44 protein-coding genes, 1 tRNA gene, 1 pseudogene and 1 riboswitch (2 of these 47 cut by a window edge) are annotated in these 57671 nt (G+C 61.0%); of the genes and pseudogenes, 22 read left to right on the forward strand and 24 right to left on the reverse strand.

The annotated features are described in order from the left end of the window. Positions 1 to 1044: the start of a tetratricopeptide repeat protein gene (locus tag N688_RS19345; RefSeq protein ID WP_052890813.1), read on the reverse strand. The gene continues 1677 nt to the left of window position 1, outside the view; the window shows 1044 of its 2721 coding nt (coding positions 1-1044); it begins with the start codon at positions 1042 to 1044; its stop codon lies beyond the left edge, outside the window. A gap of 492 nt (positions 1045 to 1536) precedes the next feature. Between N688_RS19345 and N688_RS19350 the strand changes: the two genes are divergently transcribed. Then, a complete protein-coding gene (locus N688_RS19350) occupies positions 1537 to 2064 on the forward strand; it encodes a hypothetical protein (protein WP_238321095.1) in 528 nt (175 codons plus the stop codon). A 283-nt stretch (positions 2065 to 2347) separates the two neighbouring features. Here the strand turns inward: N688_RS19350 and N688_RS19355 are convergent, their stop codons facing one another. Together N688_RS19355 and N688_RS19360 are read right to left on the reverse strand one after the other, a co-directional pair. After that, positions 2348 to 2833 carry an NUDIX hydrolase gene (locus tag N688_RS19355; RefSeq protein WP_052890815.1) on the reverse strand — a complete coding sequence of 162 codons (486 nt, stop codon included), beginning with the start codon at positions 2831 to 2833 and terminating at the stop codon, positions 2348 to 2350. 204 nt (positions 2834 to 3037) lie between these two features. Further along, the gene (locus tag N688_RS19360; RefSeq protein WP_156025526.1) at positions 3038 to 3625 is read right to left on the reverse strand and encodes a hypothetical protein; all 588 of its coding nucleotides are present in this window, start codon (positions 3623 to 3625) and stop codon (positions 3038 to 3040) included. Positions 3626 to 4137: 512 nt separating this feature from the next. Here N688_RS19360 and N688_RS19365 point away from each other — a divergent pair. Continuing rightward, complete coding sequence (locus N688_RS19365; protein ID WP_052890817.1) at positions 4138 to 4824, forward strand: sigma-70 RNA polymerase sigma factor region 4 domain-containing protein; 687 nt, start codon at positions 4138 to 4140, stop codon at positions 4822 to 4824. Between the two features lie 224 nt (positions 4825 to 5048). On the opposite strand, the gene N688_RS19370 is transcribed toward N688_RS19365, so the two are convergent. The 3 genes from N688_RS19370 to N688_RS19380 all read right to left on the reverse strand — a co-directional run bounded on the left by N688_RS19370 (position 5049) and on the right by N688_RS19380 (position 7610). Then, entirely contained in the window at positions 5049 to 5246 is a 198-nt protein-coding gene (locus N688_RS19370; protein WP_052890818.1) for a hypothetical protein, read from the reverse strand. A 408-nt stretch (positions 5247 to 5654) separates the two neighbouring features. Then, positions 5655 to 6044 (reverse strand): DUF488 domain-containing protein, encoded by a 390-nt coding sequence (locus N688_RS19375; protein WP_156025529.1) that lies wholly within the window; start codon positions 6042 to 6044, stop codon positions 5655 to 5657. Positions 6045 to 6089: 45 nt separating this feature from the next. Then, positions 6090 to 7610 (reverse strand): gluconokinase, encoded by a 1521-nt coding sequence (locus tag N688_RS19380; RefSeq protein WP_052890819.1) that lies wholly within the window; start codon positions 7608 to 7610, stop codon positions 6090 to 6092. A 440-nt stretch (positions 7611 to 8050) separates the two neighbouring features. Between N688_RS19380 and N688_RS19385 the strand changes: the two genes are divergently transcribed. Further along, entirely contained in the window at positions 8051 to 10405 is a 2355-nt protein-coding gene (locus N688_RS19385; RefSeq protein ID WP_052890820.1) for a xanthine dehydrogenase family protein molybdopterin-binding subunit, read from the forward strand. Positions 10406 to 10550: 145 nt separating this feature from the next. On the opposite strand, the gene N688_RS19390 is transcribed toward N688_RS19385, so the two are convergent. Both N688_RS19390 and N688_RS19395 read right to left on the reverse strand, forming a co-directional pair. Then, a complete protein-coding gene (locus tag N688_RS19390) occupies positions 10551 to 11126 on the reverse strand; it encodes a thiamine pyrophosphate-dependent enzyme (protein WP_052890821.1) in 576 nt (191 codons plus the stop codon). A gap of 92 nt (positions 11127 to 11218) precedes the next feature. Further along, positions 11219 to 11740, reverse strand: a complete 522-nt coding sequence (locus tag N688_RS19395) for a thiamine pyrophosphate-binding protein (protein ID WP_052890822.1) — start codon at positions 11738 to 11740, stop codon at positions 11219 to 11221. A 468-nt stretch (positions 11741 to 12208) separates the two neighbouring features. On the opposite strand from N688_RS19395, the gene N688_RS19400 reads away from it, so the two are divergent. Next, on the forward strand, positions 12209 to 13006 hold the full coding sequence (locus tag N688_RS19400) for an SDR family NAD(P)-dependent oxidoreductase (protein WP_052890823.1): 798 nt from the start codon (positions 12209 to 12211) through the stop codon (positions 13004 to 13006). 372 nt (positions 13007 to 13378) lie between these two features. After that, the gene (locus N688_RS19405) at positions 13379 to 14728 is read left to right on the forward strand and encodes a lysophospholipid acyltransferase family protein (protein WP_052890824.1); all 1350 of its coding nucleotides are present in this window, start codon (positions 13379 to 13381) and stop codon (positions 14726 to 14728) included. A gap of 88 nt (positions 14729 to 14816) precedes the next feature. Here N688_RS19405 and N688_RS19410 read toward each other — a convergent pair whose 3' ends face one another. From N688_RS19410 to N688_RS19425, 4 genes are all read right to left on the reverse strand, one after another. Beyond that, entirely contained in the window at positions 14817 to 16028 is a 1212-nt protein-coding gene (locus N688_RS19410) for an acyl-CoA dehydrogenase family protein (protein WP_052890825.1), read from the reverse strand. Positions 16029 to 16118: 90 nt separating this feature from the next. Then, positions 16119 to 16850, reverse strand: a complete 732-nt coding sequence (locus N688_RS19415) for a dienelactone hydrolase family protein (protein WP_052890826.1) — start codon at positions 16848 to 16850, stop codon at positions 16119 to 16121. A gap of 535 nt (positions 16851 to 17385) precedes the next feature. Further along, positions 17386 to 17676 (reverse strand): hypothetical protein, encoded by a 291-nt coding sequence (locus N688_RS19420; RefSeq protein WP_052890827.1) that lies wholly within the window; start codon positions 17674 to 17676, stop codon positions 17386 to 17388. A gap of 332 nt (positions 17677 to 18008) precedes the next feature. Beyond that, the gene (locus N688_RS19425) at positions 18009 to 18224 is read right to left on the reverse strand and encodes a hypothetical protein (protein ID WP_052890828.1); all 216 of its coding nucleotides are present in this window, start codon (positions 18222 to 18224) and stop codon (positions 18009 to 18011) included. A gap of 226 nt (positions 18225 to 18450) precedes the next feature. Here N688_RS19425 and N688_RS19430 point away from each other — a divergent pair, with 226 nt between their 5' ends. Beyond that, positions 18451 to 19659, forward strand: coding sequence for a helix-turn-helix domain-containing protein (locus N688_RS19430; protein ID WP_052890829.1), 1209 nt, complete (start codon positions 18451 to 18453; stop codon positions 19657 to 19659). A gap of 90 nt (positions 19660 to 19749) precedes the next feature. On the opposite strand, the gene N688_RS19435 is transcribed toward N688_RS19430, so the two are convergent. Next, entirely contained in the window at positions 19750 to 22305 is a 2556-nt protein-coding gene (locus N688_RS19435; RefSeq protein ID WP_202901971.1) for a DNA polymerase domain-containing protein, read from the reverse strand. Between the two features lie 450 nt (positions 22306 to 22755). Then, positions 22756 to 24249 carry a hypothetical protein gene (locus N688_RS19440; protein WP_202901972.1) on the reverse strand — a complete coding sequence of 498 codons (1494 nt, stop codon included), beginning with the start codon at positions 24247 to 24249 and terminating at the stop codon, positions 22756 to 22758. 906 nt (positions 24250 to 25155) lie between these two features. On the opposite strand from N688_RS19440, the pseudogene N688_RS19445 reads away from it, so the two are divergent. Beyond that, positions 25156 to 25461, forward strand: a pseudogene (locus tag N688_RS19445) (zinc-ribbon domain containing protein); the annotation flags it as partial. A 479-nt stretch (positions 25462 to 25940) separates the two neighbouring features. On the opposite strand, the gene N688_RS19450 reads toward N688_RS19445, so the two are convergent. Both N688_RS19450 and N688_RS19455 read right to left on the reverse strand, forming a co-directional pair. After that, complete coding sequence (locus N688_RS19450; RefSeq protein WP_052890830.1) at positions 25941 to 27035, reverse strand: phospholipase D-like domain-containing protein; 1095 nt, start codon at positions 27033 to 27035, stop codon at positions 25941 to 25943. 319 nt (positions 27036 to 27354) lie between these two features. Then, positions 27355 to 29637: a protease pro-enzyme activation domain-containing protein gene (locus N688_RS19455; protein ID WP_052890831.1), complete on the reverse strand. Its 2283-nt coding sequence runs from the start codon at positions 29635 to 29637 to the stop codon at positions 27355 to 27357. A gap of 628 nt (positions 29638 to 30265) precedes the next feature. On the opposite strand from N688_RS19455, the gene N688_RS19460 reads away from it, so the two are divergent. Next, on the forward strand, positions 30266 to 31573 hold the full coding sequence (locus N688_RS19460) for an MFS transporter (RefSeq protein ID WP_052890832.1): 1308 nt from the start codon (positions 30266 to 30268) through the stop codon (positions 31571 to 31573). A 40-nt stretch (positions 31574 to 31613) separates the two neighbouring features. Here the strand turns inward: N688_RS19460 and N688_RS19465 are convergent, their stop codons facing one another. Then, the gene (locus tag N688_RS19465) at positions 31614 to 34442 is read right to left on the reverse strand and encodes a BACON domain-containing protein (RefSeq protein WP_238321124.1); all 2829 of its coding nucleotides are present in this window, start codon (positions 34440 to 34442) and stop codon (positions 31614 to 31616) included. A 414-nt stretch (positions 34443 to 34856) separates the two neighbouring features. Here N688_RS19465 and N688_RS19470 point away from each other — a divergent pair, with 414 nt between their 5' ends. After that, positions 34857 to 36872: a serine/threonine protein kinase gene (locus N688_RS19470; RefSeq protein ID WP_052890834.1), complete on the forward strand. Its 2016-nt coding sequence runs from the start codon at positions 34857 to 34859 to the stop codon at positions 36870 to 36872. 91 nt (positions 36873 to 36963) lie between these two features. Here the strand turns inward: N688_RS19470 and N688_RS19475 are convergent, their stop codons facing one another. The 6 genes from N688_RS19475 to N688_RS19500 form a co-directional block, all read right to left on the reverse strand. Continuing rightward, positions 36964 to 40215, reverse strand: coding sequence for an ABC transporter permease (locus tag N688_RS19475; RefSeq protein WP_052890835.1), 3252 nt, complete (start codon positions 40213 to 40215; stop codon positions 36964 to 36966). Between the two features lie 142 nt (positions 40216 to 40357). Then, positions 40358 to 41038: an SGNH/GDSL hydrolase family protein gene (locus N688_RS19480; protein WP_052890836.1), complete on the reverse strand. Its 681-nt coding sequence runs from the start codon at positions 41036 to 41038 to the stop codon at positions 40358 to 40360. 453 nt (positions 41039 to 41491) lie between these two features. Then, the gene (locus N688_RS19485) at positions 41492 to 41863 is read right to left on the reverse strand and encodes a 4a-hydroxytetrahydrobiopterin dehydratase (protein WP_052890837.1); all 372 of its coding nucleotides are present in this window, start codon (positions 41861 to 41863) and stop codon (positions 41492 to 41494) included. 358 nt (positions 41864 to 42221) lie between these two features. After that, positions 42222 to 42647, reverse strand: a complete 426-nt coding sequence (locus N688_RS23275) for a flagellar biosynthesis anti-sigma factor FlgM (protein ID WP_052890838.1) — start codon at positions 42645 to 42647, stop codon at positions 42222 to 42224. A gap of 256 nt (positions 42648 to 42903) precedes the next feature. Further along, positions 42904 to 43887: an ABC transporter substrate-binding protein gene (locus N688_RS19495; protein ID WP_052890839.1), complete on the reverse strand. Its 984-nt coding sequence runs from the start codon at positions 43885 to 43887 to the stop codon at positions 42904 to 42906. A 147-nt stretch (positions 43888 to 44034) separates the two neighbouring features. Then, positions 44035 to 44324, reverse strand: a riboswitch (cobalamin riboswitch). Between the two features lie 242 nt (positions 44325 to 44566). Further along, positions 44567 to 46120 carry a protein phosphatase 2C domain-containing protein gene (locus tag N688_RS19500; RefSeq protein WP_052890840.1) on the reverse strand — a complete coding sequence of 518 codons (1554 nt, stop codon included), beginning with the start codon at positions 46118 to 46120 and terminating at the stop codon, positions 44567 to 44569. A gap of 337 nt (positions 46121 to 46457) precedes the next feature. On the opposite strand from N688_RS19500, the gene N688_RS19505 reads away from it, so the two are divergent. From N688_RS19505 to tatC, 13 genes are all read left to right on the forward strand, one after another. After that, positions 46458 to 46548: transfer RNA gene (locus N688_RS19505), tRNA-Ser, on the forward strand. A gap of 1173 nt (positions 46549 to 47721) precedes the next feature. After that, the gene (gene coaD / locus N688_RS19515; RefSeq protein WP_052890842.1) at positions 47722 to 48237 is read left to right on the forward strand and encodes a pantetheine-phosphate adenylyltransferase; all 516 of its coding nucleotides are present in this window, start codon (positions 47722 to 47724) and stop codon (positions 48235 to 48237) included. A gap of 376 nt (positions 48238 to 48613) precedes the next feature. Then, complete coding sequence (locus tag N688_RS19520; protein WP_052890843.1) at positions 48614 to 49291, forward strand: ATP synthase subunit B family protein; 678 nt, start codon at positions 48614 to 48616, stop codon at positions 49289 to 49291. A gap of 162 nt (positions 49292 to 49453) precedes the next feature. Next, complete coding sequence (locus N688_RS19525) at positions 49454 to 49993, forward strand: YceD family protein (protein ID WP_052890844.1); 540 nt, start codon at positions 49454 to 49456, stop codon at positions 49991 to 49993. An 81-nt stretch (positions 49994 to 50074) separates the two neighbouring features. After that, entirely contained in the window at positions 50075 to 50266 is a 192-nt protein-coding gene (rpmF, locus tag N688_RS24080) for a 50S ribosomal protein L32 (protein ID WP_081839034.1), read from the forward strand. A gap of 218 nt (positions 50267 to 50484) precedes the next feature. Next, complete coding sequence (gene fabD, locus N688_RS19535; protein ID WP_052890846.1) at positions 50485 to 51531, forward strand: ACP S-malonyltransferase; 1047 nt, start codon at positions 50485 to 50487, stop codon at positions 51529 to 51531. A gap of 106 nt (positions 51532 to 51637) precedes the next feature. Then, positions 51638 to 51970, forward strand: a complete 333-nt coding sequence (locus N688_RS19540; protein WP_052890847.1) for an Asp23/Gls24 family envelope stress response protein — start codon at positions 51638 to 51640, stop codon at positions 51968 to 51970. A 213-nt stretch (positions 51971 to 52183) separates the two neighbouring features. Then, entirely contained in the window at positions 52184 to 52636 is a 453-nt protein-coding gene (gene nusB / locus N688_RS19545; RefSeq protein ID WP_052890848.1) for a transcription antitermination factor NusB, read from the forward strand. Then, positions 52636 to 52896: an acyl carrier protein gene (gene acpP, locus N688_RS19550; RefSeq protein WP_052890849.1), complete on the forward strand. Its 261-nt coding sequence runs from the start codon at positions 52636 to 52638 to the stop codon at positions 52894 to 52896. The genes nusB and acpP overlap by 1 nt, the downstream gene beginning before the upstream one ends. A 539-nt stretch (positions 52897 to 53435) precedes the next feature. Continuing rightward, positions 53436 to 54257 (forward strand): RNA polymerase sigma factor, encoded by an 822-nt coding sequence (locus tag N688_RS19555; RefSeq protein ID WP_052890850.1) that lies wholly within the window; start codon positions 53436 to 53438, stop codon positions 54255 to 54257. Then, positions 54235 to 54537 carry a hypothetical protein gene (locus N688_RS19560; protein WP_052890851.1) on the forward strand — a complete coding sequence of 101 codons (303 nt, stop codon included), beginning with the start codon at positions 54235 to 54237 and terminating at the stop codon, positions 54535 to 54537. The genes N688_RS19555 and N688_RS19560 overlap by 23 nt, the downstream gene beginning before the upstream one ends. Before the next feature lie 198 nt (positions 54538 to 54735). Then, a complete protein-coding gene (locus N688_RS22505; RefSeq protein ID WP_081839036.1) occupies positions 54736 to 55113 on the forward strand; it encodes a Sec-independent protein translocase subunit TatA/TatB in 378 nt (125 codons plus the stop codon). A gap of 121 nt (positions 55114 to 55234) precedes the next feature. Beyond that, positions 55235 to 56071, forward strand: coding sequence for a twin-arginine translocase subunit TatC (gene tatC / locus N688_RS19570; protein WP_081839037.1), 837 nt, complete (start codon positions 55235 to 55237; stop codon positions 56069 to 56071). A 236-nt stretch (positions 56072 to 56307) separates the two neighbouring features. On the opposite strand, the gene N688_RS19575 is transcribed toward tatC, so the two are convergent. Then, positions 56308 to 57671: the 3' portion of an MFS transporter gene (locus N688_RS19575; protein ID WP_052890853.1), read on the reverse strand. Its footprint extends 52 nt past the window's final position; only the last 1364 of its 1416 coding nucleotides appear in the window; the start codon falls outside the window, past its right edge; its stop codon occupies positions 56308 to 56310.

A 57671-nucleotide genomic window follows, 5' to 3' on the forward strand; every position in this document is an offset into this window, starting at 1 on the left:
ACCTGCATAGCTCTCCTTACGCAAATAATTCCCAATCAACGTCAAGGCCAACGGCAACCCCCCAACCGCCCGCACCAGAGTCCGCACCCGCTCCGGCTCCTGCTCCACCACCGCTGGCGCCAGCAAACGCAGCAACTGCACACTGTCCTCCTCGCCCAACTCCGCGATCGCCGCCGCCCCCTCCACCGCAAACTCCGTCGCCACATGTGCAAAGCGCGTCGTCAACAAATGAGCGCACTGAGACCCGCCCACCTTCAGCGCCAGCGCCTCCTCAATGCGCCAGGCATCATCAATGACCAGCAGCATCCGCCGCGGCCCAATCGCCGTACGCAAAGCCCTGGCCCAGGCCTCCAGACTCGTCAACCCAGCCACCTCCGTCGCCGGCAAACCCAACAAAGCCCCCCAGCGACTCAGTAGCCCCGTCATATTCGGACGCGGTCCCAGGGCCGCCCAGAGAATCCCATCCTTGAAATAGGCCCGCACCTCGGGATCATGCGCCAGAGCCACCGCCAGCGAAGTCTTGCCCACCCCAGGCAACCCATTCAACGCGCTCAGAGCCACCGCCTCACCGGCAAAAAGACGCCCCTTAATACGTCGCAGCTCAGCATCGCGTCCCACCAGGCGCACCGGCGGCGGCAAAGGAATCATCGGATCAATAATCGCCTCAGCCGGACGCCCACCCATCACCTCCCCCAGCGGACCAGAGTCAAGGCCACGTTGCAGCTCTTGCTCACCCCGTCCCCCTCCACCGCCGCCAGCCTCCACCTCCACCCCATCCCCTCCCTGCGCCCCCCGCCCTGGCGTCTCAGACCCAGCAGCGGGCGTCAGATCCAGCTCCTCCTCCGTCAACCCGAACAGCCGGCACAGCTTGCGCCGGAAATATGGATTGGGCTTCGTTACCCCGCGCTCCCAGCGGCTCACATTGACATGCGTCGTCCCCAGTCGCTCAGCCACCTCCTGCTGCGACCAGCCACGGCTCATGCGAGCCTCCACGAGACGCACGCGGGGCCGTGGTGGCTCCTCCACCGATCGGTTGCTGCTCATGGACAGGCCTCCCCCGACGCCCAAAAGAAGAGAACCCCTCGAAATGATAAAGATGTCTAGGGAAATGATAACATAAGTACTTTCTGATGTACATGGTCACTCGGCATAATAAAGTAAAGAACACGTAGGGAAACGGTGGAGGCTCTTTCAGGGACGGAGCCCCCGCCGCCAGGTGAGGCCAATGCCACCCGCCGCAGGACCACGGCGCGTCTCACCCCAGGGACCCTACCATTGACCTCGCCCCCTGCGTGCTCTTCTTCTCTTCCTTCGCTCGCTCGTACGCCTTCTGGCGCAGCCGAGCCCAACCAGCCAAGCAGCTCGCCAGGCAGCAGGAGCAGGAGCGGATCGTACCAGCAAGCATGGCCACCAGCCGTGGCCCAGTGTTCGGCCAGCCACCAACGCGAGGGATCGCCGTCGCCGCCGCACCAGCGATGCAACGGCCCGGCCCGGTTCGATCCGCGCGTCCACCGGTCAGGGAGTACTATCAGTCATATGCAGCAACGCACAAGGAGAATCGCCATGCAAATGATCGCCTGCCGAGAAGAGGCCCGCATCGCACGCAAACTGACTCACGATCGCGAGCACATCAAGCACTATACGTTGCATGGCGTGCTCCCAGAAGGATACGTCCTCGCCCTCAATACGGCCTTCGGCACCCTCTCCTGCCTCACGTATCTCGACAAACAGCCAGCGCTGGTGCTCCAGCAGCAATTTACCAATAACGAGATGAACGTCCTCCGCCCGCTGCTGGACTCCTACCCCTACTACTGCCCGTACGAGGTGCTCTTCGCCCACTTCTATCACGGCGAGGTCACCGAGCGCACCATCGAGCGCTGTCGTGCCAACCTGCTCAAGGCCCTTGAAGACGGCACCTGGGAGCAGGCCACGCGCCCTATTCGCAACGTGCTCTCGCGCGTACGTATCAAGCTGCGCATCTTTGGTATCAATATCGTCTCTATTCTGGAGACTGGCTATATACTCAAAGCGGCCCCGGCACCGGTCTCTAGTACCGTTGCCTGAGTGGCCCCACTCGTTCAATAGCCAAGTCACAGCCGCGTCGGCTCCGCCGGCCATCCCGGGGAGAGAAGAGCGACAAGGCACCAGCCAGGAGGGGAACATCCTCCAGGTGCCCAGCAGATACTTCTCCCTTCTCCCCCGACGACCCGAGGCAGAAGGCTGCTCACCTCGCGTTCGGCCCCCCGCCGAACCGATGGGGAAGGTGAGCAGCCTTCTGTTGGTTCTTCCCGGCTCTCCAGCCAGGCCAGCTCACCAGCCCGCCAAAAGCACCAGGCCAGACCAGAGACTAGACCCGCACGTACGACCAGCTCTGCGGCTGACCGTTGGCATAAGGCATGCAGCCATGAAATGGACGCGGGTCATCATCAAAGACCATCGACAGGAAGTAGCGGTCGCCAGGCCACAGCGGCACCTTCTCCAGCTCTGCCAACGGCACCCAGACCAGCGTCCCCTCATGGTTGCCAGCATGCGGCTGCCCAGACCAGCGCTCAATACGGAAAATAAAACCAAACCAATCCTCGCCGTTCTTCCCAAACCCCGGCCAGGAGATCGTTCCCCGCAAGACCAGCTCCTCCGCCTCCAGCCCAGACTCCTCGCGGATCTCACGCCGCATGCCGCTTACTATATCCTCGCACGGCTCCAGCCGCCCCCCAAGTCCATTGTACTTGCCAAAATGCAGATCATCAGGACGCTTGTTGCGCTGGATCATCAGCACCTGCTGACGATCCGGCGACAGAATATAGCCGAGCGTTGCCAAAACCGGTCGAAACAAGGTCAGCTAACTCCTTTACCAAACAGAATCCGGGCAGCGCCCCCACGCAGCCAGTCAGCTGGCCTTTGCTTTGCTTCGATCTCCGCCCGCTCCTACCAAGACCAACGCCTCAGTCGGCTCCCCTCCCCTACCACACCGCCAGCATGGCCAGCAGCTCCTGAGTCCCAGCAATGCAATGAGCACGAGCAGCGACGCCACCACGGCTTAGATTCTATCAAGCGAGGCAATCTTCCAACTCCCGCCCAAATCCTTGAACACCAGATGCGAATGATAGGCTGCCAGATTGCTGCGGGAAATCGTCATGATAATGAGCACAGGGCTGTTGGCATCGACCTCAGCCGAAAAAGCCGTGACCTTGCCCATCGTCTCGTCAAGCGAGCGCGCCGTCTGTACAAAGAGATCCCTGGTCAGGGGCCGAGGGCGATCACCAGTAGGATTAATGGTCACATCGTTCGCCAGATAACCATAGGCCCGAGCATAGTCCTGGGCCTGGACAGCAGCGTAGAAGCTGAGAGCCACACTGACAATCGAAGTCTGCACCGGCCTCGTCGGAGCCACCGTCGCCGTCGGCGAGGCCCCAGGAGCCGAGATCGGGGCCGCAGTCGCCGTCGACGCCTCTTCTCCCACAGGAACAGAGGCCACAATCTTCGGCCTCACGCCCGACTCCATCGTCGGAGAAGCTCCCCCCCCAGATCCATGCAAGGCCGGCAGCGCCTCACTGCCACAACTACTCAAGAGCACAAGACTCGTTAGCCACCAAAGAAGCACAAGGCCCAGATTCCACCATCGCATCGCTCTTTTCCACCCTTCTATCCTTCCTTAGACTCACCAATCCAGATCGACGCTCCCCGACTCAGTTCCGGGAGCATCAGACACTTCCAACCATAATACGATTTTCTCACAAAATACTGCTAAAATACAATATCTTATCAAGGCCCGATGGCCCCCAAGCAGTGTCAGACCAGAAAAGCGTTATTTCCTGCAGACAGCCCTCGCTTGACAAGCTCTTGCACATTCGGTTATTCTCGAAGAAAGTTTCATCGCTACCTTGCTAAATACCAAAGCAGGACCGGGGCCACCGTCTCGTTCTATCTTTCCTCAAACCTGGGGTGAGTACTATTATGCTTGCTTGTAAAGGATGAGCTATTGCCCACCTGGGATGGGACCTCTTCAAAGACCTATATATGTAGATTTTATGAACGGTATGTTCTCCAGCTTCACCGAACCAGCCAGGCAAAAACTGCTGGCCCGGGAAACACGTCGTACCGTAGGGCTGCCGAGCGAGAACAGCGGGGACAACAAACATGGAAGAAACGCTAAGCGAACTCAATCTGACAGCGCTGGCCAACTGCTGCGTCCTCGAGCTGCAGCGCTCGCGCCGGCACGAGCCAGCCGATGGAGGCTATTGCCTGGAGTTATTTCGCCGCGCGGTTGAGCAACAAACCGACCAGGCCTGGACTCTGCTACAGCAATGTCTGACCGAGACTGTTCGCCTCTGGCTGCGCACCCACCCCGGCATGAGCCAGGCGCTCCAGCACGATTCCGAAGAAAACTACATCGCCTTGACCTTCAGCCGCTTCTGGCAGGCAGTTCAGGAACATCCCCCCGAGTTCCCAAGCCTCAAGGCCGTGCTGAGCTACTTGCATGCCACGCTCCACGGCGTCATTATCGACGTGCTGCGCAGCTATCAACGCCGGCAGGAGATCGCTCTGCCCCCACTCGAAACCCCATTCCTGTACAAGGAAGCCGAGGAGCCCAGTGATCAGGAAGACGACTATACCTGGGAATCGATCCAGAGCCTGCTGCCTCACGAACGCGAGCGGCGCCTTGCTTACTTACTCTACTATTGCGGCCTGAAGCCTCGCGAGATCGTACTGCGCTGCGCCGATGAGTTCAGCGATATCAAGGAGATCTACCGTCTGAATCATAATCTGATCGATCGCCTGCGCCGCAACCGCGAACGCCTGCGCTGGCTGTTGAGAGTCGAGTAGGCGCAGTCAGACAGATCCAGCTACGGAAGACAAGACAACCGCCAGCAGGCAAAGAAAGCAAGAAAGCAAGAAAGCAAGAAAGAAAGAGAAGAGACGCGCAGGGTTGGGCGCTCAGCCCTGCGCGTCTGCTGTGTGGCCAGAAGTGGGTGTGGTGTGGCGTCCGTAATGGGTGAGAGATGCGTCTTCTGTACCCTTCCCTTGCTGCTAAGACCTGAAATCTTGCTTCATTCGTCATCCAGGAGGCTCTGCATGATCAACCCATTCATATCGGAAGAAAATACGTGCTGTCCTCCCATGCAATAGTAGAGTACATTCCCACGCTCATCGGTGACCGGGATCGACTCGGTCTCTGGATCAACCAGAATAATGCCTTCCTCATGATCCTCTGAGCAGTGGAGGTACTTGAATTGCTGGATTTTCATAATTTTCTCCCTTTCGTGCTGTTGCTTCACCAGTGCATCAACCACATTCTCTCTGGCGCCACTCGTGAATCTACCGAGAGAAATTCCAGAATCCAACATCTGACCGGTCAGAGGGATAACAGTACTACCTCTCACTAAAGAAGGACGCCTTTACCACTCGACCGCGTCAATCTCCACTCCAAAGGAGCCAGACACTCTGGAGCAGCAAGCCCAAACAAAACAAAAAGCCGTACCCTGATGGCAAGACAGCACAGGAGCACAAGGGCACGGATCACAGGGCCAGCAATCACCCTCTCGCCCGCTGGCGAGCTGGAGCGCCGCAACAATAGGCTTTTGCGGCTGCGCTTCTTGGATGAGAATCAGGCATCAGCGGCCAGCCGCTCAGCCAGGGTTCATCGCCAGCTGAGATCAGCTCGGGGAGGCAAACCCGCCACGCTCTAAGAGATCGCGCAGCACAACTGCATTGTTATGCTCACTATCTCGCGCCGAGTAGACAAGGGTCAGCGGTCCGCGCTGGGCCAGCTCCAGGAGACGGTTCAGCGCGGCACGAGCCGTTTCCTGGTCGCGCAGTTCCTGCTCATAGCGCCGACGAAACTCGGGGAACTTCTGGGGATCATGGGCAAACCAGCGGCGCAGCTCATCGCTGGGAGCCACATCTTTGAGCCAGAGATCGATCCGTGCCCGCTCCCGGGAGAGGCCACGTGGCCAGAGCCGCTCGACAAGCACTCGCGTTCCATCGCTCTCTAGCGGCTCCTCGTAGACACGCTTGAGCCGAACCAGAGGCGTCTCTCCAGACATGACCGGTCCCTCCTTTCCTCGAAGCAAGTCAGGGCTGTATTCGGATCAGGCAGTGCCACCACTGGGCAAGAGGAGATCATAGAGCTGCTGCTGGCGCGCGATGGCCTGGCGATAGCGCTCGCCGCGCGCGCGATCGGGAAGCACTGGGGAGGCCAGAGGTGGCGCGATCTGAGCTACGTCGGGGACAAGTCCCAGGGATTCAAGGGCCAACAGGGCCACACCACGCACGGCAGCCTCGCGCATCCGTAAAGGATAGAGCGGTTCACCCAGCACATCTGCAATGATCTGTTGCAGCGTCGGAGAGCGCAGGAGCGCCCCCCCACTGCCAATGATTTGCGTTCCTCCCTCACGTAGCTGTGGCTGGGTATTGAGGCGCCCGTAGACAACAGCCAGGCGATAGGCCAAAGCCTCCATCGCCGCTCGCAGCAGGTCTACAGGACGTAGCTTCAGATGCAGGCCGGCAATGGTCATGCGCGCCTCAGCATGCCAGCCAGGGCTGCGCTCGCCCGCTACAAACGGCAAGATGGTAAGACCATGACTATCAGGCGGCACCGCCGAGACCAGCGGCTCTACTTCGTCCAGCGGCGGCAGACGTAACAGCTCTGTCAACCAGGATAAGAGGTTGCCGCCTTCGCTTAGCGCACCTCCCAGCAAAGCCCGGCGCGCATCGAGCAAATAGAGCCAGAGGCCAGGCGGCGGCTCAACGCTGTCCGCCGGCACCGTCACCCGCAGTGCGCTGGAGGTACCTATGGTCAGAGCATAGCGCGCACTCACAACACAGCCCGAACCAACATTCGCCGCCGCCCCATCGCCAATGGGCGGGAACCAGAGCGCATCTTTCAGCAGCGGCCAGCGCTGAGCATAGGCAGGACGCAGCCCCTGCAAAGTATTGCGCAGATCAGCGAGTACCGGAAACTGCTCCCGACGCACCGCCAGGGCCTGCAGCAGGTCCTCATCCCAGCTGAGGCTCCGCAGATTCAGCAGGCCCGTTCCCGAGGCCATCGAGAGGCTGCAAACCGAGCGCCCCAGTAAGCGCCGATGCAGAAACTCGCCAAAGGAAAGCCACTGGGCGCTTTCTTGCAGGAGCGCAGGACGCAGCTGCGCCAGCCAGCGCAGCCGGGCTGGCCAGTAGCTGTTTTGCAACGGAGCCCCCGTGCGACGATGAATGGCCCGCTCGTCAAGCAGCGCACGTAGCTCAGCCGCCGCCGCATGCGCGCGCGTGTCCTCCCAGGTAATGAGCGGTAGTAACGGCTGCCCCTGGGCATCAATCGCTATCAGGCTGTGCCAGAAGGTGTCGGTCGCCACCGCAGCGATGGTCTGCGCAATCACTCCCGCCGCTTCGAGTACTCCATCGATGGTTCTGGCCACCAGCTCAACAAGCCTGTCGCCATCGATCGTGGCTTCTCCTTTGGCCGACGTGTTGAGCTGGTAACGATACTGGGTCAGGGTCCCCGGTACCGCTTCACCTCGCGCATCAACAAGCATGGCTCGCACAGAAGAGGTTCCCACATCGATAGCCAGGACTGTCGGCTCGGCCAGCGTATCTCTCGATCCGGCACCTTTCACGCTTCCTACGCTCCTTTTGTTGTTCTATTCCCTTTTCCCAAGATTTCTTTTGCTCGCAATGAGCAGAGCAGGTCTCGACTCGGCCCCACGCAACAGAGAAGCAGAAGAATGGGCAAAAGGCTGCTTCTTCCTTCGCGACTCCTGCAGTGGCACCTCCACAGGAGTAGCCCCTATGCTGACACGTTGCAGTGGCCGAAAGATGTGTCAGGATTCCTGTTCTTCCCGTGGATCAGTTCGATCATATCATACGTTTCAAGATGCAGTACCCTGCTCTCACCAGGCGGCAGCAGACAGCAGCTGGGGGCAGAGCGATAAGAAGAGGACTCTGCCAAGGCGGGTTGCAGCGAAGAAGGAAGCGGGCTGATATCTTATAATAGACTACAGCCCCTGGATGGATTCCACCTCTGGCCAGAGAAACATCACGCAGAAGGACTATTTGCATGAGCACGACCATGAAACAGCCGGCAGAAATGCGACGCCGCGTAGAGGACTACGACCTGATTACCGGGCGGGCGCGCTTTGTAGATGACATCAGGCTGAATGGACGCCCACCCATCCTGCACGCCGTTTTCGTCCGCAGTCCCTACGCCCATGCTACTATCGAGGGCATCCAGCTCGACGAAGCGCGTAGCCTGCCGGGCGTGGTAGCGACATTCAGCGCCGCCGATCTACCAGAGCTGCCGCCGATCTTTGCAGTACCTGTGCCTGGTGTCAAGCGTCCGGAGAAGCACCCACTGGCCAGGGACAGGGTACGCTACGTTGGTGAGCCGGTGGCGGTCATCGTTGCCGAGAGCCTGGCTGCTGCCACCGATGCCCTTGACCTGGTCGAGGTCGACTACGAGCCGCTGCCGGCGGTCAGCGATCCCGAGGCCGCTCTGGCTCCCGATGCACCCGTATTGTACCCCGAGTTTGGCAGCAATCTGGCCTTCGAAATGCCGCTGAAGGCCGGCAATGTCGAGGAGGTCTTTGCTCGCGCCAGCCATGTCACCCGTCTGCGCCTGGAGAACCAGCGTCTGGCCCCTTCCTCACTAGAGAACCGCGCCTGCCTCTTCGACTACGACCCAGAGACAGGCCAGCTGAGCGCCTGGCTCTCTTCGCAGGCGGTTTACCAGGCTCACCAGGTTTTGGCGGAAGCCCTGGGCCTGGAGCACCGTCAGGTTCATGTGCACAACGCCATGAGCGGCGGCGGCTTTGGAGCGAAAACGCGCCTCGGCGGCGAAGAGCTGGTCTGCGCCGCCCTCGCACATCGACTGGGCCGCCCGGTGAAATGGATTGAAACGCGGCGCGAGAATCTGCAAGCTCAGACCCACGGGCGAGGCCAGATCAACTACGTGGAGGCGGCCTATCAGGACGATGGGCGGCTGCTGGCCCTGCGCCTGCGCAACATCGCCGACCTGGGCGCCTTCTTGCTGGGGATCACGGCCCTTGTACCGATCCGTACCCCACGCCTCGTCTGCGGTGCCTATCAGCTAGAGGCCGTTGAGAGCACAGTGCTCGGCGTCTTCACGAACAAGGTCCCCACGATGGCTTACCGGGGCGCAGGTCGCCCCGAGGCGACCTATATCATCGAGCGCGTCATCGACCGCGTCGCCGCCGAGCTGGGCCTTGATCCTGTCGAGGTGCGACGACGCAACATGCTCCCGTCTGGGTCTTTCCCCTACGAGACCGTCACTGGCCAGCGCTACGATAGCGGCAATTATCAGGCTGCCTTTGACCGTCTGCTGGAGCTGGCCGACTACGAGGGCTGGCGGGCCCGCCAGCGCGAGCGCCGCACCTCTGATGACCCGCGCTTGCTCGGTATTGGGCTGGCAACCTTTACCGAGATCTCTGGCGATGAGGGAAACCAGCCGCGCGAGGCAGCCACTGTGCGCATCCGATCCGACGGCACCGTTGTGGTGGAAAGCGGCGTCTCCTCGACCGGCCAGGGCCACGTGACCGCCTTTACGCAGATCGCCGCCGAGGTCCTGCAGGTTGCGCCCGAGCGCGTCGAGGTACACCTGAACGATAGCCGACTGCCGGCCTTCAGCATCGGCACCTTTGCCAGTCGCGTGACTCAGATGGGCGGCTCCGTCGTGCTGCTGGCCGCGCAGGCCGTGCGCGAGAAGGTCCTACGCCTGGCCGCCCAGGCCCTGGAAGCGGCCCCCGCTGATCTGCTCCTCCAGGATGGGCGGGTAATGGTCCAGGGGGCCCCAACACGCGCTGTGACCCTGGGAGAGCTGGCGCGCCTGGCCGAGGAGCAGCCCACCCTGCTTGAGCCAGAACCCGCTGACCCACTGACTGGCCAGTCAATCACGGGTCTGGCCGCTCGCCGTGACTTCGCCTCCGGTCCCACTTTCTCTTTCGGGGCCCATATGGCAGTCGTCGAGATCGACAGCGAGACCGGCGAGGTGCACCTGCTGAGCTACGTGGCCGTCGATGATGCGGGCCGCATTCTTAACCATACGCTGGCCGAAGGCCAGCTCCACGGCGGCTTGGCTCAGGGCATCGGCCAGGCTCTGTATGAGCAAGTGCTCTACGACGAGCATGGCCAGCTCATTAGCGGAACCCTTCAGGATTATGCACTACCGCTGGCGACGATGGTCCCCTCCTTTACCAGCGATTTTGTGGAATCGCCTTCGCCGAATAATCCGCTCGGAGCCAAGGGCATCGGCGAGTCGGGAACGATCGGCGCCCCACCAGCCATTGTGAACGCCGTCCTCGATGCCCTGGCCCCTCTCGGCATCAAGGAAATCGACATGCCTCTCACGCCAGAAAAGATCTGGCGCACGCTGCAAACAGCGCGCTCGTCGACCTGAGCCGGCCCCAGGACGGGCGCGCTCAGGCGTGATCACCTCACCAGACTGGCACGCGCGGGCGCGCCCCTTTCCTTCTGACCTCGTGCCAACGCCGCCCCCTCTCTCAACGATCTCACCTCACGGCTGGCGCAGGCGGTCGGGTCGCTCAGGAGAAAGAGCGCAGCGAGTCGAGATAGCGCTTGAACTGAAAGCGGTTCTCTAACAAATCTAGATCGAGACGATAGGAGGCCGGGCCGCTCGCCTCCACTTTGGCCACCAGGGTGGTCATTACCCGGCGTGCCAGGGCCTCAGTCACCGCATGGCGGAACTGGGCAGACGTCTCCGCCTCCATGACGAGCGGCATGCCCGCCGCCCGCGCCATTTCCGCCAGCTTAGCCCCGCTGGCGGTCGCCGTGGGAAAGCCCCCTATGGAGACCAGGCTGCTATTGTCAAAGACAATGTGGAGCAAATTCGGAGGCCGATAACGGGCCAGCGTTGTGAGGGTGCCGAGATTCATCAGCAGGGAGCCGTCACCATCGAGGACAATCACTTGCTGCTCCGGGAGCGCAAGGGCCAGGCCCAGGCCCAAGGACGAGGCCAACCCCATCGAATGCTCCATATAGAAAAAGTTGGGTCGATGACCAAGCGCATATAGCTCGGCAGCGACCGCCCCCATAATGGTAACCACAATCCGCTGTTCTAGCTCGGGATAAATCTCCCGCAGGGCATCCGCGCGCAACATGCTCTTTGCTTCCCCTCCTTCTGCTCATCATCAGAGTACAAGATCCCTCTCTGTGCTTACCCAGGCTGCGCCCAGTAAGAGAAGGCCGCTACTCAGGCCTCCTCATCGTCCCAGAGCACTTCGCGGGTCAACAAGACCGCCACCGGATGCAGAGCCGAGAGAGCCAGCGCCTGAGCCTCCTTGAGGCGTCGGGCCACGTCATCTTCGCGGCGCAGGCAGTAGTAAGGGATTGTCAGCGCTCGCAGCACCGGCTCCGTGACCAGTCCCCCCTGCGTCTGCCAGGGGTCCCTTTCACCCCAGGAGCCGCGATAGCTGATGAGCAGTAGCACAGGGATCTTGTACAGCATGGCCAGCGAGACGAGCGGATTAATGGCCGCCAGCAAGCCGTGGTTCTGCATCACATGAACCGAAGGGACGCCAGCAAAGTAAGCCCCTGCCGCAATGCCGATCGACTCCTCCTCTCTCGCCACCTGCACAAGGCGCATCTCCTGATCCGCCTCTACCAGACGCAGCAAGGGAACAAGCCAGGTCTCGGGCAAAGCCGAAACCAGCCTGATATCACAAGCCTTGAGGGCCTCGTAGATGCGGCGCGCCCCCTCCAGAGAGACTGGCATCGTGCTATCCTCCTCTCTGACATTCAAACCTGAGCGAGCAGAGAGTCTGCGAGCTGCATGCATGAAAGGCGGAGGGAGCATCAGCTTTCAACTCTCGCTTTCTCTTAGGCTAGTATAAAACATCAGCGAATGACCTTCCAGGAAGCACAGCACTCCAACAGAGCCAGGCACCAACTGGAAAAGCAGCGCTCCCTGTGGCATACTGCAAGAGGAGCAAGCGCGAGCGCCGCCCCGGAGGAGGGCCGGCCTGATATGGCCTGCCTCACCAAGCACTCCTGGCCAGCAGACAGGACACGCAGCGCAGGCGGCTCCCCGCACTTTCGTCCGGCTCGGTTCGGTCGGTTCCCTCCCCCGCGTCGCCGGCGGGAAAGACCAACGAGCCGAGCCAGCCCTAGCCAGTCCGAAGCGCTTGCCTCATCGAGGCAGGTCACAGCGACTACCCATTGGACAGGAGAGGATCAGCCAACGATGACTGAGTTACTGCAGCACCTTCCACTGGCCGGCAAGCGAGCCGTTGTCACAGGAGCCAGCAAAGGCATCGGACGCGCCACCGCTCTGGCCCTCGCTGAGGCCGGGGCCGATGTGGGCATCTGCGCGCGAAATACCAGCGAGCTAGAACAGCTCGCGGCCCAGATTGAAGCCCAAGGTCGGCGCTGCGTCTTTACGACCTGCGACGTGACCGACCCGACCCAGGTTGAGCGCATGGCCAACGAGCTGCGCACAGGTCTGGGCGGCGTCCATATTCTGGTCAACAACGCCGGCATCGCCGGCAGTCACAAATTCCTGAACCACCCCGACGAACTCTGGCACCGGCTGCTCGCCGTTAATCTGACCGGGGTCTACTACGTCTGCAAAGCCTTTGTGCCAACGCTCGTCGAGCAGCGCTACGGGCGCATCATCAATATCGCCTCCATCGCCTCGCGCGTCGGCGGGCGCTACATCGCCGCTTACACGGCCTCCAAGCACGGTGTTCTTGGCCTGACCCGCGCCCTCGCCGTCGAGCTGCTCCCCTACAACATCACGGTGAACGCCATCTGCCCCAGCTACGTCAACACACCAATGACAGACGCCAGCGTCAGCAACATCGTGGCCCATACCGGCATGAGTGAGGAGCAGGCCCGTCAGAGCCTGGCGCGCAGCAGCCCCCAGAACCGCCTCATTGAGCCAGAGGAAGTGGCAGCAATCGCCGTCTTTCTGGCTCTGGAAAGCAGCAAGGGCATCAACGGGCAAGCCATCAACATCGACGGCGGCGGCGTCATGTCCTGATAGGCACCAGCCCCACGGGCAGGTACCAGAGGTCTCACTCCCTGGTGATACCTGCCCTCTGAGGCTCTGATCACTCGCGCTCTGCTGCCAGCAGGGTTGTTCTCGCAGGACGCCTGTTGCCTCTCTTATGCTCTCTCGCCACTTCATCAGCAACAGCGGCCCGCGGTCAAGGTCGACGCTGCTTGCATGCATCGGCTCTCCTGACAGAAGAAGTGTCTGAAAGCGCGCAACAGCCTGATCTCCCTGCAGGCCCTCGGTCTGGCGCCTTGCAGTGAACCGCCCGCCACAGAGTACACACAGCCAAACAATCCATCCTGCGAGCGATGTCATCCAACCCTGCCAGTTAGCTAGCTAGAGAGGCAAGGAGTCATCATGAGACATCTTGCAGCAGTGCTGGCCGCCTGCAGCCGGGTTCTGATCGCAGGCATTCTCTGGGTAGGTGTTCGGCTCTTTCATAAGATCGAATTTCACGGCCTGGAGCACCTACCTGCGCGTGGGCGACCAGTCTACTTTGCTATGGCCCACAAACGCGACGTTGATCCGATGATCGAGGTTCCCACCATTCTGGCGCGCTGGAGCTGGCGAGCCATCACCCGAGACGTCCTCTTTGCCATTCGCAGCGACGCCTTCGCGCCCCGCTTCCTCAGCCGCATTCTCCCAGAGCCAGGCTGGCTCTCGCGCCTGCTGGGGCTGCTCCCGCTGGAGGGCCTCCTGCGCTTCATCGGTCTGCGTCCGATCGAAAACATCCACCTGCGTCCGATCGAACTTTGGCTGCGCAATGCCCTTGAGAGCGAGGGAGACCGTCCGGCGGGCGAGATTCTCGGCCCGGCCTTTCTCCAGCAATGGGCACACAGTGCTGGTGAGCAGGCGCAGCGTCTGGCCACCGCTCCCTGCTCGCGGCTTCTTTCCTGGCATTATCGAAGCATCTTGCGCCGTCTCAGCGGAGCTGAAATTTTCCAGCCGGAGGTCTATCTACGTGTCAAGAACCGGGTATTGGAGGAACTGAGGCAGCAGCTCAATGTTCTTTCAGCCTGGCTCGCCCGGGATGGCTCGCTCTGGGGGGCGCCGGAAGGCCAGCTCTCACCTGATGGCCGCCTTGGTCCAATTACTGCAGCCCCTCATCGCCTTCTGCGTGGCGGCGCGCCCGAAACCTGTGTGGTGCCCATTGCGATCATGTATGATTTTATGACCGTGCGCCGTCGCAAGCGGGTCTTCGTCAGTGTGGCCCCGAGCATCGAGCGTGCCCCCCAGCTGCCGCAGCGCGAGCTGCATGAGCAACTGCGCCACGCCTGGCTCTTGAGCGCGCACTTCACCTGCACCCAGCTCGCCAGCGGCTTCCTCGTTCAGCGCAGCAAGGAAGGGCACCCTTTCTTTACCCTGGATGAGCTGGTCATGGCTATTAACCGCCAGGCGCTGCAGCTGAAGCGAGCCGGCAGGCATGTTGACCGGCGCCTGTTCAACGCTCGCAGCGTGCGCCGGCTCGCCCGCCACTATCTCAGGTATGCCGCACACCGGCAGCTCGTGCGCCGGACTGGGCGACGCACCTGGAAGGCCACCATCGGGAGCCTCTCTATCCAGGTGGGGCGCGGCGAGCCTGGCTATCGTCAGGCCCCCCTGGCCTATGCCTGGAACGAGCTACAGGATCTGCTCAGCGTCGGTCTGGCTAGCCCGGCTTCGGTCTCCGCAGCCAGCGCCGCCCGCCATAGGGGCCAGGCCAGCTGAGATCGGCGGAGGCACCAGGTGCAGCAGCAGCAGCAGCAGCAGGAGTGACGGCAGCGGCTCCGGGTGCCTCCAGTCAGCTCAGCCAGACCTACGGAAGACGCTGCTCGCGCAGGAGCAGGCGCGCCAGTGAGCGCTTGTGGACCTCATCGGGACCGTCGACAATGTGCAGGGTGCGCCCGTGGGCCCACATGGAGGCCAGTGGGAAGTCATCGCACAGACCCGCCGCGCCAAAAACCTGCATCGCGCGATTGACAACGTTGGTCATGACAGCGGGCGCGACAATTTTGATCATGGCAATCTCTTTCTGGGCCGCTTTCTTGCCCAGGGTGTCCATCATCCAGGCGGCCTTGAGCGTCAGCAGACGGGCCTGCTCAATCTCCAGGTGCGACTGGGCGATCCATTCTTGAATGACGCCCTGCTCCGCCAGCGGCTTGCCAAAGGCAACCCGCGTCTGGGCCCGGCGACACATCAACTCTAGCGCATACTGGGCCGCTCCGATGGCCCGCATACAGTGATGGATGCGCCCCGGCCCCAGGCGCGCCTGAGCGATGGCAAAGCCGCTGCCCTCCTCCCCCAGGAGATTGCTCGCTGGCACGCGTACGTTCTCAAAACGGACCTCGCAATGGCTCTCGTTATCGAGATAGCCCATCACCGGCAGGCTGCGCACAACGGTCACTCCCGGCGTGTCGCGCGGCACCAGGATCATGCTCTGCTGACGATGACGGTCGGGATGGTGAGGATCGGTCTTGCCCATGACAATGAAGATCTTGCAGCGTGGACGCGCCGCTCCCGAGATCCACCATTTGCGCCCATTGAGGACATACTCGTCTCCCTGACGCTCAATGGTCAACTGGATGTTGGTAGCGTCCGAGCTGGCAACGTCCGGCTCGGTCATAGCGAAAGCCGAGCGTATCTCTCCCTCTAGCAGCGGTTTGAGCCATTGCTCTTTCTGCTCCGGCGTGCCAAATTCCGCCAGGATTTCCATGTTGCCAGTGTCGGGCGCCGCGCAGTTAAAGACTTCCGAGGCCCAACTGACGCGCCCCATGATTTCGGCCAGCGGCGCATACTCCAGGTTGCTCAGGCCCGGCCCGTAGCGGGGATCGGTCATGAAGAGGTTCCAGAGACCCTCAGCCTTCGCCTTCTGCTTGAGTTCATCGACGATCTCGGCATGATGATGGGGATTACCCGAAGCCTCTATCTGCCTTCGATAGGTCTCTTGATTGGGATAAATAGAGCGCTCCATGAAGTCAAGGAGTCGCTGCCGTAGCTCATTGACTTTTTCTGAGTAGGTGAAATCCATCGCTTGCTCTCCTTGGTTGGGGATGGCACAAACAGACCTCTCCAGTCCGCAGACGCGCGCTTCGATCCAGGTCTGATCAGCCGTTAGCCGTTAGAGCGCCTGGGCCCGCGGCGCCAGAACATGCTCACGGAAGAAGGCTAGCACACGCTGCCAGGAGTCTTGCGCCGCTTCGGGGTGATAGCTGGAGCCACGATCATTAAAGAAGGAGTGCCTGGCTCCCGGATAAATCTTGATGTCGTGCGGAATCTGGTAGGTGTCCAGGACAGCGTCAAGCTTGCGACCAGCTGGGGTGGTGAAGTCTTGCTCGGGATAGGAGCCAACCACCGGGCAGGCGCGCTTGACAGCTTCTAGAGGCCGCGGATTCATGCCGTAGAAAGGGGCAATGGCCCGCAGACGTTCGTCAGTGCAGGCCCAGGCAATGGCCAGACTCCCCCCCATACAGAAACCAATGGCCCCAAGCCGCTCTCTGTCGACCGCCGGTTGCTGGGCCAGGAAATCGAGGGCATGGCGCAGATCACGCACTCCTCGATGATTGAGCGAGTTGAAGACGAGACCGCTCATCATACGAAACATGCAGACGGTGCGGTTCCCAGTCGAGAAGAGGTCAACGGCCAGGGCCACATAGCCCTCGCCAGCCAGACGCAGGGCGATGTCTTTGATGTTGTCGTTGAGACCATAGATCTCGTGGATCACCACGACGCCGGGATAGGGTCCCTTTCCTCCCTCCCTCTGCTCGCTGCTCGCGGTCGGCAGTGCCAGAAATGCAGCGAGCTGCCGCCCTTCGGAGGGAAATGTGACCATCTGCGTCACAGGTTGAGCCATCTGGGGTCTCCTTTGCGTGGCCGTGTATTTCTTTGCCTGCTCAAATTATAGTCTCTTCCCGCTGACCGGCTTCAAGCCTCTCTGCACTTCTTGCTTGCTCGTTTGTTTATTTGCTTGCCAGCAGCATCGCTGCAGAAGGGGGAGAAGAGTAGGAGTAAGCTGGACCAGGCCACCAGCGAGGTCAGAGGATTTCTATCCAGCGCAACGCGCAGCTGCTGTGGTCAAGGAGGCCAGCGCAGTTGCTTGAGCGTAGTCCGTCTATGGGATCAACAGGCCCCCCCTGATGACCCGACTCAGCAGCAGGAGAGCGATAGGGAGGGCACCGTCTCGCCAACATTAGCCCGCCACAGCGAGCGTTGAGATTACGACGTACTCGAAAGAGATGGAGCACTATAGCAAGACTGAAGAGCAGAAGCAGACCGATGGCGCTGCAGGCTGCTGAGCCTCCACTCGAGCCGGGCTGGCAGTATCTGATAGGATGGCCTCGGTCGGGAAGCCTTCGCAAAGGGCAGACAGGAGGCTTGGACCATCTCCCTTACTTTTTGCGACGGCGCTCCAGCTCTGTGTTCATGGCCCGCGTAGCGCGCAGCAACAGTTCGTCGCTGGAGACTCCGCGGGCCGGGCTGATGATATAGGCCATCTCCTCGGGATGCTGGCCGGCTCGGAGCGGCTCCCAAACCTCAAGCACAATGCGTCCCAGATAACGCTGATTAGGGGTGCTGCCGATGATCGGCTTCCCTTCCAGGCCACGAAAGAGATCGTAGCCGCGTGTAAGATAGGCGGTTGGTCGTGGCCTCTGCGACTCGGGCTGTTGCTGATTGGACATAGGACTCCCTCCTTGCTTATCACCTTTTTTAGAGCAGAGAATCAAAGAACTTCAATACCAAGGTATGGCTCTTGAGTCATTATATCCTGATCCTGGTATGGTCGTCTTGCTAGCTTACTGGAGAGCGAGACGGGCAGAGAGAGCCGAGAGAGCCAGGGGAGCAAGGGGATCACCAAGATCGCCGGCGACAGGCCTGGCACGCGCCCCTGTTGGCGAGCCATGTGAGGCAAGTGATCCCGTAGCCCGCCAACTGCCACGGAGCCTGGCGTAGTCCTGTAATATGCGAATGGAAGCAAGGCCCACTAAGAACGCCTCTCGCCTTCCTCAGCCAGCTATCTGGTGCGCCAGACCTCCAGAGCAATGGCAGTCGCACGCTCCTCACCAACCAGGCGGGCCAGGCGTTTGTGACAGCGCTCCATATTGCGAATGCGAGCCGTAATAAAGCGATGCTGAGCGGCACCTGCAGCCAGCCCTGTCAGGCCCCAGCGAGCGGCCTCATACTCGTCCTCCAGGCGCTTTCTTAGTCGCGCGATCTCGCTCTCACACATACTTTTGCCTCCTGTTACACAAGATGCCTACAGAAAGCGTAACTTTCCTATTGTCGCCAACTATGCTACAATCCTCATAGGGGTATGCGATGGCTTCTATTCAGAAGCATAGAATCCCTTTACATCTTTGCATACAAACAGACTAGTTAGTACGAGAGAAGGCCCCTGGGGTGGGGCAGCGCGAAACCTGCTGTCTGGTCAAGCGAGCACAAGAAAGGAGGCTCCTATGAGCGCGGGTGGCTATCATTATGGGAAAATCATCCGGAAATATCGCGAGCGGCGTGGCCTGACGCAGCAAGAACTGGCGGAGCGCTGGCCACGTTCCCGAGGAGGAACGGGGGTTGACTGGCGTTATGTCCAGGCCATTGAATACGGCAAGAAGCGGATCACCGCCCCGAACACCCTGCGCCGTCTCTGTGAGCTGCTGGAGATTCCTCCGTGGGAATTCGGGCTTTCCTCCTACGATCCCTTCAATCCCCAGGCGACCCACCTCATCAAAAGCCAGCTCTTTGAGGAAACCCTGGCAGTGGCCGAAGCGCTACTCAGGCAAACTCTGGCCATGAGGCGTCTGGCTCCCCTCCCGGAAATAGAGCAGCAGGTGCAGCGCCTCGGGCGCTTTCTGGAGGTCTGCCGCAGCGAGCTGCCGCCACCCTTGCGCCAGGAGCAGCGCCTGCAGGCTCTGACCATCCAGTACCAGAGCCTTGTCGGGCTGATGCACTACGAGCACCGCCGCTACGACCGTGCCCGCAGCACCTTTCAGGAGATGTTGACTGCGGCGCGGCAAGCGAGGGACCCAGTCTTGACCGCCCATGCCCTCCAAAAGCTCGGCGTCGAACTCAAGCGCATTGGACGCTACACTGAGGCCATCAGTGCCCTGGAGGAAGCGCGCGATCTCTCGCTCAAGATCAGCAAACCGCTGGCGGCCTTCACCAGCGCCTACCTCAGCCAGATGTACGCCATTGCCGGCGACGCACTGCGCTTCGAACGCACGATCGAGCAGGCCATCGCCCTGGCCGAGCCTCTCAGAGGAGCTTACGGCGACGGGAGCGATTTTGTCTTCCACAAACTCAGCGGCATCTTTCTCCTACGCTCGCGTGGCTACCTCTACACCAACCAGCCCCAGAAAGTCTTAGAGAGATACGAAGAATTACACCGTCAGATCTCTCTTGACAGGAACCTCTGGCTTGATTACCGCCTTCACCTTTACCGGGCCCAGGCACTTTTACGCCTGCACGAGGTCGAGGCCTGCATCGAAGAGGCTCGGGCCTTCCTGCAGGCAGTCACCGGCTGGCAATCGCCTCATCGCCTGACCAAAGGGCACGAACTGCTCAGCGAGATAGAGCGTGCCGGCTACAGCGGCCTGGCCATCGTGCGCGCCTTCAGCCAGGAGCTGCAGGAACATCTGCAGCAAGCACGCAACGAGATGTCCCAATGAAGTGAGCCGGAGCAGATCAGCTTGCCAGTACGCCAGCCTGGTCCAGCTTGGTGCCGTTACTCTTCTCTCTCGCCTGGCCAGTGCGGCGTCTCACGTTCCATCCTGTTGATCTCGCGACAGCTGACAGCGAATCCAGCGCGGCTGAATCTGCTCCAGCGGCTTCGTCTCCATAAACAGTGAGAGCTGGCGATCCTCACGAAACAGCGCCTCAAAATCCTCGGGAGCAAAGGCCTTCCGCAGGCGCGCGGCGTAGGAGCTGGTCAGCAAGCGAATATAATACTCGACATCGTAGTCGCGGCGCTCGGCCAGCTCCCTGCTACTCTGGCGTACGCGCTCCACCGTCGTCAGCGGAGCCTCTTCCTCAGCCGAAGCCGGCGCCAGCGCCAGCCACTCCTGACCAGCGGGCACCTCCTCTGTATTCTCATCGGGCAGCCAGATATACTGCTTCTCGGCGGACCGATAGAAGCGCACCCGCTCGCCGGGAAACCAATGGTGCCGTCCCGCCCTGATCAGTGCCTCATAGGCGGGCTCCTGATGGAGCTGACGTGCAGCAAAATAGGCCTCTGGCGTCTTTGTCAGCCGCACCTGAGTCGCCACTGCTGCGGCAGGCAATCGCCGGGCGCGCAGCGCCTCGACGGTCTCCAGATAGACAGCCCGCACCTCATGGACCTTCCCCAGCATCGTCGCCAGCAGAGCACGCCGCAAGAAGCGCTCGCCGAACGGCTCGGCGCGACTGGAGCGAAGAGCCACGCCGTGGACGATCAAGCGACCATCATAGGTCAGCAGAGCATAATTCTTCACCTCATGGCTGAACATAGCCCGATAACGTCCCTCATACTCCAGACGAATGCCCGAAGGCAAGCCCACCCCAATCTCGGCCACCAGGGTTCGCTCTTGTTCCTCACCCCACTCGGGTGGGACCGCAAAATAGACGCCATCGGTATCGGCCTCAATCAAAGCCAGCCCCCGAGCGCGCAGCCCCTCCACCACCTGATCCAGAATGGCCCGCCCACGGCGCGTCACCTCAGCCGCAGCCTGGGCATCGGCGAAGAGCGCCATCTTGCCGGCGCCCATATAGCCGTAGGCCGCATTGATCAGAATCTTCATCGCGGCCTGAGTCGCGGCATGGTGATTGGCCTCGACCGAGCCAGGAGGAGCCTGGCGAGCTGCCTCCTTATGCTGCAGGCGCAGATCCGTCAGACGTCCCAGGATACTCAAAAGCACCCCCAGCCGATCGCAGCGCGGACCAATGGCGAAGGAGCGCATCAACGAAGGATAGAGCGAAGCCACATCTGCCTTGACCACATGCTCCGCTACCCCCGTGGCAAAGAGATGCACTGCTCCACCCTCATGCGAGCCATCACCCTCGGCCTCCTCCACAGAAGGACGCGGCGGCGCCGCTCCCGCACGCAGATAGCTGCGCACCAGAATCGGCTCCAGGACTCCCATTGCCGGACCCGCCGAGACCAGGCGCTCGTAGCGACGGGGCGCCATGCTCGCCAGAGCGAAAGGGGCCCCCAGCAAGCGACGCGACAGGCCATCTACCTCCTCCACATCATCTAAGGCATAGCGACGCACTCGCTCAGGGTCGCGCCGATAGGTCTCTACAATATCCATCCCGGCAATGTAGGTGCGCTCCGCCGAGGCAATGCCGAAGTAGCGCGCCACATCCTTTAAGGCGTAGCTCGGCATATCGCGCACCACAAAATCATGGCGACGCACGGCATCCAGCGTATCGACCAGCTCCCGGCCCGCCACACTATAGCGCAGGCGCCGACGCGCCTCCGGACCGATCGCCAGCGTCTCCTGATAGCGCCGGAGGCGGCGCGCCGCCTCCGGCGCCCCCTGCCGCCCGAGGATCAGAGGCACCCCCAGCACGCGCCCACGCTCTTCCAAGAATGGCAGATCAAAGCCAAACAGATTATGATTCTCAATGACATCAGGATCGCGCTGGCAGATCAAATCACACAGCTCGCGAATCAGACGCGACTCATCCCCCTCGCGCGGCGCCTCTAGCGTCGTTGCCAGGCCGCGACTATCGCGCACCGCCGCCAGGAAAATGCGCCCTCGATGAGGATCAAGCGCCGTTGTCTCCAGATCAACCTGCAGACGATGGAGATCCTCATAGGCCAGGCCACGAAAGTAGACCTGGCCCGTCTGCATCAAATACTGCTCCACCGGCCCGACCGCGTAGTAATCCTCCAGCTCGCTAAGCGACGCCAGCCGCCGCCCCAGACGACGCGCAGCCCCCTGCAACAGCAAGCGCTCCAGGTGGCTCTGATCAGCACAGAACAGCAGGAAACGATAGGCTCCCCCCGGCCCATCCAGCTCGCGATAGTAGACCAGCCCTGGGGGCGCCTCCGACGGCGGAGGAGGCAGAACAGCAATCTGCAACAGGCGCCCGCCCAGCGCGGCCAGATCCATCAGAGAGGTTGCCAGTACCCACGGCCAGAAACGCTCACGCGCACAGCGGACGTGCTCACCCTCACGGCGCCAGACCACAGCCTCGCCCCGGCGATTCGCCCAGACAGAAACAATGCCCGGAGTCGGATTCCAGCCAAAGAGGTAAGCATCTTCTTGCTCTTGCGAGCAGAGCGAGACCATCGCCCTGTCGCCGGCAGCCCCCTCAGCAGAAATCATAACCATCGCTCTTCTCACTGCTCGCTGGCGAGAGTTGAGTAGCAACACCTTTAACTTTTGTTCTAAGCTTAACACGTTCAGGCCGCCGAGCGCAAGAGAGCCAAACGTTGAATAAGGTCTTTGATCGGTAGCTTGCTTGAGAGAAGAAAAAACCTGAGCAGCATCAGTCAAGACGCTCACAAGAGTAGATCAGAAAAGCATCTGGGGAGCCGGAGCAGAAGACTCACAGCAGGTGTGAGTAAACTTCTACTCCGGCAGTGGAGAGGGAGGCAGACCGCCGGGAAACCAGTGAAAGGAGTAAGAAATCTGCTGACGGCTCGAGGCCGTCGCCGGCACTGATCATCTCAGCGACTGAACCGCGACCTGTCTTCCATCCCCCAAAGGCGGTCTGCCCTATGGCTCATGAAATCTGCATTGCCCGAGTGAGAGGCTCAGCTCAGTCTGGTCAGTCTGGCTCTACTGAGGTTGGACCGTGCCGCGGCGCGTACACTGGATAACCACCTGATGATTGGCCTGATCCAGCTTTAACGTACACGGCGCACCATTGATCGTCACCGTGCCAGAGCAGCCCTGAATGACTCGCCCATTGACCGAGCAATCGACGGTTGTTCCCTGGCCATTGCCGTTACCGTTGCCCCCACCATTGCCGCCCCCATTGGGGACATTAATGGTCGCATCCACCGCCACACCGTTGGCATCGGTCGTTACCGTAATCGGATCGGGCAGATTGATCAGCGCCTGACAGTTCAGCTCCTGATAGGTGGTCACGAAGCGCTGGGCCAGGAAGGTAAAGAGCGAATTCGCCGCTCCCGCATCGGGCGAAGGGCTGGCCTGGGTAAACTGCTGATCAAGCTTCAGACGAGCCGGCGCCACATTGACCAGATTCTGACAGTAGGTAGCCGTGCTGGCCTGGTTGAGCGAACCCACAGGAGCCTGATCAACCCCAACGCGATAGGCATTCAGCTTGCGCAGATCGAGCTGATCATTGTTGAGCACCATTGGATCACCGGCAGGCACAAGGGCCACAGGCTGCTTCTGATAGAGGGCAGCCTGCAGCTCATTAAGCGGCAAGGCCGCCACCGTATGGCCGGGATCAGCCAGATCGGGCGCCATCCAGGGCGTGCAACCAAGGGCACTATCGAGACCGATCGATAGCAGCCGCTCATCGCTGCCGTTGGTTTGCACCTGCGCTCCCTGCAGAGCAGCAACATTGGCAGCGGTCATCTGAGCAATACGCCCATCGGCGGTCACCAAATACTCAGTCACCACGTTGTCGCTCTGATCCTGGTCAACCAGGCTGAAATCTCGCGTCGTCGGGCAGGGCTGGCCATCTTTGGCCGTGCCGATCGGCGGAACCTTCAGCCGCCCACTGCGAATGAGATAATTGGCCGCGGCGAAGAAGGCTGGGGCATTGCAGTAGGCAAACTGACCAAAGATACTGCCATTGACTCCGTTGACGCAGCGTCCCTGTCTCAGGCTGCCATTGTTATCAACCAGGGTCAGATTGTCGCCATTGAAGCCGAACCAGAGTCCGACCACCGCCCCTTGGGGCAGCTTGGGCGGGGTCGGCTGGATCGCCGGCTGCGTGCCCTGGTCGACAACGAGAGGATTATAGATAGAGATCTGCCCAGTACGGGGGTCCAGAATGGCCCCCTGGACAAAGGCCGCCTGCGCCGGGTTGGCCTCATGACATGGCCCATTGGCGGGATTGGTGGCAACCAGTTGGTAGGGCGTCGCCAGCCCCTGGGCGCTCAGTGGATTAGGCGGCACGATGAGCGAACAATCGGTATTGTCGTCAGCCGCCCGCGAGGTCAGGTGGGGCAGCACCAAGACCCCCGCCGCAATCAGCAGCAGGAGCAAGGGAATGCTTACCCCCACCAGAATCGGCCAGCGGCGACGTGCTCTCCGTGATCCCTCGTACATCGATAACGGTGCTTGCTTCCGGGACATAGTAGCTGGTTACCTTTCCTTTCCACAGGATGATGCCGCCCCTCAGCGGATATCACCAGTGCCATTCAGACAACTGGTAGGCAAATATAAAAGGGAAAGAGCGATGAGAACCTTCACTGCACCCACCCTCTGCCGCGCCCCCACCCCCGCTATCCCCCCCTGGCCTTCAAGCGGGCCTCCCTGCTCACCCGCCCGCCTATCCCCGCCCACGACCACACTTTGACCCGGCAGAGAGCACTACGACACAGACTGGTTCCTGTTCAGCTAGCCCTATACAAGCATAGAGCAGATGATATGATCCATATGCATCTACCAATCCGAGGCTAATAAAAAAGTACCGGTACAGAGTTGAGAAATCTCAACTCCAGCCTCAGCTTTTTCAGGAAATCAGTACCAGGGAAAAATGTCCTGTAAAGGATTCGCAACTTGAACGTGTAAGGGGGATCGTCCTCCGGCGGTACGAGCCTGGGAAGGGATGATGGCCACTCTCAGGCCAGTCGGTGGCAAGTGGTGTCTGGGAGAATCGGGATCGGGTGCGCGTGCGGCAGAAAAGGCAGTCTGCTTCACCATCCAGGCGCGGCCAGAAGCCCGCCCTGGCCGGCCTGACGGCGCTTAAGCGAGCGAGACGGCCCTCAAAATTCACGAAAAGTTAACGTCCTGGCTGATTGTATTTTAGGATGGGCGTGGTATAATGTGAGTGTGATCGGGGATCTAGCAATCCTTCAGTAGCAGTTCAGGTGCTCCTCACCTGCCGCTCAGGACTTCCCCATTGAGATCACCACAGGCAGACCTTCTGGCGGGAACCAGGCGAATTATAACTGCAGCCGGACCGTAACAGTCGGTTCATTCAGCCCAGTGTGTTCAGAGGAGCGAACACAGAGTACAGAAGAGGTTTTTTTACCCATGATGTCTTACGAGGATTACCAGGATCGTGTTCTTACCTGCCGTGATTGTGGTCAGGACTTTGTCTTCTCTGCCGGCGAGCAGGCCTTCTTCGCCAGCAAAGGGTTAACCAACCCCCCGGCGCGCTGCCCTGATTGCCGCGCCGCCCGCCGCAATGGCTCCCGAAGTCAGTCTTCGCCCCGTTCCTCTCGGGAGCAGTACGAGGCTGTCTGCTCCAACTGTGGACGACAAACCACCGTTCCTTTCCTCCCTCGCGAGGATCGCCCCGTCTACTGCAGCGATTGTTACCAGGAGATTCGCTCCTCCCGTGGCGGGCGTCGCGATGAGAGTCGGAGCTATAGCTACTCGGGCAGCTATGAGGGAAGCCACGGACGCGGGCGTGAGCGCCGCGGTGGGCGCCGCTGGTAGTCGATACTCCCGCCTTTTCCGCTGTCTGACTGAGGCTCTGTCTCTTCGACGACTGCCGGGGTTCGTTTCAGCCTTCCCGGTCTGACGCCGTCCGGCTTCGTCCGTCACTAGCAGTCCCTCAACCTCCACAGCAGGCAGGAACGAGCTTCCAACGGAGCAGGTTGATCCGCTCACAGCAGAACTCAAGAGGCAGGATGAAGGTCAGACCTTCGTCCTGCCTCGCTCCTCGTCGGTCTATCCGCTCAGCCCGACCCCACCTCTTACAAGAGACTGCCGGGAAAGTTCTCCCTTTTAAGGGGTAGGAGGCAGAGCTGAGTCTGAGTTAAGACAGCTCAAGGCTGCCAGACGCCCCCAGATCTGGGCTAACCCATTCCGGCGCTCTAGGAGGCCGCCTGTGAGGCCTCCCAGTCGCTCCGAAAGGTCGTCTGCAGCGTCGCCAGCACCTCTTCATCAGCTACCAGGATGCCCACTTCACGATTGCTTTCAAGGCCCGACGGCGAGCAATTCTCTGAGCCGACAAAAGCCTCTCGCCCGTCTATGACGAGCATTTTGGCATGCATATAGAGCTGGCCATCTTCGCGTACCGCCACTCCGCCCCTCAGCAGCGTGGCGATGCCTTCAGCGTTTGGATCATTTTCCGCGCGCGGGGCCGGCAAAATGACCTGCACCCTCACCCCTCGTCGCTCTGCTGCAACCAGGGCGGCTTCAATCTGCTGGTCCCGCATCTCTTCCTCTTCAACGAAGACGGTTCGCTGCGCCTCGCTGATCAGTCCCTGGAGAGCGGCCCGCGCGTTGCCCGGGCTAATGACGAGATGAGCGTCGTTGATCGCGGAGCCACTGGTCGTGCGCTGCCAGTCGGCCTCGAAGAGGGCGCTCAGGTTGCTGACATCCCCGGGCCAGGGATCGACGATCCCATACTCACGGTTGGCGACGCTGCGGTTCCCTCCCAGGGCTGCCCGGCTGAAGTTGCCAGTCATGATATAGGCACGCGCTCCATCCACAATCATCAGTTTGGCATGGGTGAGCGGGAAAGCAGGATTGGCATAGCGCGCCTCGACGCCAGCAGCGCGTAGCTGCCGTATGGTACCTGCGGGCGAGCCACCGCCGTAGGGATGAGGCTCTAGCATCACACGCACGGTCAGGCCCCGTTTAGCCGCTTCCTCCAGGGCCTGAATGACGCTACGATCGGTGAGCAGGTAGATCTCAACAGCGAGCGAGCGCTGAGCCTCAGCAATGGCCTGCAGAATGACCTGCTCGCCAGCTTGCGGCTCAACAAAGAGCTGGACGCCTTTGACCCCAGGTCCGGGGGTCGCCGCGGCTGGGCGAGAGGCGGGACGGACAAGAGGGGACGGCTGCGCCGCCTGGGCTATGATCCCTGGTCCCGGCAGCAGTAGTGGCCAGACGAGAAGCCAGAGCGTCAGCGAGAAGAGGATGACAGGCTGCCATCGCCAGCTTCTGCTCTGAAGATGCGACATTGCCATGCCTCCTGGCTTTCAGGGATAGGTTTGTGGTATTCAGCGCCTTGGCGGCTGGCTCTGCGGATCGCCCATCAGTAGTGCCATCCGCTTGCTCAATGAACTACAGCCAGTATAGCTAGCCGTCCCAAGGCCAGAGGAGAGGCTACAGGCAGCGCTTCCCATCGATAGGAGCCGGTTGGCAGCCCAGCATAGCAGGAGGGAGCATCAGGACGGGGACGGAACTGCATATGAAACGGAGGGCGGAGCGCCATTGCTCCGCCCTCCCCTCTTGGAGGCAGGCTCACGATGAGCCACCACTACCGATCAGGAGGCTCGCTTAGGAATGGGTATCGTTCAAGGCAACATCGTCTACGAAGAAGTTAGTGACCAGCGACGAATCGGTCGTCCCCTGGAAGTAGACCTGGATCTGCTGCCCGTAGTAGCTGCTCAGCGCCGAGGTCAGATCAAAGGTGTACTGCGTCCAGCCAGCGGCATTGGCATTACACCTGGTCTGTACGGTTGTGATCGTCGAGCCACTAGAGTTACGGATGCGCACGTAGAAGTAGTCGTAGCAGGTGCTGCCCGACTCTTGCGTGCTGATGTAGAGCCAGTAGCTCAGAACCACCTTGGTCGTCGTGCTGGGCAAGGTGACTGTCTGCCAGATCTGATCATTACAGCCGTTATAGCCGCAGAGGTAGGCGCTGTAGCTGCCCGTGTGCGGGTTCGTCGAGTCGACGATCTCATAGCCTCCCGAGGAAGATTCCTGCCAGGGGGTGCGACCACTCTCGAAGCCAGCGTTGCTCAGCAGCTGGGTGGTAGTGCCACCGCCGCCACCGCCGCCACCGCCACCACCACCGCCTCCGGAGGTGCCAGCGACGTCACGTGCAAAGTTCCACACATCGGGCGAGCCGATACCAGTCGCCAGATCGTAGCCCGTGGTGGCCGAGTAGTAGAGGTTATTCCCGCTGGTGATATCGTGATAGGCGCTATAGGTCTGTGTCGTATTATAGAGGCGGTAGATGGTAGCGCTGGCCGAGCCAAGGGTGGCTTTGCCCTGCGAGGTCAGGTACTGGTTGACATCAGCCGCCACGCCGGCCCAGAGAGGAGCTGCTGCGCTGGTACCACCAACGGCCAGCCAGCCAGAGCTGGAGCAGCCTGCCGCAGTAACAGTACAGTAGACCGAGTAGCCTGTGGCCGGGTCGGCATCCGCCGAGACATCCGGCACCATTCGATTGGCATTGGTCAGATTCGGGCCGGTCTGGTAGGAGGGACGGGCGAAGTAGGAGCTGATGCCACCACCGCCGCCCGAGCCATGTGGGCTGCGCTGCGTGTCGCTGGGATTCGACCAGGCTGACTCACTGCTGTAGGTGCCGCCACTCCCAGTGACCAGATGCGTTCCCCCAACGCCGACAACATACGGATCATCGGCGGGCGAGTCCACGGCCAGACTGTTGTTATCACAGTCATAGGCACCCGAGTCACCAGAGGCAGCGAAGAAAGCCTGGCCCTGGGCCGCTCCCTGCTTGAAGATGTTGTCAAGGGTGGCCAGCTCTGAGGTTCCCGCCGCCGCTTCGCATTCACCCCAGCTGATGCTGACGACCTTGGCCAGGTTGTCTGTCACAATACGATTGTAGGTGTCGTTGACCCCTGTGACAGTGTTGGGTCCAATGTAGATCTTCTGGTTCGCACCTGGCGCGATGGCCGAGACGACTTCCATGTCCAGCTCGACTTCGATCGCTCCCGAGCCAGCGGTGTTGGTCGCTCCATCTACCAGGACATTGGAATATTTCGCTGACCCGAGGCCATAATAGCTCAGGTAGGCATTGACATCCGAGGCCCGGTAGCCGTCCAGCTCAAAGATGGCCACGGTCTGGCCGCTGCCGTTGCTCCCACCATTGATGAGCGAGTTCATGTCATAAGCGGTACGCAGCTCGCTCGGAGTGTAGCCACCACCAGGACCAGTGTGCGGCATCTGGCTGCTGCTGAGACGCTGCAGGCCCAGGGGACGATAGTGGGCAACGTTGTCAAGGCCCGCAATGTTGAGAATCAGACCGCCAAGCTCCGCCGGCACGGATGGCTCACCGGTCGGCGCGTAGACGGTACGATTCCCCATCTGATAATCGGCCAGCGTGATGGCAAAAGCCTGCTCCACCTGGGCAACGCTCCCGCTGGCGCTGATGAGTGTGCGGTTGGACGAGACGCTGTTGACGCGCAATCCCTGGGCACGCAGGTAGGCCACAACCCGGTTGACAGTCTCGGGCGTTGGCCCAAATTGCTCGCTGAACTGCTGCGGCGTGAGGTAGTGATGATACAGTGGAGACTGCGGATCATTCTGCGCCGCTAGCAGCGCATCGAGTTGGGCTTCGTTGCGAAGCTTGAGTGCGATCGACAGCTGCAGGGTGTGGCTGGCACTCTCACTGTGGAGTGGCTTGTGATTCCTTAGCAGCGGGACCATATGCCCACGAATCAGACTCCGATTGGTCGGAGCCTCTCCATGCAGCTGGGCATAGGCAGCGGATGGCACAATCAGAAGGAGTAGAGCCGCCACACTACTGGCGCTGAGCGCAAGCAGGACAATGGCTAGGCGGCGCGCAGATCGGAAGAATGTTGCGATGTTCATCGGCACCTCTAGCTTGTAAGGTCGGTACGACTGTGTACCGCTAGACTTGGCCGGACAACATGGTCAGAGACAGCCTATCATCAGGTAGTACAGGCAAAAGGTGGATCGGCTAAGAGGTCAACCTTCGGGTCACCTCCGCCAGAGACAGGAACACCTCGCGGGGGTTGAGGAAGACACCTCCTTTGCTTGCAGTGCACGTATCTCAGCTCGTCAGACAGCTGAATATCTGTAGCAGAAGAGGCCACAGACACAGGAGAAACTCTACTCGTGGTCCACGTGCAGGAAGCAGCTGGCACCGGGGAGTCATACATCCCCGCTTGCTTCCTTTATACAAGACGAGCCTATAGTTAATAATACCGATGCAGATCACGTCTGTCAAGTATATAGGACCGGGACAGAGATACCGTCATCTCTTCCGTTTGCACAGAAACGCTAAAAAAGCGCAAGGAGGCCAGGAGGAGGAAGAGCATGCAGCCGGTACCAGCCGAGAGCCGGGCTCTCAGTCCCGAGCAACAGGCGCTCACGCAGGTTCTGACTCAAGGGCCAGGAAGGAGCGCACGAAGACGTATAATTATTAGCAGATGTAGAGATATGCCAGTGAGTACGAAAGAAAGAGCGTTCCACGTCCGTGAACAGATCGTCGACCACAGCAACGCCAGAGGGCAGCGTGCCCGCCAGTCATCGCCAGCGGCTCAATACCTTCCGCGCCCTGCGTCATCGCAACTACCGTCTACTCTGGATCAGTCTGGTTGTCTCCTCAGTCGGGACCTGGATGCAGATCGTCGCCCAGAGCCTGCTTGTTCTCAAGCTGACCCATAACTCGGCCCTGGCCCTGGGGGTTGTCTCTCTGGCTCAGGCCAGCGCTTTCCTTCTCTTTGCGCTCATTGGGGGAGGAGTAGCCGACCGCATCGACCGTCGCCGGCTGCTTCTTTGTACGCAGAGCATCTCGATGGGGCTGGCTTTTCTGCTGGGGGTGCTGACCCACTTGGGAGTTATTCAGGTTTGGATGATTGTCCTGATTGCCTTCGGCAACAGTATCGTCCTCAGTTTCGATCAGCCGGCGCGCTCTGCCCTCATTCCCCAACTGGTGCCGCGGGAAGACCTCATGAACGCCATTTCGCTCCAATCTGCTGTTTTTAACGGAGCGGCGGTCATAGGGCCCTCGCTGGCCGGTCTGACTATCGGCCTCATCCACTACGCGGGCAACTTCTTCCTCAACGCCGTCAGTTACCTGGGCGTCCTGATTGTCCTCTTCCTCATGCGCGTCCCGGCAGGCGAGGGTCAGGCAGCGGCACCTGGTGCCCATGCTGGCAATCTCCTGGGATCGATCCGTGAAGCGCTGCAGGTCATTGGGCGCGACGCTGTTCTGCCCTGGGTGATCGCGGCCTACGGCGCTTTGTTGTTCTTCAATCCCTCGGCGGCCATTATCCTGCCCTATTTCTCCGTGCAGGTGCTCCATCTGACGCCGTTTCAGCTTGGCCTCCTCTTCTCGGCCTCTGGCATTGGCACTGTAGCGGGAGCGCTGGGGCTGGCTTCCCTGGGGGAACTCAAGCGCAAGGGGCGACTACTCATGCTGGCTTTTGGTCTCTGGGCTGTGGCCCTGCTTTTGTTTGCCCTGAGTCATCTCTTCTGGCTCTCGCTGCTGACCCTCTTCCTGGTTGGCGCCATGCAGAACGTGATTGCTGCCACCACCATCACGCTGATGCAGACGCGCGTTCCTGCTCAGATGCGAGGACGTGTCATGAGCCTCAACACGCTGATGATCATGGCAATCAGGCCCCTGGGAGATTTCTGTGCGAGTGGTCTGATCGCGCTCATGGGCGGTCCCCCGACCGTGGCCTTAGCGGGGGCCATCGTCGGCCTGCTCAGTCTCCTGCTTGTGGGTGGGCGTCCAGCCGTGCGTCACCTCGCAGAGCCAGGCGCTCACCCACACTAAACCAAACCGGAGCGACTCCGCTGCGGGCCGCGCTCCGGCCTCAGCCTGGACTGACAGTGACAGCGATGACCTGGGGACTGCTCTGCAGGGGGTTCTGCCCGCCATCACTGGCTGTAATGGTAATCTGACCCCGCAACGTTTTCAGCAGCAGGCGCGGAGGCGTGACGTAGACCGCGATGGTCGTTCCAGAACCGTTCTCGCTACCGCTGGCCTGACTCAGATGGAGCCAGGAGGCGCTATCGCTATCGACGCTGGCAACCCAGGCCACCGGGCGAGGACAGCCACCGTCAATGCGCAGGGAAAGCATCTGCGGGGGCGGATTTGGCTGCAACAGCGAACTGTTGAAGCTCAAGCTACTGGGGGTGACTTCGAGTACGCAGGGAGCCAGAACCGTTAAGGTCACTACTACCACCTGCACCTGCTGGCTGGGGTTGGCCGGCAGGCCATCGGCAGGCTCCAGCGAGACACTGAACTGGCCGTTATAGCTCCCCGGCGTCAGGTTGGCCGCATTGACACTGACACTCAGTTGGGCCGTCTGGCCAGCCGCCAGGGAGCCGCTGAGAGGCGCCACACTCAGCCAGGGAGCCGCGATCGTGTTGAGCGTCACCGACCACAGCAGCGGATGCTGGCTAGCGCTCAGCAGGACAGAGCGCGCCGCCGGCGGCTGGCCTCCCTGCTCGATCGTAAAGCTGAGGCTGTTGGGCGAAAGGGTCGCCCCCAGCGGAGTACGACCCGGGCCGCCAGTGGTCGCCGTTGTGGTGGCACTGCCGCTTGTGCCGCCTGGAGCCGCCGAGGTTAGCCAGTTCAAAAGAACCGCCACCGTTTGTGTTCGCTGCTGCATGGAGAAGAGGATAAAACCACTATAGGTACCGGCGCTTAGCTCGCTGAGGTCCACGCTGACATGGACACTCATTCCGTGGGCTACATCGACCCGCCCACTGGCCGGATCAACTTTGAGCCAGCTCGCCGAGGTAAACGCCTGCCAGCTCAGGCTGGAAGCGCAGCCCGGTGCTAATCCCAACTCAAGCGACTGATCGCTGGCACTATTCTGCCCTGAGCCGATCGTAAAGGTCAGGCTCTGCGAGCTTAAGGCTAGGCGACAGGCAGGCAGGACCGTGAGCGAGACCGCCAGCACCTGGGTCGCTGTCGCCGCTGGGACCGAAGAGCGCGCGCTGCTCACCTGGACAATGGCCAGGTAGAGACCGGGCAGCAGATGGGTCCCCTGGGCTGTTATCTCCAAAGACAGACTCTCACCAGCGGCGAGCTTTCCCTGGCCCGGCTTGAGCTGGAGCCAATCGGCGCGCGCCGGCAGCGGCGCATCCTGGCTAGCCTCGGGCGGTACCGTCAGACGGCTGGACCAGGTCACCGCCTCACGCGCGGGATTAGCCAGTGTGGCAAATTGTGCTGCGGGCGCTGGACCACCATCGCTGAGCGAGAAAGCCAGAGCCGCCGGCGTCAGTAAGAGCGGCCACGCCTGCCGACCATTGTCTGTGGTAGGGATCGCTTCAACCCGCATCGTCACCTGGACATGCAGCGAGGGGCCGCTATCAGTGCTGAAGGTGATGGTCCCGTGATAGAGGCCTGGCCGCAGATTGGCCCGTGACCCTGCGATCAAGATTACTTGACGCTCGCTGAGCACACCTTGTGTCGGCGTAGTCAGAAGCCAGGGCTGATCGCTGCTCGCCGTCCAGGAGAGGCTTCCATCGCCACCGTTGCTTAACCACAGGGGCGCCACGCTATTGAGACCTTGCACCGCCGCGCCCAGGTCCAGACTGCGACGACTGACCTCCAGAATCGGCGAACGCAGCGGACCACCGGCCAACACCTGAACCGTCGTACTGGCCGTATAGTGGGTGGCGACATCTTCGGCCTGAATGGTATGGCTACCGGGACTCCAGTCGCGCCCAATGGTGACGGTTACATCGGCGCTACCTGCCGCCCCCAGGTGAACAATGGAGGCCATCCCCACAGGCGCCAGGGCCTGACCAACATCGTAGCTGAAATAGACCTGGGCAAAAGCCGGAAAATGATCGAGATGGAGATGGACAGCCTGGCCAGCATGGACCAGCGTCGGCATGGCCGTCAAGAACGGCGGCTGTCCTACTGGCATGGTCGGCTGATGGATCCCCGCGAAATGTGAGCGGATCAGCCACCCATTCAAGCTAATGAGCAAGAGCGCCAGGAGCGCCAGCCCGACAAAAAGCCAGCGCAACCAGGGCCTGCGTCCTGGCTGGCTCCACCATAGCGCCCAGCCCCGGCCTTCTAAGAGCCTGGGTCCTCTCCTGGCCTTCCTGAAACTGGCGAGATTGGAGCCAGACGATGAGCCGCCAGGTCGCGCCCCATCCACCCCATTGGAAGCGGGTAGACTCGTTACCGACGTCGCCCGCATCGACTCTGCTCCTCCAGCTGGCTCGCCATCGCGTTGGGGGGGCCTCCAGCTCCAGGCTCCCAGCTCCTCAGACCAGTCCTGGCGCCGCCGGGCCATCCTGGACCAGCGCCAGGCTGGCCAGCTCTGGTTCGCCTCACCATGCTCAAGCGGGGGAAAACTGCCCTGAGCCCCTCCCTCTCGACCTGTTCTCTGCTCTGATCCCGGCGCCAGCGTAGAGCGCACCCGTGGATCAGCCCCATCTTCCTCTTCCCAAACCCCATCAGCAGCACTCATCGGCACCGTCGGGAAGCCACGCAGTGAGGATGGCAGCCAGTCATCACTATCCGAAGAAAGCCCAGCTACCCGCCGTCCTTCATCTCTCGGGGGAAAAAGCTTCTCTTGCTCAGCGAGGGCATGACGTTGCAACAGCAGTGCCCGACACTCGTCGCAAAACACCACCCCTTGCTCACATGACCTGTTGCAGTAGAGGCACCGATTCATTGTCACCAGACCCTTCCTACACTCTCAAGCCGCATCCTATGATCCTATGACCAACTCAGTCCAAATAGACAGCTCTGGTACTGCTATGAATAGATAACGAAGAATTCACGAGTGAGTCACTCTAGAAAAGGCGGCAGCCCATTCGTCTTGATATTATCAGGCACAGGGAGCTATTGTCATCCCCCATTTCTCTCTTTCATTGACACCATGCAGAAGTGCCAGTTATACTCTCCTTGCTCTGGAATGAGGCAGTCCAGTAAGCGCGCGCTAACAGCAAGCAAGCGAGAAAAGAAGAGGGGGAAACAAGATGTGGCAAGAGGTTGGAACAGCACCCCTGGTCAACTGGAGCAGTGACCGACAGCAGCAGCAATGGTCGCCTGTGGATGACAGTCCTCATGCCTCGGTGGAGGAACTATGCGCGAGCGCAATCGCTATATCGATAGAGTGATCGGCCACTATCGGATCATTGCCGGCCTCGGCAATCGACCAGCAAGCAGCGCCTATCTGGCTCAGCATCTGACAGCCCCCGGCCACACAGTGGTGATCAAGTTCTTCCACCCTCCTTTCCCTCGCAATCGCGAGCAGTATTTTCGCGAAGTGCGCCTGTTGCGGATGCTGCGCCATCCGCACCTACTTCCCCCGCTAGAGAGCGGTGTCGACCAGGACGAAGTCTACCTGATGAGCGAATATGCGCTGCGCGGCTCGCTGCGCCAGCGGCTGGCCCGCCAGGGAATGGCTCCGCTGAGCCTCTCCGAGGCGGGGGCCTTGTTGCAGCAGGTCGCTGAGGCCCTGGCTTATGCCCACCACTTCAATGTGACGCATGGCAACCTGAAGCCGGAGAACATCGTCTTCAATACCAAAGGAGAGCTATGGCTCACCGATTTCAGCTGGGCCACGGCGATCGACGGGGAGCCGCAGCTGCGCCCTGGCAGTTGGCCCTACATGGCCCCTGAGCAGTTCGAAGGGAGGGCAAGCCGCGCTAGCGATCAGTATGCCCTGGCCTGCCTCGCCTATGAGCTGCTGACTGGACGGCCCCCTTTTAGCGGCACGGATTTTGCAACGCTGGCCCGGCAGCACACCCAAGAGCAGCCGGTAGCCCCGACACAGCTCAACTTGCTGCTACCCCGCCGGGTGGATGAGGTGCTCCTGCAAGCCCTATCCAAAGACAGTGACCAACGCTTCCCCACCGTCAAGGAGTTCATGGCAGCGCTCTTCCCGGCAGCTGGCACCACTCCCGCTGGCAGCCTGCCGGCACCAGCCAGCAGCAGTCTCCCGCACCTACCCGCTGCCAGCGAGATACGTTTCCTATCAGCGGGACGAGCCAGGCCATCCCCTTTCGAGTTCTCGCCGGCGAGCGGCGAGCTGTCCCGCCCCAGCGACGCCAGCCACGTCCCCGAGGCCGAGAGTTCCAGCCCCAACCTCAACCACCTTCTTGGCCTCGGAGGGCTGCAGCCTGGCACGCCCGACGCTTCAGCCGCGAGTAGCGAGGCCAGCAGTACTCAAGAGCAGGCAGGGACTTTCACCAGCAATACATCGACAGAGGAAGAGATCTCGATCTATGAGCAGGCGACCATCCCACAGCCAGCCCTGCCCAACCAGAGCCAGACGACAGCGCCAGCCGCTAGCGGAAGCGCCCTGGAACAAGCAGGAGAGCTGCATCAGCAAGCCAGCGAGGCGGAGGAGGCAGAAGCCTCAGCCACGCCCGTCCTCCTCTGGAATGAGCAACCTACATTAGCCAGTGAGAGCGTCAGGCCAGGGCCAGCTGTCGGCAGCACAGCAGGTCTTGCGGGAGCGGGCGCCGGTCTTCGCGGCAGCCCGGGCCAGGGCGTCAACTATTGGCGCGAGGCCAGTCAGGGACGCTGGATTCTCATGGGGGCGGTCAGTCTCCTGGTTATCCTGAGCCTGCTCATCATCTTGCTGCTGCCACTGCTCTCAGCCGGCCTATGGCGTCAAACAGCCCAACTGACACCCACCCTCTCAACAAGCACCGTCATGGTCACAGTGACCCCGACGCCTTCGCCCTCACCCAGTCCGACGCCTTCGCCTTCACCTACAGCCACACCGACGCCTTCACCCAGCCCAACGCCCAGCCCGACACCGCGTCCCACGCCCACGCCCACGCCTACGCCCACCCCTCCGCTGCTGGCCGTCAGTCCAGCTCAGCTCAATGGATCAAACAACTGTAGCCATGAGAGCTTCACCTTCCGCTGCCAGGTCACGCTCTCGCTCTCCTCCGCCGCCAGCGATACCACCCAGTGGTCGGCCAGCAGCTCAAACGTGCGCGCCTTCTTCGCACCACAGCAAGGCTGGCTAGAGCCTGGCAGTCAACAGCAAGTCACAATCTACATCTACGCCTCCTGCCCGCGTCAGGGCCTGCTGCTCTTCCGCACCCAGGATGGCACCTCGGCGCAGGTCAGCTGGACCTGCTAGCACCAGCCAGGAGGTCCGGCAGGGGTAGCTGCCCGGCGTTCCCCTGCTGCCGCCCCTGCGCCATCCACCCCTCTCCGGGGGAGTGCCTCCCTCACTGATAGCGCAAGGCCTCGATCGGTGTGACCCGCCCCGCCTGCCAGGCCGGCAAGAGCGCCGCCACCAGCGAGGCCACTAGAGCCAGGCCGATGATGAAGGCCAGCTGGCCCCAGGGAATGACAAAGACCAGGCCGGTCTGATAGCGCTCAAAGAAATTGGCGGCGAACAGATTGCTCGCTAGCAGCAAACCCAGCACCAGGCCGATCAAGCTGCCGAGCACCGCCACCAGGACGGACTCCCCCAGGAAGGCCATCCTGATCAAACGACGGCTGCACCCGAGCGCGCGCAGCATCCCAATCTGTTGGCGCCGCTCAATCACAGCGCGCGTACCCGTAATGGCCAGGGCCGCTACCCCTAGCAGGAGCGCCAGCCCGACAATGCCGATCATGATATCGCTGAGCAGGATGCGCGGCCCACGCACTTCCCAGATGGCATCTTCCAAAACGGTCGTCTCCAGACCCTCATCGAGAAAGGCCGAGCCAAGCTGCAAGGCCAGCGCTCGCTTATCCTGACCTGGTGCCACCTTAAAGTAGTAAGCCTGGACCTCGGGATTGTTCGGGTCGGGCGCAATCGAACCATAGAGCCGCTGCGAGATGTAGAGTCCGAAATGATCTCCGTTGCTGTTATCAACCACACCAATAATGGTGAGCTTGGCGACCGAGGCATTGAGCAAGGCAGAAAGATCATCGCCCCCCGGCGAGCGCGTCACCCAGAGGCTTTGCGGCGCGAAGCTCGTCTCTCCCAGGGAGATCCCACTGAGAGCAAAGGTATAGTAGGGATCAAGACCGGGCGGCGTGAGCGGTACCCCGGCCTCACTGGCCGTCGGCGCCGAGGGATCATAGACCCCTGGCGAACCGCGGGCACCCAGACTGGCCGCCAGGGCGCTGCTGTCAATCAAGGCGTAGTTCGGATGCTCTTGCAGCGCCTGCCAGACAGCAGCATCACTGCTGAAGCCGCGCGCGCGCGCCACCAAATGCAAACCATAGCCCTGGAGAAAGCCCCCACTGATCACCTGAGCCGGATAGAGCCGCCAGGCCGGCTGAGAGGCCGTCGGCTGGATCACCCCCACCAGTGTCGTGGTTCGCACTCCGATGGCGCTGAAAGCCCCAGGATCAATGCCGTGCCGGGCCAGCATAGCTCGCAATTGCTCATCAGGGGCCTCTTTTCCCTGGCTGGATAGCAAGGGCCGAAAGTAGGGAACAGCCTGAATGTCGTAGCCTCCAGTCTGGAGATTAATGTCGGTGTAGCTGTGCTGCATGGCCGCCGTGATCACGGTCATCACGGTCAAAGCAAAAACAACCAGACTGAACATCGTCACGCTCAGCCCCATACGAAAGCGATAGTGCAGCGGATAGGAGGCCATCAGACGAGCCAGCAGATGCAGACGTGGGCGCACACGCGAGAGCGCTAGCAGCGGCCTGACCAGCAGCTCGCCGTTGGCAACAAGGGCCCAGACGATCCCCAACGTCATCATGAAACCAGCCAGAAAGAAGACTTCGATGCTGGAGCGAAAACGCACCAGGCCCAACGAGGCGAAGAGATCGAAGGGAACAGCCCAGTAGGCACAGATGAGCAGGCCAGCAATGGCCGGCACCAGCCGCTCGCCGAGACGACGAACCTGCGGCTTGTATCTGGCAGGACTGAGGGCCAAAACGCCAGTCTTCAGGAACAGGCAACCACCAATGACCAGGAGCGAGAGGCCCAGGGAGAAAGGAGCTACCAGGCGCTCCGTCAAACCATAGGAGAGCAGCCCGAGGCCCACCAGCAGCGGAAGCAGACCCGCGAGGACCAAGGCCCTCCCGCTCTCGATAAGCAGCTCGCTGAGATAGCTGAGCAGGCGACGACTGCGCTGACGCAGAGCCTTCACCACTAACCCAAGTAGCCCCCTCAGCTCCGCCAGGGTGAGCGATCGCCGCTCCGGCTCCGGTAGATTGCGCAGAGCCTCCACTACAGTCATGCGACTCACTAACCAGGCAGAGACCGTCACAGCGCAGAAGGTGAAGATGGCCCCAAGACAGTAGGCAATGAGCAGGCTGCGCGGCTGAAAGGTCAGCTTGAGCGGGAAGTCAAAGCGCTCCAGCACCGGCCCGAGCAGCAGCACTAACAAGGCCCCAATGGCCACACCGAGCGCCAAGCCGATGAAGGAGGCCAGCAAATCGTAGAGCGCCCCCTCGAAGAGAAAGGTCAAGACCAGATGACGACGCAGCACACCGACAGCCCGCGCCATGCCCATCTCAACCCGCCGTTCCGCTGCGAGCAGCACGAAGATGAGAAAGATGAGCAGCATCCCAATAGCCACAATAAAGAGGGCGAACAGAACGAAGATGCGCGAGAAAATGTCTTGCGCCTTCTCCGAATTCAGAATAGCGAGCTTCTTGACCTCAATGACGTGGACGTTGCGCGGGATGAGCCGCTCTAGCTTCTCTTCAACGCGATCGGAGATGGCAATGCTATCGGGTCCATCGCTACCGTGATTAGCGACAAAGATTTGCGTGATGGCGTTGCCGCACTGCTCGATCCGGCGGAAGAGCTGAACCTGACTGACGATAAAAGGGGTCTCGCCTATCATGCCGCTGCTATCGGCAATAGCGCGCACACGCACCTCATAGCGCTGCCCTGGCCAGCGCTGCGAGTAGAGATAGAGGCGATCGCCCGCATGAGCGTTTAAAAGCTGCGCCAGCGTCCGATTCAAATAGACCTCGTTGCGACCCAGCGAGGCGAGATGTAAACGGCCCTTGCCATCCTCAGCCACAATACCCCCAAACCCATCCTCGCTACCCGGCAGAGCAGCCAGAGCCGTTACAGCCGAGCGCACCTGACGCGAGGTCTGGTCGGCCACCAGCAGGCCATGTTCCATGATGGCCGCCCCCAGAGCTGCAATGTCAGGGTCGCCACGCAGCCGCATCCGCAAGCGATAATAGACGGCCTCGTCGAAGAAGCCCAGATCGCCAGAGCCACCCTCGATCGCCTCATCAACGTTGCCCACATTGTAGGTCGCTACACTGCGCACCGCGCCCGTCATGACATCACCGGTTGCCAGGGCGCTAGAGAGCAGCGTAGTCGATAGCATGAGCGCGAAGATGATCAGCATCATCTGCGTGCGCCGCCGCGGGATGTTGCGCACACCAATCTTAAAAAAAAGCCGATTGCCCAGCGCCAGTACCAGAACCAGCGCCACAATCGCCGAGGTGATGGTCAGCAGGATGGTGCTGAGCGTATCAAGTGGGATGCCAAATAGTTCCGTCATGCCACTTTCTTGCAAATGACTGAGCCTGTCCGATACCTCCTGTCACGGCTGCTCTCCTCCGCGGCAGCCTGCCTTACTGCTTATCTGCCAGGCCAACATCACTGGCCTCTGCCGCTCAAGCGGCGCCAGGGCGTGCCCCGGCTCAGCGCAGCGCCTGATAAAAGAGATCAGCCAGAGCGACGTAGCCGATGACGCTCGGATGGAGGCCATCGCTACTCACGTACTCGGGATGGCGGGCCAGATTGTAGCGCTGCTGCGACAGATCAACGAGGATCAGATGATGCTTCCTTACATTATCAGCAATGGCCGCGTTATATAGCTGAATCTGAGAACGCAGCCATTGCTGATCGAACGAGCGAAAGTGCGGCAGGAGCGTCAGGTCGGGCACATTGGCGATGGCAATCTTCGCTCGCGGCGCCCCCGCCTGCAGGCGCGTGAGGAGCAGATCCAGATCGCGCGAGTAGGCCGTCACCGGTACCTGATCGGCCAGATCGTTCACAGCCAGCCAGATCGTCACAATGTCAGGACGGACATCGAGCGCGATGGGCAGTTCCAGGCGCAGGGCCTGATGGAGATGAATCCCCGGAATGCCGAGATTGACCAGGTGGACAGATGGGCCTAGCTTGTGGGCCAGGTCGATGGGCCAGTTATCGGCATAGGGGTCAGCCGTGCCAAAGCCAAAGGAATCGGAAGCGCCAATGGCGACGTAGACGAGACCTTTATGCAGGGTTCCCAGCTCGTCGGTAGCAACGGGCGCTTCACTCGTCGGGCCGCAGGCGCTGAGCAGGCAGAGACCACAGAGCAGGCTGACCAGCAGCCACAAGCTGGCCGCAGCTCGGGATAAACAGCCCGACCACGATCCAGACCGCCGCAACCATGCCACCAGCCAGGGCCGCTGCTGGCTATCCTTGCCTTTGCTACTGTCAGACCTGGGCTGACTGACGTCAGCCCAGGGAGCCCAATCCCTCGTTGTCATCCTCATGCCCAGGCACGTATCTTTGAGATTCCCTCTGTTGCAATGACAAGTTGCCTCTCTACGCGGATGATATCATCTTTTTATATATCATACTATGCCAACGCATCGACATCAACAGGCGAGTCGAGAGGGCAACCAGGGGAAAAATATCCGGCGCAGGGAGAGAGGAAGCACCGCGAGAGGAGAAAGGCCCCAGCAGGGAGCCGTGAGACGGCTCCCTGGACAGCGTTGAGTGAACGAGCCAAGCCGGGCCTCCCGCAGGCCAGTGCTATGCTGGTGTTCAGGGCCTCCGAGCGCAGCTTAGGGCAACGAAGACGGCTTGCGACCTTCGGCCTGAGCAAAAGCGGCCTCTGTTTTAGCCGCCATAATGAAGTCATTCTGATGCAACCCGCCCACGGCGTGAGTCCAGAAGGCGACCTTCACCTGCCCCCATTCGGTTACCAGCTGCGGGTGATGATCCTGTTCTTCAGCGAGAGCACCAACCCTATCCGTGAATGCGAGAGCGTGGGCGAAGTTATCGAAATGGAAAGTCTTTTCGATGCGCTTGATTCCATCCACCTCGATCACCTGCCAGCCCGGAAGTTGAGCCAGCAAATGCTTGATCTCAGCATCGGACAAAGCCGGCTCGCCGCCGCGACAAGGCACACAACGCATCTGAGCTAAATCTTGCATAGGTACCTCCCTCCCGTCTTTCCTTGTGAGGAACCTGACACAACAACACGAACGGAAACCAGCCAGAGCAAGCACGCAAGCGAGGCCGCTCTCACGAGTGACAGACCCTGTCAGTGCTCAGTATAGCCGAGGAGGTCTCACTCCTGCCACTGTTAAAAAAGGAGAGCGTCCGAGCCATCCATTCCCCTGGTCCGACCTGGCGGACTCATCTGTCCGCTCCCAGGACCGGACCGGGGGCTGGCCCGGCACGCTCTCCCAACATTCCCGACCACCCCCCACCTCTCCGCAGGATCGCGCCACACATACGGAAAAAGCAGCCCATTCCCGGCGCTGGCTGCCGCTCAGCATTCAGCCGTCCCTAGTGATCCCCTAGCATCCTGCGAGCCAGCGCGACACAATCAACCTCGTACGTGCCCGCGGCAATACGCGCCCTCAGCACCGCCACTCGCTCCGCGCGTTCCCCTTCGACCAGGGCCGCCAGCTCTGGCCCGGACACCTCCGTCTCACCTGGGCGCGTCTGAGACTCACCTGGTACCCCGTGGCCGTCCGCTTCGCTACCAACAGGAGAGGAACGCCTCCTGCGAGGCAGCGCGGGCCGCAGATAGCGCTCATCATCACGCTCGCGCTCGCCTAGCCAGGGCCGCCACCCAGTCCCTGTATCCTGCAGAGATGTAGGCTGCCAGCTCTGCCCCGATGCACTGGCCTGAGCCGCGTCAGCCCCTGAGCGCGCTGCCCGACTGCGCCTCGACCCTCCGCCCGCCCGAGTCACTTGCCGAATGCGCATGATGATCAGGACTCCTCTCTTTCTTCGATCACTGCGTCGCCAGCAATAGCCAACAGAGCGCTTGCCACGGGCACCGGCGACGGAACGACCTTCGCTCCCCAGCAGGGGACCTATGCCTGTTTCCAGTGTAAGAGCCGGAACCCGTCCCAGGTAAGGGGTATTTGTCGCTAATTCGAGAGACCAGAAGTCCCTGATTCCTATCGCCAGCCTACTGCCGCCGCCTGGCCTTCCACTTTCGCCGCTCGCTCCCTCTGGCTTACTGGCAATAGGCTGGCAGGGAGCCACTAAAGACTTGCGGATGCAGCAGTTGGGCCAGGCACTGCAGGCCATCGACGAGGCGCGGCCCCGGACGCTGCATCAGATCTGTACTGAGATGGTAGACGTGGCGCAGCTTGAGGGCAGTAATCTGGCCCCAGTTGGAACGGCGATAGACCAGCTGCGGATCACCGCCATAGCGCGGGTCCTCGGTGAGAATAATGTATTGGGGATTGGCGCGGATCACGGCCTCATCGGTGACCTGGGGATAGCCGCCATTACTCGTATTATCGTGGAAGACATTGACCGCATTCGCATCCTGAAGCAGCTCATCGCCAAACGTCCCCCCTCCAAAGACATAGGGCTTGCCAGGCGTGCTATCATCAGCCTCCAGCATCACGGTGGGCGCCGTCGTTCCCTTGACCGCCTGGCGAACCTGAGCGATGCGCTGCTGCAGCTGTCTGACTAGGGCATCCGCAGTACTCTCAGTGAAGGTCAGGCGCCCGACCGTCTGAATCTCAGCCAGCATCAGCGCAATCGTATTGTCCGGCAAATCAACCACGTGCAAGCCTAGACGTGCCAGTTGCGCATCGTACTTCTCCGTGAGGCCACCGGAGCTGAGTACCAGATCGGGATGCAGGGCCACAATCCGCTCTACATTATAGTTGCCGTTGGCATCCGAGATACGCGGGAGTTGGGTCAGTTGCGCTGGATAGTCCGTATAGTAGTCGACAGCCACAATACGGCTCTCCAGATGGAGCGCAGCCAGAATCTCGCTCATGTTCGGCACCAGAGAAATAAGACGCTGCGGGGCCGTCTTCGGAAAGACTACCGGCGTGCCATAGATATCGCGCACCACTGTTGGCGTGGGGCTTGGCTGCGCCGCGCTGCCGCCACCCTGGCTCTGTCCACAGGCAGCAAGCAAGAGAAAACACAAAACCAACAAACAGGGGAAAAGCCGTCGGGAGATGACAAGGATGCGCATAAAGCTCACTCCTCCACAGCAAAAGATAGCCGTCCATTGTCACCTCGCGTAGAGGGGGCGCAACTACAACACAAAAGGACCGGAGAAGCAGCGGGTCAGCTCGGTTTGGTGGTTGATAGTCCGCCTGCTCCTTTGACGCGAAGGAACATGGGCCACTGGCATCAGGCAGGTCTCCTGGCTTCTGGCTCAAGCGCACCTTGACGCGCCTTCCCATTCCCTGGCCTGCAGATGTTTCCATGCAGGCTTGCCCAGGAACAGTGGCATCTATGCTTTGCTTGCTTGTTCACCTACTCGCACCCGCCCACAGTGGGGAGCGGACGGGTCGTCAAAGTGCTCACCAGTCACAGTAGCGCGACTGCGCCGGATTCTCACCGGCTTCCCTATTCTGCCGGAAATGAACGCAAGCATTTCCGGCCACCCGATGCATCACACGGTTCACTGCTGGCAGAGGAAGTATATGCAAGAGGCTGCCTGGCTGTCAACCCAGGGCGGCCCCTGTTTCGGGACAAGAGCCAACGCGCTCACTGCAGGCTCCGAAAGACCCGGCGACAGAGGGAACCAATCAGCCGAGGGAATATCAGGAAGATACCAGGCGATCAGACAGGCAATAGAGATACGGCCAGCTCGATCCCACCCACCCCCATTCCAGAAGGCCAGGGGGGCAGTCCAGCTTCCAGCTTCAGGCAGCGACCTGCTGCACCTCGACGACGATGACACTCACATTATCATCGCCGCCGCCATCGAGTGCCGCCTGCAGCAGGCACTGGCAAATCGTCACAGGATCAGCATTGAGGCCCAGCAGATGCTCAATCTGAGGATCGCGCACCATCTCCCACAAGCCATCTGAACACAGGAGCAGCTTATCGCCCCTCAGCAAAGGCACAGCAAAGACATCAACCTCGACCGCTGCCCGATCCCCCAGGCAGCGATAAATCTGATTGCGCTGCGGATGACGATAGACATCCTCACGCGAAATAGAGCCTGCACTCAGCAAGCGCGCCACCACCGAATGATCTTGCGTGATCTGGGTCAGGCCCGTTGCCGGACGATAGAGATACGTTCGACTATCGCCCACATTCAGCACGTAGGCCATACGATCGAGCAGCAAGGCCACCGTCACCGTTGTTCCCATATCAGCCTTCTCAGCACGATTGCGCTGGTAGAGCTTCAAGTTCGCGTGCTGCAGCGCGTCAACCAGAACGCCAGTCAAGAAAGCCTCATCGTTCTCGATCGAATTCGTCAGCGCCGGCAGGACCAGCTCGCAAAAGCTTTCTACCACCATGCGACTCGCCTCGCGGCCATTGGAATGGCCCCCCATCCCATCAGCCACCACACAGAGGCCGAAGGTCTGACCACTATGGGTTCGCTGCTGCTGGATAGCTACCAGGTTATCTTCGTTGGGCCTATGCTTACGCTTGAGACCGGGATCAGTGACAGCTCCCATACGAATGACCAGCGTTCCTTTCGACGGCAAGCTCGCCAGCGTCTCCGTACGTCGTCCAGCAACGCTCTTCTCAGCGGACGCCAGCCTATCAGGGGTGGGAGTCTCAAGGGTCTGGGCCTCTGCAGCGGTGGGAAAGGCAAGCTGCTCCTCGGCGGGGGCCGCCATCAGCGCGGAGAGAGCAGACGGGGACGAGAGAGGGAGATCAATCTGCGTAGGGAAATCGGCCCATAGGGCGCGCCGCGACTCCAGAGAAGGGTCAGCTCTCGTCTCAGCGCTGAGAGAGGAACCCGAGACAGCGGTCGGCGAGCGTGAGAGCGAGTCAGGAGAGCCGGCCCGGGGATGACGGGGAAGAGGCGCTCCGGCGTAGGCCGATAAGGGCTGCGAACGGGACCGTTCGCCGGCACCGGGTTGATAGTGCCTCGCAGCCCGTGTCGCCTGGACCTCAGCTTCGCGCAACTGCTCCAGCTCCTGCTTGAGCAGCCGACGCTCCTGCCAGGAGATCCAGCAGGTCCGTAGAAGACACCAGCCAGCAAGCAACAGCCCTATCCAGGCCGCGACCAGGAGCAGGGCCAGGATAGCCAATCCCACTAAAGGGGCCAGAAGAGCGGGACCGCGGGCCGCCCAAAGCGCTGGCAGTTGCTGGAGCGTCTGCCAGAGTAGCAACCAGGCATGCGGCGGGAAGCCACCCGACACCCAGACCAGGATAACCAGCACACAGAACCAGCCTAGCGCCCGCACGGGCAGCGGAATCTGACGAACCCCGTAGCCGATGTTGAATTGCCCCAGCATCGCTTCGTTATCCTCTCTTTACCAGGTCGCGCCGGGCACTCACAATCAGCTCAGCATCGTGCTTTTCTTGCAATTCTTGCCGACAATATTAAGTATACTCACGACTTCACCTGGTGTGCAGCATGACCATCCAAAATTCCTGGTACATGCGCCCGCAAACGCCAGAGAGCGAACGCCAGCATCCCCCCGCCGAAGGACTGGCCACCTGACCCCAGAGAGCAGGATAGGAGAGGGTAGCCCACCCTGCCGTGAGAGCCAACGAGGAAAGGGACTTGACAAGTCACAAGAAGTGGAGTATCCTTGTGGTGACAATCGCAGAGAAACCTTGAACCAACACGGAGAGGTCGCATAGAGGCCTAGTGCGGCGGTTTGCTAAACCGCTAGGGATCAAAAGTCCCTCGTGGGTTCGAATCCCACCCTCTCCGCCAGGCTACTGTTAAGTCAAGTGGCCTGTGTACAGGGGTGTAGCTCAATCGGTAGAGCAGCGGTCTCCAAAGTGCGCCCCTGTGGTGCTTCTGCTCTTGTTGCGGTAGCGCAACATCACTGAAGCGGGTGTGATTAAAGCACGACCTTACCTGGCCTCCGAAAGGGGGCGGGGACAACAGCATGGTCGAAAAGTCCGGTGGCCTGCGCCACAAGCAACGCACGGCGATACGCCCACCGGGCAGCTAGGCCGGGCATGGTGAAGGCTGGATTGCTTGAACCTCAGCCGCTCGCTTCGCTGGATTGTCAGTCGCAATTTGGAGGGCTGGCAACCGCTTCTCCAGCGAGGCACTCGTCAGGCGCACGGCGCCCAGGCGAGTGTAGCGGCGAACGAGGCACCTAAACCCGGAGCAGAGCAGCAGTGCAACTGGGGGATCGCCTAAACACCGCAAGGTGCATGGCGACGGAGCATCCATAGTACTCAAATGCTCAGGGTAATGCCTGAGACATGGGGAAGGGATGCAGGAGGTCTGGCCCGCGGTTGGCTTCCGACCTCTGGAGAGCCGGATGCATCGAAAGATGCACGTCCGGTTCGGGGAGAGATCATCGCCAGCCCATTGAAGATGGGTTGCGGTGGAGCAGCTCCACACCGCAGGTTGCGGGTTCAAGTCCTGCCGCCCCTGCTCGTGACCAGGTTGGTGCTCGTCAAGAGCACCAACCTTTTTTTTGCTTCGATCCTCCCCCCTTAGTAGCGCGCCAGGCGATCTGGCCTCAACTGGCACCTCTTATATACCGCTCGCCTGCTGCCGCGGCCAGCCTTGGCCCCAGCTTCACGCATTGCCCCATCTCCAGCAGGTATGGTATCATAGGCAACAGAGCAACATGCCAGACGGCAAGGAAGGGCAGCAGGAAAGGCCAGCGCGCAAGCCAGGCCAGACCAGCCCAGAGCAGGCAGAGTCGCAGAGCAGCTCAGCAGAGAGGGAGGGCAGAGGACAGCAGGCAGAGCCACCTGCTTCCCCCATCTCTTTCCTGCCTCGCTCCTTTTGCCGCACGCCGGCCCGGATTGGCTACCTGGCTGCCTGCAGAGAGCGCTCCTGGTTCCGCTGGCAGGTACAGCGGTCGGTCACTCAACAGAGAGATAGACAAGGGCCGCTTCAGCATCGTGAAGGGATGTTCGTGTGAGCAACGTAGAGAAACGTCAACGGATTGCCGTTTATCCGGGCAGTTTTGACCCGCTCACGCACGGCCACCTGGATATTGCGCGGCGCGGCGCCCGCCTTTTCGATACGCTGATCGTGGCAGTCTACGCTGTTCCCGATAAGAACCTGCTCTTCTCTGTCGACGAGCGGGTGCAGCTCTGGGAAGAGGTCATTGCTGCCGAGGGCCTCGCCAATGTGCGCGTTGAGAAATTTTACGGTCTCGCCGTTGAATTTGTACGCTCGGTAGGTGGTTCAGTTATCATCAAGGGCCTGCGCTCCCCCAACGACTTCGAGGCCGAGTTTCAACAAGGGCTGATGAATCGCAAATTGGCCCCGGAAATCGAGACCGTCTGTCTGCTGACGAATCTACAGCATCTTTTTGTCAGTTCTTCCCTGCTCAAGGAGGTAGCTCGACTGGGAGGGAATGTCAGCGACATGTTGCCGCCCGTGGTCATTAAAGCCCTGCAGCGCAAATTCGGCCAGAGCGAATCTTGAGTGTCACTCAGCCATCAACCATGTGATGAAGCGTGACCTTGTCAGCCTCGGCCAGATTGCCATCGCGCCGCCGATGCGCGGCCACCGGCAGAGAGACAGGTCAGAGGCTTACAGCCCGTGACAGGCTCCCTGACCGAAGGCCCGAGGCCGCTCGGTGCAGGCAGGCAGACAGACAGACAGATAGGCAACAGGCCGGCCTGTTGCGAGCAACATGGCGGGGAACATCAGCCGAGTGCGCTCTCCTCCAACGGCCCGGGTCGCTGGAGCCGATCAATCAGCTCAGCGGCGCAGCCTGTGAGTGGAGCGATCACTCATCTGTTCGTCGGTTATACTGTCAGCCAGCTGCAAGAGAGCACGAGGAAGAGGAAGGGTCAGTGTGGATATACTCTATCTGGTAGATCGCCTGGAAAACCTGATCGCCAGCAGCCGCAGGATGCCCCTGGTCAATCAGATCATGGTCAGGGAAGCCGAGATTCTGGCGATTCTTGATCAAATGCGTGCGGCCATTCCAGAAGAGGTCAAGCAGGCCAGGCGCCTGCTGCAGGAGAGGGAGCGCATCCTGGCTCAGGCCCAGGCAGAGGCGGCCAGTATCCTGGCCAAGGCCCGCGAGGAGTCCGAGCGCGTCATGGATCGCGAGGGGCTGCTGCGCCAGGCCGAGGAGCGCTCAGAAGAGTTGGTACGTCTGGCCGAGGAACAGGCCCAGCAGCTTAAGAGCGAGGCCAACGCCTACGTTGCGGAGACCTTGCGCTCCTTGCATGAGCACCTGACAGCGATCGAGACGGAGATCAGCCGTACCATTCTCAGCATCGAGAAGGGTCTGGAAAGCCTGGAGGTCTCTTCACCGTATGTCGAAGAAGAGAGTCCAGGTGAGGACCAGGCCGCCGGGGAGCTGTCAGAGGAGGACTATGCCCCCTACGCCGATGAGGAGGAGGTGGAGGATGCCCTGCCCCCCCATCCTTCCCCCCGCCGCTCTTCCCTGGCCGCTGATACGATGGGCGGTCCCATGCTGGGGCGCCCAGGCGAGCCACCACGCCGCCCTGAGCCCAGGGCTTGACACACCTTCTCAGGGTCACCTATAATGAACCAGCGTACGTGAGAAGCTGAGTATCTTCCAGACTTGCGCCATCGACAGACAGCCTGACCTGTTCAGCTCTATTTGTAGCCCTTCTCCCGTTTAGTCGTCTACTCTGGGGCAAAAAGTGAGGTTCCGTTTCCTATGCAGTACAACGTGGCGCAACTGCTGAAGGCACCCATCGGGACTGCCTTCCAGGCAGATATTCATGAAGAAGATGTTCAGCTGGATAGCGATCTTAAGATACTCGGCGCTATCAATGGCCACGTCCGCATGCGACGCACCGACTACGGGTTGCTGGTCGATGGCTGGGTGGATCTGACCCTCTCGATGGTTTGCGATCGCTGCTTGAAGCCTTTTGAGCAGCCTATGCATATCACCTTCGAAGAGCTGTTCTATCCTACCATCGATGTCACCAGTGGCGTGCCTGTTCCCCCACCTCTGGGTGAGGACGAGGGCTTTCCGATTGACGAGCACCATCATCTTGATTTGAGCGAAGCCGTGCGCCAGCACCTGCTGCTGGCGCTGCCCATGCCTGCGCTCTGCCGCGAGGATTGCCCTGGCCTCTGCCCGCAGTGCGGCCACGATCTGAGTCTGGGACCCTGCCAGTGCCAGCCGGAGATCGATCCGCGCTGGGGCACGCTGGCCGAGCTGTTGCAACAGCGTTTACCGTCGCAGGCTTGACGCGCTCGCTGGTCACGCTGGTCATCCAGCCCGTTCCTGCCAGCCAGCCCGATTATGGAGATAGAGGAGGAGCTTTATTCTATGGGCGCATTACCAAAACAGCGAGTTTCCCATGCGCGTAAGGGCGAGAGGCGCGCGCATTTTCACCTGAAGCTGCCTCAGCTGGTGCTCTGTCCACAGTGCCGCTCGCCGCGGCTCGCCCATCACGCGTGTCCTAAGTGCGGCACCTACCGCGGTCGCCAGGTCTTCTGGCCGAAGGAGCGCAAGCATTAGTGGCCACCCTGCCCCCGTGCGCACTGCGGTGCACGCCAGCAGGCCTGCACCCGACAGACGGGGCGGACGGGCAAGCCGAGACTACGACCAAAAGAGGAGAGAGCGCGAGGCCACGTCCGCGGTCGGGCGAGGCAGGGCCAGAGCAGATACGACGATGAGTCAGTCGGTCCCAGTGCCTCGCTCGTGCCGCGTTTCTCCCTCGCGCACAGTGTAACCCTATGACAGCACAAGGCATAGCTTTCCTCTTCCCTGGACAGGGCAGTCAGACGGTGGGCATGGGGACCGATATTTATGAGCAGTCCCCTGCGGCCCGCCAGGTGTTTGAGCGGGCCGACCAGGCTCTGGGCCTGGCTCTCAGTACTCTCTGCTTCCAGGGACCGGAAGAGCAGCTACGTGAGACGATTAACGCCCAACCCGCCATTGTCACTGTCAGCCTCGCCCTCCTGGCCGCACTGCAGGAGCGGCTTGCTCCCCACTCTAGCTGGTCGTCCTGGTCGTCCCCTTTGACTCCCACCTTCACCGCCGGCCACAGTGTTGGAGAATATGCCGCCCTCGTCGCTGCGGGCGCCCTCGACCTGGAGGACGCCGTACGCCTGGTGCGGGAACGGGGACGCCTGATGCATCATGAAGGAGGCGTCTGCCCGGGCGGAATGGCGGCGGTGATTGGCCTGGATGAGGCAACGCTCCAGGAGATCTGTCAGGAGGCCAGTCAAGAGGCCGCACGGGAAGGAGCAGCGGCCCAGCCTCAGACCAGCCATCCTGGCTGGGGCAAGGTGAGCGTGGCCAATGTCAACGCCCCCGGCCAGATCGTCATCTCCGGTGAGCAGCACGCCCTCGCGTTGGCAATGGAGCGAGCGAAGACGCGCGGCGCCAAGCGGGTCATTCCTCTGGCAGTCAGTGGCGCCTTCCACTCGCCCGTCATGGAGCCTGCTGCCGCTGGTTTGGCCCAGGCACTGGCTACTACGCCGTTGCGCGAGGCAAGCATCCCTATCATCAGCAATATCGAGGCGCGTCCGCTGACCAATGCGGAGGCCCTGCGCCAGGAGCTGGCGCGGCAGGTCGTCGCCCCCGTGCAGTGGATTCGCAGCGTCGAGTACCTGGCCGCTGCCGGTGTCAGGATCTATCTGGAGATCGGCCCCGGCTCAGTGCTGACCGGCCTGGTCAAACGCATTGTTCGCGATGCTACCACCGTGTCCATTAGCAACGCCAGCGAACTGGACAAAGCGGTGACTGCCTTGCGTGAGCAAGGGTTGCTCCAGCTCTGATGCGGTATAATGAATCACAGGTTCTTGCCCGCAAGCCCGCGGAAAGAGTCTAGCGAGCAACCAGCGTCCCGTCAGGATGCTGCAAAGTCGAAGGGGAGCAAGCACTATGACCAATGAGCCTCCAGGCGTGGTGCGCGTCGCCCGCCAGGTCTTGACAACTATCGTCTCGAATGCCGCGCTAGGGGTGGCCGGCGTGGTCCGCCTGGCCCGTGGAAGCGAGCGCTGGCCGGCTTTTGCTGGTCGCGAGATCCCGCGCCAGGGTGTGGCTCTGACGGTCAAGGACAATACCGTGAGCGTCGACCTTTACCTGGTCGTGGCTTCCGGCGTCAACGTCGTCGAGGTCGCCACCGCGGTCCAGGAAGAGGTGGCCGCCGCCTTGGAGCATATGGTCGGGATGCAGGTGCGTGAGATCAATGTCTACATCCAGGATGTGGCTTAACGCCTTGAGCAGAGGCAGGAAGACGAGAGAGGCACGATCACACCAGGTCAGTAGATACGTAAGTAGGCAGATAGGTAGGTAGGTAGTAGAGAGAGGAGATGTGGCATCCACGATGAGGCGTGTTCGACAGAGGCTAGCTTCCTGCTCGCGCGCAAGCGCACGCGGTCGGGCAAAGCCAGCAGCAAGCTAGACCAGCGATTGGGTGAAGACACTATGCCGCTAGGGATACGCAGACAGGCCCGGATGGTCGCGCTGCAGGCGCTCTATGAGTTCGATACGGTACAGCACTCCCCGGTCGAGGTGGTGCGGCGCCATGCCCAAGAGCGCAATCTGCATCCCCGGGTGGTGGATTATGCCCTTGAGCTGGTTGAGGGCACCTGCGCCCACCTGGAGACGATCGATGCGCAGATCCAGAGCGCTGCACGCGAATGGCCACTTTCACAAATGGCTCGCATCGATAAAAATATCCTCAGACTTGCAATCTATGAGATTCTGTTTAATAATACGGTACCAGCAAAGGCAGCCATTAACGAGGCGGTCGAATTAGCCAAGCTGTTTGGCAGCGACTCTTCGAGCCGCTTCGTCAACGGCGTCCTTGGCACAATATTTGCGCGGGCACAACAACAGCAGCCCACTCCAACAGCGGAAAGCGAGGTGACATCCTAATGGCTTCTGGCTCTGGCTCCGGCACCGGCTCCGTCGCCGAGCGCTTGAAGCGGATCATCGTTGAGCAGCTCGGTGTCGATGAGAGCGAGGTGGTCCCCAGCGCCTCTTTCGTCGAGGATCTCAACGCGGACTCCCTGGATCTGGTGGAGCTGATCATGTCTCTGGAAGAGGAGTTTAAGCTCCAGATCTCGGATGAGGACGCTGAGAAGATCACGACGGTGGGTGAGGCCCAGGAATATATCGAGGAACATCTGCGCTAAGCTCCTTGGAGCTGCGCTGATCTGATCCGATCTTATTATTCACTAACCTGACTCGATCTTCTTCTGCGGATACGAGAAGCAGGTGGAAGACAGGAGGCGGCGCGGTGGCCGCAGCTCTACGGCTCTATTTGTTTTCCCCTCTACCTTCCCTGGGGACTGCGGGATGCTCTCGGATCACGCCGTAGATGCGCTCGTCGCTTCGGCTTGTCTGGTAACAGACAGCCGGTCAAACCGCCTCTCTGCTTTTTCTCGCTACGCTTGTCTGCCCGCTTATGCGGTCAGTCAGTCAGTCAGTCGGTCGGTCGGTCGGTCAGCTCGCTCTGAGGGCAGGCGATGCGCTTCTCCAGCCAGATTTGATGGCTTATGTGGCGTGGGATGGGTGGGGCGGTGGTCGCCGCTGATCTCGTCTTCCCCCCTCACCTCTCCCTCTGTCACATTTCTTCTCCCCCAGGCATCTCCTTAAGTAAGGAGAGATTCCCTCGTCTGGCCGGCAACCCCCGGCTCTGGTTGACGTCAAGCGAGTGAGGATGTAGATAGCAATGGTACCCGCGGCGCAGGCCGTTGAGGCACTGATCCAGCAGTACGGCAAGTTGGTCTTCCATACAATCTATGGCCTGACCGGCGATTGGGAGGAAAGCCAGGACCTCACTCAGGATACTTTTCAGCAGGCGCTGAAAAGTATCGAGGCCGCCCGCGCTTCCAGTGGCCCTCATTTTAACGCCCGTGCCTGGCTGCTGAAGATCGCTCTCAATACGGTCCGTATGCAGGAGCGCCGCAAGCGTCTCTTCCGCTTTGTACCCTTCTCCTCGCTTGGCAACCAGAACCGACGCGATCAAGAGTCAGAGGGCGAACGCTTAACAGAGGATCTCGCGGCCCAGGCGGCTCCCGTCCAGCCTGATGGCTATGGGGCCGCACCTGGCTCTGATCCCGGTGACCTGATCGCCGAACGCGATGCCGTCCAGCGAACGTTGCAGCGCCTGCCAGAGCCACTGCGCGTCTGCCTTCTGCTTTCAGTGGTGGGCGATTTCTCTAGCGCGGAGATCGCTCAGATGCTGGACCTGAGCGAGCCGGCGGTTCGTCAGCGCCTGGTACGCGCTCGCCGGCAGTTCCAGCAGCTCTACGCCCTGGAGCGCGGCGATGGACCGGGTCGCCGACCCGATCTCGCTCCCGCTTGCCAGTCCGGCGACGCGCCCGGAGCGCCAGCCCCCTCCCGGCGCGCAAATAGCGAGGAGGCGACGCCTCTCCAATCCGAGCAGACGCTGCATACAGGAGATGCTGCCAGTGAGGAGAGACCCGAGCGGCTGGCCGCCGGTCCCCCCTGGTACAATGGGAGACGCTATGCAGCCTTTGGACTCTGTTGAGGTGCTGCTCCTGCGTCACTACGGCGAGCAGGCCCCTACCCCCTCCGATCTGGAGAGTCGCCTGCGCGCAGGCGTGACCAGAGAGGCCGCCTCTCTGGAAAGTGGTCAACGTATCGCTCGCTTGCTGGGCGAACGGCGCTTGAGCCGCCGCCGCGCCGCCGCTCTGGTGGCCCTTGGCGCGGCTGGGGCCGGTATGCTGAGCCTTGGCCTGGATTGCGTGCAGTCTCTGCTGACCCCCCACCAGCGAGAGCTGTCTTCCTACCCCGCTTATTCTGGTTAGCGAGAGGGAGAGCATGCCACCACGCCAGCTCTCAGCCCCCTCTCTCACGAGCAGGGGCGTTCCTGGCAAGAACAGCAAGCGTGAGCTACAATAAGTAATGAAAGAAGAAGAGTGTCGTCGCTTTCGGAGTGCATAAAGAAAGGCGCCACGCCTTGATCAGGTAAAGCAAGACAAGACGAGAAAAGAGAGGGTGCAACTATGGTCCCCGGATTCCACGGTCTCGATCTGGTCGTCATTCTGATCGTCGCCCTGCTGATCTTCGGACCCAAGCGCCTGCCCGAAATGGGGTCGGCCATCGGGAAGAGCATCAAGGAGTTTCGGAAGGGGATGAGCGATCTCACAAAGGACAAGGATGAGCGCGATCCTCTGGATGAGCCTTTTTCCCCTTCTTATGCGGCGCGCAATAATTTGAACCGCCTGAGCAGCGGCAGTAGCCTGCGCCAGGACCCGCTCTTTGAGCCAACTCCCGAGCTGGTTCACGAGACGCAGCCTCAGTCAACCCAGGGCCAGCCTTCTCCCGCCAGTATCAGTAAGACGGAACCGGCCAGCAGCGAGAGCAGGCAGAAGGCGGAATGAGACACCGCTCTCTCTGGATAGACTGGAGCTGTACAAGGGAGCAAAGTAGCAGCTATGCAGAGTAGATGCGTCCTATCGGTTCAGCCCGCCCTGCACCGCCGGGAGTGAGCAGAGGAAGAGCATGGCTACGGGGAACTTACAACAACCTGATTTGATGCCCGACCTGGATGAGACCTTCCGCTTTGAGGAGGAAGAGGAAGATGGCGCCTCCATGACGCTCGTTGAGCATCTGGAGGAGCTGCGCTGGCGCATTTTTAAGTCGCTGATCGCGGTCGTCGTCGGAGCAGTCGTCGCCTTTATCTTCCGCGAGCCGATTCTGCGTTTCCTGACCTTGCCGCTGCCGACGCTGACCGCTGGCCTACGCCTCGGCCCTCATGGAGAGCTGGCAGGCAAGGGTTTGATCACTATCGGCCTGGCCGAAGGCTTCACGGTCTTCCTCAAGGTCTCGATCGCGGTTGGTATCCTGCTGGCAATGCCGGTGATCCTTTATCAAGCGTGGGCTTTTATTGCTCCCGGCCTCTATCGCCACGAGAAAAGGGCCGCCCTGCCTTTCTTGATTATGGGCAGCCTCCTCTTCGTGGCTGGTATTGCCCTCGGCTTCGTGGTCCTGCAGTACCCAGTTCAATGGTTGATCGCATTCTCGTCCGGCGATTTTGTGGAGCTCGTTTCGGCAGACAGCTACTTTACGTTCGTGGCCTTCTTCTTGCTGGCCTTCGGCATCGTCTTCGAGATTCCTCTCGTGTTGACTTTCCTGGCTAAGCTCGGGATCGTAAGCGCCGAAACGTTGAAACGTCGTCGCGCCGCCTCCCACGTCGGATTGTGGATCGCCTCGACCTTTTTAACCCCCGGGGCCGATTTCTATAGCCCGATTATCCTGGGGGTGACGATGTCTTGTCTCTACGAGCTGACCATTCTCCTCATCCGCTTTATGGTTCGTCCCAGTAAGGCAGGCGCCTGAGCGAGCTTGCGCGAGTCCTGGAAAAGGCAGATGCCACTCGACTCGCCAGGCTCGCTCTCACACCTACTCTCGCCTCACTCTACACTCACTCTACACTCACTCACACTCAGGCGATCGCCAGAGGTGCCAGCACTTCGCTTCAATCTCAATTGAGAGCCTCCCCTCGCTGGTCACGATAGCTGAGCCAAAGAACGAGTTCCGCGCTGACGGGGGGCACACGAGACGACGAGTCCGGCTCAGTGCAGCCCGGCCTCAGCTTCGGCTGCTCCCCGCTCAGACGGCTTCATCCCGGCCTCTCCTCTTGTTTTCTCTTGCGGATCACGCCCAAAACCTTGCCATAGCACAAGGATGGCAAGGGCATAGCTGATGGCCGCCAGCACAAAGATCGCCGCATAGCCCTGCTGAACGATGACAATCCCTCCAAGGGGAGTCGACACCGAGTAGGCGATCCAATAGGCAGCCTGGTAGCTGCTGTTGGCCAGGCCACGCCACTGGGCCGGCACAACCTCCATTGAAAAGGCCTGCAGCACGCCCATTGTCATGTCCATCACCCCCTGACGCAGTGGATAGAGCAGGGCCGCCAGCAACAGGGAAGGACTGAAGCCCAGGACCAGCATGAGCGGCAGACTGAGCGCCTGCGTCGCGACTACGGCCCGCGCCTTGCCCAGACGCGCCGCTAGCCAGGGGGCGAGAAGCGTGGCGCCCGCGGTGAGAGCGGTGGCCCCCCCATCGATGAGACCAAATTGCCAGGAGCTGGCCCCCAGATGACGCACAAAAAAGAGATTGAAGTAGGGAATAAAGAGGCCAGCCCCGAAACCAATCAGCCCCTGCTCCAGCGTGAGCAGCACCAGGGCACTGCCCAGCCAGCGCCTCCAGACCTTCCAGTCGAGCCGGCGCCTCCAGCTGGCCCAGACTCTACGACGTACAAGACCGCCAACTCCTCCGGTCAGCAGAGACCTGAGCCTTCCATCAGCGGCTGGCTTCGAGAGAGGCCGCGGATCAGGATCGAGCAGAAAGAGGGGAATGAGACTGGGAATGGCCAGCAGGCCAGCCGCAATGAGGGCCAGCTGATAGGCTCGGGCCTCCGCTTGGGGGGCAAGCAGAGCATTGAGAGGGAACGGGAGCGGCCCCATGAACCAGGTCAGCTGACGAAACCAGACGGGCAGCGCTCCCCCGAGCAAACGCCCAGCGACCGAGGTCACCAGCGTCACGACCAGATTGAGGCTGAAGAGATGGGAGCGCTCTGCCGGCAAGCTGTTCTGAGTCAGATAGGGAGCATTGACGACGAGGAGGGCCGCGCTGACTACGCCTGCCAGGAAAGCCGTCACGAGCAAAGGCAGAGCCTGGCGAAAGAGGATCTGGCCAGCCCCCAGCAGACCAATCAGGAGACTGGCTACGATCAGGATGGTCTTGCCCCCCAAACGGTCCACACAGAGGCCCGCGGGAAAGATAGCCAGACCCGCCCCGACGGTAGCCGCAAATTGGACGGCCCCTATGAAGTCAGCGCGGTAGCCCAGAGCATCGAGATAGAGATTATACAGCAGCAGCAGAATGCCGAGCGAAACACCACCAAGAGCGTTGCTGATCAGATAGAGGCGAG

Source organism: Thermogemmatispora carboxidivorans (assembly GCF_000702505.1).
GTDB lineage: Bacteria > Chloroflexota > Ktedonobacteria > Ktedonobacterales > Ktedonobacteraceae > Thermogemmatispora > Thermogemmatispora carboxidivorans.

Coding starts and splice junctions, on each gene's coding strand:
- N688_RS19500 (WP_052890840.1), bottom strand. CDS start 46,120: ATGCTGGGGCAATTCAACATCGGCTACGGGGTTCGTCAGATTCCGCTG.
- N688_RS19400 (WP_052890823.1), top strand. CDS start 12,209: ATGACTGAGTTACTGCAGCACCTTCCACTGGCCGGCAAGCGAGCCGTT.
- N688_RS19455 (WP_052890831.1), bottom strand. CDS start 29,637: ATGAACATCGCAACATTCTTCCGATCTGCGCGCCGCCTAGCCATTGTC.
- N688_RS19410 (WP_052890825.1), bottom strand. CDS start 16,028: ATGGATTTCACCTACTCAGAAAAAGTCAATGAGCTACGGCAGCGACTC.
- N688_RS19370 (WP_052890818.1), bottom strand. CDS start 5,246: ATGAAAATCCAGCAATTCAAGTACCTCCACTGCTCAGAGGATCATGAG.
- N688_RS19375 (WP_156025529.1), bottom strand. CDS start 6,044: ATGTCTGGAGAGACGCCTCTGGTTCGGCTCAAGCGTGTCTACGAGGAG.
- N688_RS19425 (WP_052890828.1), bottom strand. CDS start 18,224: ATGTGTGAGAGCGAGATCGCGCGACTAAGAAAGCGCCTGGAGGACGAG.
- N688_RS19495 (WP_052890839.1), bottom strand. CDS start 43,887: ATGCGCATCCTTGTCATCTCCCGACGGCTTTTCCCCTGTTTGTTGGTT.
- N688_RS19475 (WP_052890835.1), bottom strand. CDS start 40,215: ATGACGGAACTATTTGGCATCCCACTTGATACGCTCAGCACCATCCTG.
- N688_RS19430 (WP_052890829.1), top strand. CDS start 18,451: ATGAGCGCGGGTGGCTATCATTATGGGAAAATCATCCGGAAATATCGC.
- N688_RS19560 (WP_052890851.1), top strand. CDS start 54,235: ATGCAGCCTTTGGACTCTGTTGAGGTGCTGCTCCTGCGTCACTACGGC.
- N688_RS22505 (WP_081839036.1), top strand. CDS start 54,736: ATGGTCCCCGGATTCCACGGTCTCGATCTGGTCGTCATTCTGATCGTC.
- N688_RS23275 (WP_052890838.1), bottom strand. CDS start 42,647: ATGCGCATTCGGCAAGTGACTCGGGCGGGCGGAGGGTCGAGGCGCAGT.
- N688_RS19415 (WP_052890826.1), bottom strand. CDS start 16,850: ATGGCTCAACCTGTGACGCAGATGGTCACATTTCCCTCCGAAGGGCGG.
- N688_RS19405 (WP_052890824.1), top strand. CDS start 13,379: ATGAGACATCTTGCAGCAGTGCTGGCCGCCTGCAGCCGGGTTCTGATC.
- N688_RS19555 (WP_052890850.1), top strand. CDS start 53,436: ATGGTACCCGCGGCGCAGGCCGTTGAGGCACTGATCCAGCAGTACGGC.
- N688_RS19440 (WP_202901972.1), bottom strand. CDS start 24,249: ATGTCCCGGAAGCAAGCACCGTTATCGATGTACGAGGGATCACGGAGA.
- N688_RS19365 (WP_052890817.1), top strand. CDS start 4,138: ATGGAAGAAACGCTAAGCGAACTCAATCTGACAGCGCTGGCCAACTGC.
- N688_RS19360 (WP_156025526.1), bottom strand. CDS start 3,625: ATGCGATGGTGGAATCTGGGCCTTGTGCTTCTTTGGTGGCTAACGAGT.
- nusB (WP_052890848.1), top strand. CDS start 52,184: ATGCCGCTAGGGATACGCAGACAGGCCCGGATGGTCGCGCTGCAGGCG.
- N688_RS19385 (WP_052890820.1), top strand. CDS start 8,051: ATGAGCACGACCATGAAACAGCCGGCAGAAATGCGACGCCGCGTAGAG.
- N688_RS19390 (WP_052890821.1), bottom strand. CDS start 11,126: ATGTTGCGCGCGGATGCCCTGCGGGAGATTTATCCCGAGCTAGAACAG.
- N688_RS19540 (WP_052890847.1), top strand. CDS start 51,638: ATGACCAATGAGCCTCCAGGCGTGGTGCGCGTCGCCCGCCAGGTCTTG.
- N688_RS19470 (WP_052890834.1), top strand. CDS start 34,857: ATGCGCGAGCGCAATCGCTATATCGATAGAGTGATCGGCCACTATCGG.
- N688_RS19525 (WP_052890844.1), top strand. CDS start 49,454: ATGCAGTACAACGTGGCGCAACTGCTGAAGGCACCCATCGGGACTGCC.
- N688_RS19435 (WP_202901971.1), bottom strand. CDS start 22,305: ATGGTTATGATTTCTGCTGAGGGGGCTGCCGGCGACAGGGCGATGGTC.
- fabD (WP_052890846.1), top strand. CDS start 50,485: ATGACAGCACAAGGCATAGCTTTCCTCTTCCCTGGACAGGGCAGTCAG.
- tatC (WP_081839037.1), top strand. CDS start 55,235: ATGGCTACGGGGAACTTACAACAACCTGATTTGATGCCCGACCTGGAT.
- acpP (WP_052890849.1), top strand. CDS start 52,636: ATGGCTTCTGGCTCTGGCTCCGGCACCGGCTCCGTCGCCGAGCGCTTG.
- N688_RS19420 (WP_052890827.1), bottom strand. CDS start 17,676: ATGTCCAATCAGCAACAGCCCGAGTCGCAGAGGCCACGACCAACCGCC.
- N688_RS19485 (WP_052890837.1), bottom strand. CDS start 41,863: ATGCAAGATTTAGCTCAGATGCGTTGTGTGCCTTGTCGCGGCGGCGAG.
- N688_RS19395 (WP_052890822.1), bottom strand. CDS start 11,740: ATGCCAGTCTCTCTGGAGGGGGCGCGCCGCATCTACGAGGCCCTCAAG.
- N688_RS19450 (WP_052890830.1), bottom strand. CDS start 27,035: ATGTCGCATCTTCAGAGCAGAAGCTGGCGATGGCAGCCTGTCATCCTC.
- rpmF (WP_081839034.1), top strand. CDS start 50,075: ATGGGCGCATTACCAAAACAGCGAGTTTCCCATGCGCGTAAGGGCGAG.
- N688_RS19465 (WP_238321124.1), bottom strand. CDS start 34,442: ATGAATCGGTGCCTCTACTGCAACAGGTCATGTGAGCAAGGGGTGGTG.
- N688_RS19350 (WP_238321095.1), top strand. CDS start 1,537: ATGCAGCAACGCACAAGGAGAATCGCCATGCAAATGATCGCCTGCCGA.